51 protein-coding genes and 1 pseudogene (1 of these 52 only partly in view) are annotated in these 55,889 nt (G+C 66.8%); 24 read left to right on the top strand and 28 right to left on the bottom strand.

The window, feature by feature from the left end; translation table 11 throughout:
* Positions 1–442, bottom strand: the 5' portion of a protein-coding gene (locus AB0N24_RS11655) for a DEAD/DEAH box helicase (protein ID WP_364123933.1). Its footprint begins 1,466 nt before the window's first position; 442 of the gene's 1,908 nt are visible here — the first part of the coding sequence; it begins with the start codon at positions 440–442; its stop codon lies beyond the left edge, outside the window.
* Between the two features lie 764 nt (positions 443–1,206).
* Between AB0N24_RS11655 and cycA the strand changes: the two genes are divergently transcribed.
* Positions 1,207–2,697 (top strand): D-serine/D-alanine/glycine transporter, encoded by a 1,491-nt coding sequence (gene cycA / locus AB0N24_RS11650; protein WP_364123931.1) that lies wholly within the window; start codon positions 1,207–1,209, stop codon positions 2,695–2,697.
* Here cycA and AB0N24_RS11645 read toward each other — a convergent pair.
* Complete coding sequence (locus AB0N24_RS11645; protein ID WP_364123929.1) at positions 2,694–4,151, bottom strand: MFS transporter; 1,458 nt, start codon at positions 4,149–4,151, stop codon at positions 2,694–2,696. The two genes, cycA and AB0N24_RS11645, sit on opposite strands and share 4 nt — an antisense overlap.
* A 108-nt stretch (positions 4,152–4,259) precedes the next feature.
* Between AB0N24_RS11645 and soxR the strand changes: the two genes are divergently transcribed.
* Entirely contained in the window at positions 4,260–4,775 is a 516-nt protein-coding gene (soxR, locus tag AB0N24_RS11640; protein WP_364123927.1) for a redox-sensitive transcriptional activator SoxR, read from the top strand.
* Positions 4,776–4,785: 10 nt separating this feature from the next.
* On the opposite strand, the gene AB0N24_RS11635 is transcribed toward soxR, so the two are convergent.
* On the bottom strand, positions 4,786–5,820 hold the full coding sequence (locus AB0N24_RS11635) for an Lrp/AsnC family transcriptional regulator (protein ID WP_364123925.1): 1,035 nt from the start codon (positions 5,818–5,820) through the stop codon (positions 4,786–4,788).
* Between the two features lie 158 nt (positions 5,821–5,978).
* Here AB0N24_RS11635 and AB0N24_RS11630 point away from each other — a divergent pair, with 158 nt between their 5' ends.
* From AB0N24_RS11630 to AB0N24_RS11620, 3 genes are all read left to right on the top strand, one after another.
* Positions 5,979–7,199 carry a M20 family metallopeptidase gene (locus AB0N24_RS11630; protein WP_364123923.1) on the top strand — a complete coding sequence of 407 codons (1,221 nt, stop codon included), beginning with the start codon at positions 5,979–5,981 and terminating at the stop codon, positions 7,197–7,199.
* 17 nt (positions 7,200–7,216) lie between these two features.
* Entirely contained in the window at positions 7,217–8,506 is a 1,290-nt protein-coding gene (locus AB0N24_RS11625; protein WP_364123921.1) for an MFS transporter, read from the top strand.
* Between the two features lie 77 nt (positions 8,507–8,583).
* Entirely contained in the window at positions 8,584–8,943 is a 360-nt protein-coding gene (locus tag AB0N24_RS11620) for a hypothetical protein (protein ID WP_364124094.1), read from the top strand.
* Between the two features lie 270 nt (positions 8,944–9,213).
* On the opposite strand, the pseudogene AB0N24_RS11615 reads toward AB0N24_RS11620, so the two are convergent.
* Both AB0N24_RS11615 and AB0N24_RS11610 read right to left on the bottom strand, forming a co-directional pair.
* A pseudogene (locus tag AB0N24_RS11615) lies at positions 9,214–9,360 on the bottom strand (TetR family transcriptional regulator); the annotation flags it as partial.
* 34 nt (positions 9,361–9,394) lie between these two features.
* A complete protein-coding gene (locus AB0N24_RS11610; protein WP_364124088.1) occupies positions 9,395–10,216 on the bottom strand; it encodes an SGNH/GDSL hydrolase family protein in 822 nt (273 codons plus the stop codon).
* A gap of 238 nt (positions 10,217–10,454) precedes the next feature.
* On the opposite strand from AB0N24_RS11610, the gene AB0N24_RS11605 reads away from it, so the two are divergent.
* The gene (locus AB0N24_RS11605; RefSeq protein ID WP_364123919.1) at positions 10,455–10,907 is read left to right on the top strand and encodes a DapH/DapD/GlmU-related protein; all 453 of its coding nucleotides are present in this window, start codon (positions 10,455–10,457) and stop codon (positions 10,905–10,907) included.
* Between the two features lie 158 nt (positions 10,908–11,065).
* Positions 11,066–11,842, top strand: a complete 777-nt coding sequence (locus AB0N24_RS11600) for a hypothetical protein (protein WP_364123917.1) — start codon at positions 11,066–11,068, stop codon at positions 11,840–11,842.
* 42 nt (positions 11,843–11,884) lie between these two features.
* On the opposite strand, the gene AB0N24_RS11595 is transcribed toward AB0N24_RS11600, so the two are convergent.
* Positions 11,885–12,469: a histidine phosphatase family protein gene (locus AB0N24_RS11595; RefSeq protein ID WP_364123915.1), complete on the bottom strand. Its 585-nt coding sequence runs from the start codon at positions 12,467–12,469 to the stop codon at positions 11,885–11,887.
* A 397-nt stretch (positions 12,470–12,866) separates the two neighbouring features.
* Between AB0N24_RS11595 and AB0N24_RS11590 the strand changes: the two genes are divergently transcribed.
* On the top strand, positions 12,867–14,039 hold the full coding sequence (locus AB0N24_RS11590) for an ABC transporter substrate-binding protein (protein ID WP_364123913.1): 1,173 nt from the start codon (positions 12,867–12,869) through the stop codon (positions 14,037–14,039).
* Positions 14,040–14,156: 117 nt separating this feature from the next.
* Here AB0N24_RS11590 and AB0N24_RS11585 read toward each other — a convergent pair whose 3' ends face one another.
* Complete coding sequence (locus tag AB0N24_RS11585) at positions 14,157–15,152, bottom strand: Gfo/Idh/MocA family oxidoreductase (protein WP_364123911.1); 996 nt, start codon at positions 15,150–15,152, stop codon at positions 14,157–14,159.
* A 1-nt stretch (position 15,153) separates the two neighbouring features.
* Positions 15,154–16,356, bottom strand: coding sequence for a Gfo/Idh/MocA family oxidoreductase (locus tag AB0N24_RS11580; RefSeq protein WP_364123909.1), 1,203 nt, complete (start codon positions 16,354–16,356; stop codon positions 15,154–15,156).
* A gap of 106 nt (positions 16,357–16,462) precedes the next feature.
* Here AB0N24_RS11580 and AB0N24_RS11575 point away from each other — a divergent pair, with 106 nt between their 5' ends.
* On the top strand, positions 16,463–17,494 hold the full coding sequence (locus AB0N24_RS11575) for a LacI family DNA-binding transcriptional regulator (protein WP_364123907.1): 1,032 nt from the start codon (positions 16,463–16,465) through the stop codon (positions 17,492–17,494).
* Between the two features lie 44 nt (positions 17,495–17,538).
* On the opposite strand, the gene AB0N24_RS11570 is transcribed toward AB0N24_RS11575, so the two are convergent.
* Positions 17,539–18,768: an MFS transporter gene (locus AB0N24_RS11570; protein WP_364124085.1), complete on the bottom strand. Its 1,230-nt coding sequence runs from the start codon at positions 18,766–18,768 to the stop codon at positions 17,539–17,541.
* A 222-nt stretch (positions 18,769–18,990) separates the two neighbouring features.
* On the opposite strand from AB0N24_RS11570, the gene AB0N24_RS11565 reads away from it, so the two are divergent.
* The 3 genes from AB0N24_RS11565 to AB0N24_RS11555 all read left to right on the top strand — a co-directional run bounded on the left by AB0N24_RS11565 (position 18,991) and on the right by AB0N24_RS11555 (position 20,900).
* On the top strand, positions 18,991–19,413 hold the full coding sequence (locus tag AB0N24_RS11565; RefSeq protein ID WP_364123905.1) for a hypothetical protein: 423 nt from the start codon (positions 18,991–18,993) through the stop codon (positions 19,411–19,413).
* 95 nt (positions 19,414–19,508) lie between these two features.
* Positions 19,509–20,498 carry a tRNA (guanosine(46)-N7)-methyltransferase TrmB gene (gene trmB / locus AB0N24_RS11560; protein WP_364123903.1) on the top strand — a complete coding sequence of 330 codons (990 nt, stop codon included), beginning with the start codon at positions 19,509–19,511 and terminating at the stop codon, positions 20,496–20,498.
* Between the two features lie 6 nt (positions 20,499–20,504).
* The gene (locus tag AB0N24_RS11555; protein WP_364123901.1) at positions 20,505–20,900 is read left to right on the top strand and encodes a hypothetical protein; all 396 of its coding nucleotides are present in this window, start codon (positions 20,505–20,507) and stop codon (positions 20,898–20,900) included.
* Between the two features lie 9 nt (positions 20,901–20,909).
* Here the strand turns inward: AB0N24_RS11555 and AB0N24_RS11550 are convergent, their stop codons facing one another.
* Positions 20,910–21,356, bottom strand: coding sequence for a hypothetical protein (locus tag AB0N24_RS11550; protein WP_364123899.1), 447 nt, complete (start codon positions 21,354–21,356; stop codon positions 20,910–20,912).
* A gap of 71 nt (positions 21,357–21,427) precedes the next feature.
* A complete protein-coding gene (locus AB0N24_RS11545; protein WP_364123897.1) occupies positions 21,428–22,996 on the bottom strand; it encodes a hypothetical protein in 1,569 nt (522 codons plus the stop codon).
* A 321-nt stretch (positions 22,997–23,317) separates the two neighbouring features.
* Between AB0N24_RS11545 and AB0N24_RS11540 the strand changes: the two genes are divergently transcribed.
* Positions 23,318–24,076: a DUF1206 domain-containing protein gene (locus AB0N24_RS11540; RefSeq protein WP_364123895.1), complete on the top strand. Its 759-nt coding sequence runs from the start codon at positions 23,318–23,320 to the stop codon at positions 24,074–24,076.
* 31 nt (positions 24,077–24,107) lie between these two features.
* The gene (locus AB0N24_RS11535; protein WP_364123893.1) at positions 24,108–24,587 is read left to right on the top strand and encodes an SRPBCC family protein; all 480 of its coding nucleotides are present in this window, start codon (positions 24,108–24,110) and stop codon (positions 24,585–24,587) included.
* Here AB0N24_RS11535 and AB0N24_RS11530 read toward each other — a convergent pair.
* Genes AB0N24_RS11530 through AB0N24_RS11520 form a run of 3 tightly spaced genes read right to left on the bottom strand, consistent with a single transcriptional unit; the run spans position 24,584 to position 27,079 of the window.
* Complete coding sequence (locus AB0N24_RS11530; RefSeq protein WP_364123891.1) at positions 24,584–25,768, bottom strand: pyridoxal phosphate-dependent aminotransferase; 1,185 nt, start codon at positions 25,766–25,768, stop codon at positions 24,584–24,586. The two genes, AB0N24_RS11535 and AB0N24_RS11530, sit on opposite strands and share 4 nt — an antisense overlap.
* Positions 25,769–25,799: 31 nt before the next feature.
* A complete protein-coding gene (locus AB0N24_RS11525; protein ID WP_364123889.1) occupies positions 25,800–26,582 on the bottom strand; it encodes a zf-HC2 domain-containing protein in 783 nt (260 codons plus the stop codon).
* Positions 26,579–27,079, bottom strand: coding sequence for a sigma-70 family RNA polymerase sigma factor (locus AB0N24_RS11520; protein ID WP_364123887.1), 501 nt, complete (start codon positions 27,077–27,079; stop codon positions 26,579–26,581). The genes AB0N24_RS11525 and AB0N24_RS11520 overlap by 4 nt, the downstream gene beginning before the upstream one ends.
* A gap of 215 nt (positions 27,080–27,294) precedes the next feature.
* Here AB0N24_RS11520 and AB0N24_RS11515 point away from each other — a divergent pair, with 215 nt between their 5' ends.
* Positions 27,295–27,828 (top strand): hypothetical protein, encoded by a 534-nt coding sequence (locus AB0N24_RS11515; RefSeq protein WP_364123885.1) that lies wholly within the window; start codon positions 27,295–27,297, stop codon positions 27,826–27,828.
* Between the two features lie 53 nt (positions 27,829–27,881).
* Here the strand turns inward: AB0N24_RS11515 and AB0N24_RS11510 are convergent, their stop codons facing one another.
* The 3 genes from AB0N24_RS11510 to AB0N24_RS11500 all read right to left on the bottom strand — a co-directional run bounded on the left by AB0N24_RS11510 (position 27,882) and on the right by AB0N24_RS11500 (position 29,998).
* Entirely contained in the window at positions 27,882–28,676 is a 795-nt protein-coding gene (locus AB0N24_RS11510; RefSeq protein WP_364123883.1) for a hypothetical protein, read from the bottom strand.
* The gene (locus AB0N24_RS11505; RefSeq protein WP_214949683.1) at positions 28,669–29,226 is read right to left on the bottom strand and encodes a sigma-70 family RNA polymerase sigma factor; all 558 of its coding nucleotides are present in this window, start codon (positions 29,224–29,226) and stop codon (positions 28,669–28,671) included. The genes AB0N24_RS11510 and AB0N24_RS11505 overlap by 8 nt, the downstream gene beginning before the upstream one ends.
* Before the next feature lie 130 nt (positions 29,227–29,356).
* Positions 29,357–29,998 carry a protein tyrosine phosphatase gene (locus tag AB0N24_RS11500; protein WP_364123881.1) on the bottom strand — a complete coding sequence of 214 codons (642 nt, stop codon included), beginning with the start codon at positions 29,996–29,998 and terminating at the stop codon, positions 29,357–29,359.
* A gap of 216 nt (positions 29,999–30,214) precedes the next feature.
* Here AB0N24_RS11500 and AB0N24_RS11495 point away from each other — a divergent pair, with 216 nt between their 5' ends.
* Entirely contained in the window at positions 30,215–30,544 is a 330-nt protein-coding gene (locus AB0N24_RS11495) for a DUF5655 domain-containing protein (protein WP_364124082.1), read from the top strand.
* A gap of 34 nt (positions 30,545–30,578) precedes the next feature.
* Here the strand turns inward: AB0N24_RS11495 and AB0N24_RS11490 are convergent, their stop codons facing one another.
* Positions 30,579–32,309, bottom strand: coding sequence for an ATP-binding protein (locus AB0N24_RS11490; RefSeq protein WP_364123879.1), 1,731 nt, complete (start codon positions 32,307–32,309; stop codon positions 30,579–30,581).
* A gap of 137 nt (positions 32,310–32,446) precedes the next feature.
* Between AB0N24_RS11490 and AB0N24_RS11485 the strand changes: the two genes are divergently transcribed.
* The gene (locus AB0N24_RS11485) at positions 32,447–33,673 is read left to right on the top strand and encodes a pyridoxal phosphate-dependent aminotransferase (RefSeq protein WP_364123877.1); all 1,227 of its coding nucleotides are present in this window, start codon (positions 32,447–32,449) and stop codon (positions 33,671–33,673) included.
* Between the two features lie 188 nt (positions 33,674–33,861).
* Positions 33,862–36,504 (top strand): GH32 C-terminal domain-containing protein, encoded by a 2,643-nt coding sequence (locus AB0N24_RS11480; RefSeq protein ID WP_364123875.1) that lies wholly within the window; start codon positions 33,862–33,864, stop codon positions 36,502–36,504.
* A gap of 74 nt (positions 36,505–36,578) precedes the next feature.
* On the opposite strand, the gene AB0N24_RS11475 is transcribed toward AB0N24_RS11480, so the two are convergent.
* Positions 36,579–36,872 carry a putative quinol monooxygenase gene (locus AB0N24_RS11475; RefSeq protein WP_364123873.1) on the bottom strand — a complete coding sequence of 98 codons (294 nt, stop codon included), beginning with the start codon at positions 36,870–36,872 and terminating at the stop codon, positions 36,579–36,581.
* Positions 36,873–36,944: 72 nt separating this feature from the next.
* A complete protein-coding gene (locus tag AB0N24_RS11470) occupies positions 36,945–37,940 on the bottom strand; it encodes a LacI family DNA-binding transcriptional regulator (protein ID WP_364124079.1) in 996 nt (331 codons plus the stop codon).
* A 164-nt stretch (positions 37,941–38,104) separates the two neighbouring features.
* Here AB0N24_RS11470 and AB0N24_RS11465 point away from each other — a divergent pair, with 164 nt between their 5' ends.
* From AB0N24_RS11465 to AB0N24_RS11450, 4 genes are all read left to right on the top strand, one after another.
* Positions 38,105–39,223: a substrate-binding domain-containing protein gene (locus tag AB0N24_RS11465; protein WP_364123871.1), complete on the top strand. Its 1,119-nt coding sequence runs from the start codon at positions 38,105–38,107 to the stop codon at positions 39,221–39,223.
* A gap of 114 nt (positions 39,224–39,337) precedes the next feature.
* Positions 39,338–40,384: an ABC transporter permease gene (locus AB0N24_RS11460; protein ID WP_364123870.1), complete on the top strand. Its 1,047-nt coding sequence runs from the start codon at positions 39,338–39,340 to the stop codon at positions 40,382–40,384.
* Positions 40,381–41,175, top strand: coding sequence for an ATP-binding cassette domain-containing protein (locus tag AB0N24_RS11455; protein ID WP_364123869.1), 795 nt, complete (start codon positions 40,381–40,383; stop codon positions 41,173–41,175). Before AB0N24_RS11460 ends, AB0N24_RS11455 begins: the two co-directional genes overlap by 4 nt.
* Positions 41,176–41,252: 77 nt before the next feature.
* Positions 41,253–42,242, top strand: a complete 990-nt coding sequence (locus AB0N24_RS11450; RefSeq protein ID WP_364123867.1) for a carbohydrate kinase — start codon at positions 41,253–41,255, stop codon at positions 42,240–42,242.
* Here AB0N24_RS11450 and AB0N24_RS11445 read toward each other — a convergent pair.
* Positions 42,215–44,188 (bottom strand): glycoside hydrolase family 32 protein, encoded by a 1,974-nt coding sequence (locus tag AB0N24_RS11445; protein WP_364123865.1) that lies wholly within the window; start codon positions 44,186–44,188, stop codon positions 42,215–42,217. The two genes, AB0N24_RS11450 and AB0N24_RS11445, sit on opposite strands and share 28 nt — an antisense overlap.
* 146 nt (positions 44,189–44,334) lie before the next feature.
* Positions 44,335–45,222 (bottom strand): hypothetical protein, encoded by an 888-nt coding sequence (locus tag AB0N24_RS11440; protein ID WP_364123863.1) that lies wholly within the window; start codon positions 45,220–45,222, stop codon positions 44,335–44,337.
* Positions 45,223–45,399: 177 nt separating this feature from the next.
* Here AB0N24_RS11440 and AB0N24_RS11435 point away from each other — a divergent pair, with 177 nt between their 5' ends.
* On the top strand, positions 45,400–48,879 hold the full coding sequence (locus tag AB0N24_RS11435; protein ID WP_364123861.1) for a DEAD/DEAH box helicase: 3,480 nt from the start codon (positions 45,400–45,402) through the stop codon (positions 48,877–48,879).
* Between the two features lie 33 nt (positions 48,880–48,912).
* Here the strand turns inward: AB0N24_RS11435 and AB0N24_RS11430 are convergent, their stop codons facing one another.
* Positions 48,913–49,299: a hypothetical protein gene (locus tag AB0N24_RS11430; protein ID WP_104174728.1), complete on the bottom strand. Its 387-nt coding sequence runs from the start codon at positions 49,297–49,299 to the stop codon at positions 48,913–48,915.
* 267 nt (positions 49,300–49,566) lie between these two features.
* On the opposite strand from AB0N24_RS11430, the gene AB0N24_RS11425 reads away from it, so the two are divergent.
* On the top strand, positions 49,567–50,502 hold the full coding sequence (locus tag AB0N24_RS11425; protein WP_364123859.1) for a ketopantoate reductase family protein: 936 nt from the start codon (positions 49,567–49,569) through the stop codon (positions 50,500–50,502).
* Positions 50,503–50,545: 43 nt separating this feature from the next.
* Here AB0N24_RS11425 and AB0N24_RS11420 read toward each other — a convergent pair whose 3' ends face one another.
* The 5 genes from AB0N24_RS11420 to dnaK form a co-directional block, all read right to left on the bottom strand.
* Entirely contained in the window at positions 50,546–51,379 is an 834-nt protein-coding gene (locus AB0N24_RS11420) for an alpha/beta hydrolase (protein WP_364123857.1), read from the bottom strand.
* Positions 51,380–51,489: 110 nt separating this feature from the next.
* Entirely contained in the window at positions 51,490–51,912 is a 423-nt protein-coding gene (locus AB0N24_RS11415) for a helix-turn-helix transcriptional regulator (protein WP_214949717.1), read from the bottom strand.
* A gap of 40 nt (positions 51,913–51,952) precedes the next feature.
* A complete protein-coding gene (locus AB0N24_RS11410; RefSeq protein ID WP_364123855.1) occupies positions 51,953–52,939 on the bottom strand; it encodes a DnaJ C-terminal domain-containing protein in 987 nt (328 codons plus the stop codon).
* A 221-nt stretch (positions 52,940–53,160) separates the two neighbouring features.
* Entirely contained in the window at positions 53,161–53,865 is a 705-nt protein-coding gene (locus tag AB0N24_RS11405; RefSeq protein ID WP_364123853.1) for a nucleotide exchange factor GrpE, read from the bottom strand.
* Between the two features lie 2 nt (positions 53,866–53,867).
* Positions 53,868–55,733 (bottom strand): molecular chaperone DnaK, encoded by a 1,866-nt coding sequence (dnaK, locus tag AB0N24_RS11400; RefSeq protein ID WP_364123851.1) that lies wholly within the window; start codon positions 55,731–55,733, stop codon positions 53,868–53,870.
* Positions 55,734–55,889 lie beyond the last annotated feature (156 nt).

Genomic DNA, 55,889 nt, shown 5'->3' with positions numbered 1-55,889 from the left:
TCAGGATGCGCTGGCGGATCAGGTCCTCCAGGCGTCCCGGGCAGGCGATGACGATGTCAACGCCGGCACGCAGGGCCTTTTCCTGACGGGCCTGGGAGATGCCGCCATAGATCACGGTGGTGGTCAGGCCCATGGCCTTGGCCATCGGCTCGATGGTGGCGTTGATCTGGGTGGCCAGCTCGCGGGTCGGCGCAAGGACCAGGCCCATCGGGCGGCCCGGCTTGCGGAAGTGCTTGGCTTCCCGCTCAGCGAGTCGTGCTACAAGCGGGATTGCGAAGGCAATGGTCTTGCCGGAGCCGGTGCGGCCGCGGCCCAGGACGTCGCGTCCGGCCAGGGTGTCAGGAAGGGTCTTGACCTGGATGGGGAACGGTTCAACGATTCCCTGGGCGGTCAGCGTGTCGGCGAGTGCTTTGGGCGTGCCGAGGGCAGCAAAAGTTGTCATGTGTTTCAAAGGTCTTTCAGGCGGTATCCGTGCGGATATCGGCCCCCGGTGCCGGTTGGCCCAGGGGTTCGCCGAAGAAAAGTCAGGTGATCAACCGGGCTGCTGCCAACCTTGCGGCGGCGGAAGCCGGGACCAAATAGAACGCGTTCATCGACGCAGGATGTGCCTCTCACATGAAAAAAACCCACTCCCTGCCGGACAAATCCTTTGGGGGATCCGGTTGATGAACCGAATCAAAGTGGGCATCACTGCACATCAAGTTCCACCAGTCTAGCATCCGGGGACGGCGGGCCCCGCTTCGAGGCCCGAAATCCGGCGCGCCGCCGGGACCGCATTACCAGCCAGGTCCAGCGCAGGGCCATTTTCACGTCCAACAACAGACTACAATTGATGCTTTGACGCTCGACGTTTGTCGAGGAGCAATCGACGCGGACGGCGGCGCATTAGCCCTATCCGGGACACGGAACAGGGGGGCTCCACCATGGCCACCCAGCCCGGCAACGTACCGATGAACGCCCTTTCCCACCCCGGCGGAGGGGTGCACCGTTCCGGACCGCCGCCGTCGGAATCCGGTCAATACCGCGAACGGAAAGCATTCCTGCCCCGCCGGAAAAGGCCGCAAAGTTGCCCCTAGTCTTAATCCACACCCCAACTGTTACCTCCGTCACACTTGTGGCGGCTCCGTGCGGATGGCGGTGCGGCTGCCTGCTCCCAGAGCAGTCAGCCAGCAACGCAGTCCGCCTGTGACAAGGAAAGAAGCACTGATGTCTGAACGCACCACCACGGTTGCCAGGAACACTGCAACGGAACCAACCAGCGGAGGCCACAGCCAGGAACCGCACCTTGCCCGAGCGCTGAGCAACCGCCACATCCAGCTGCTGGCCATCGGCGGCGCCATCGGAACCGGCCTGTTCATGGGCTCCGGCAAGACCATTTCCCTCGCCGGCCCTTCCGTCATATTCGTCTACATGATCATCGGCTTCATGCTGTTCTTCGTGATGCGGGCGATGGGCGAAATCCTGCTTTCCAACCTGAACTACAAGTCCTTCAGCGACTTCGCCGGAGACCTCCTGGGTCCGTGGGCCGGGTTCTTCACCGGCTGGTCCTACTGGTTCTTCTGGGTTGTCACCGGAGTGGCGGACATTGTGGCGATCGCCGGCTACGTGGACAAGCTCGCCCCCGGCACCCCGCTGTGGATCCCGGCGCTCCTTACCCCCGTGGTGCTGATCCTGCTGAACCTCCCCACGGTCAAGGCCTTCGGTGAAGCAGAGTTCTGGTTCGCCATCATCAAGGTGGTGGCCATCGTGGCGCTGATCGGCACGGGCATCGTGATGATCGCAACGAACTTCACCTCCCCCAACGGCGCTGTAGCCAACCTGGCCAACATGTGGAACGACGGCGGCATGTTCCCGCACGGCATGTTCGGCTTCATCCTCGGGTTCCAGATCGCCATCTTCGCCTTTGCCGGCATCGAACTCGTCGGCACCGCGGCGGCCGAAACCAAGGACCCGGAGAAGAACCTGCCGCGGGCCATCAACTCCATCCCCATCCGCGTCCTGCTCTTCTACGTCGGTGCCCTGGTGGTCATCATGGCGGTCAACCCGTGGCGGAGCATCGACGCCGCGAGCAGCCCCTTCATCGGCATGTTCACCCTGGCCGGCCTGGGCATCGCCGCTGTGGTCATCAACCTGGTGGTCCTCACCTCCGCGGCCTCCAGCGCCAACTCCGGCATCTACTCCACCTCGCGCATGGTCTACGGCCTGGCCCAGGACGGCAACGCCCCGAAGGCCTTCGGCAAGCTGAGCATCCGCAAGGTTCCGCAGAACGCCTTGCTGTTCTCCTGCATCTTCCTGCTGGCCGGCCTGGTGCTGCTCTACTCGGGCGACTCCGTCATCGGCGCCTTCACCGTGGTCACCTCGGTTGCCTCGGTGCTCACAATGTTCGTCTGGTCCATGATTCTGGTCAGCTACATTGTGTTCCGCCGCCGCCGGCCCGAACTGCACGCAGAATCCGCCTTCAAGATGCCCGGTGGCACGTTCATGCCCTACGTGGTGCTGGCGTTCTTCGTGTTTATGCTCGTGGCGCTTGCCCAGGCCGACGACACCCGCCTGGCCCTGTTCGTAGCGCCCCTCTGGTTCCTGATCCTGGGCGCGGCCTGGCACTTCAACCGGAAGACGCCGCTCCAGCAGGCGCGGATCGCAGAGTGGAAGGCTGAGTCTGATTCGGACAAAGCAAAGGTCAGCACCCTGAGCTAGGACGTTCGGCGCGCCGCAACCCGCGGCGCCACAACCACAGCGACGACGGCGATGGCGGCCGTGAGGGCGAACACTCCCGCGAAGGAGGCCCCCGACACCCCGCCCGCCGTCGTCGTTGCGGTTAATGCCGTGAACACGATCCCGGTGGTGGCCAGGGCGAGCGCGCCGCCGAGGGAATCGGAAATGGACATGGCGGAGCTGTTGAAACCCTCCGTGTCCGGCGTGGACATGGCCAGTGTCATGACGCTCAGGCGCGGATACATCAGCCCCATGCCGCCACCGGCGAAGATCCAGCCGGCGATCGCGACGGCGGCCGGCCAGCCCAGGACGGTGGTCACCAGGGCAAGGACGACGGCGCCGAGCACCATCGCGGATCCGATCACGATGGCCAGCCGGTGGGTCAGCTTCGTCCCGAGCCTGCCCTGGACGGCGGAAGCTCCGGCCCAGGCAATTGCACCGAACGTGAGGGTCAGCCCGGCGAAGGTGGGCGAATAGGAATAGCGCTCCACCAGCAGGTACGGCAGGTAGACCTCCGCCCCGAAGAACGCCGCCGAGACCAGCCCGCGGGCCAGAATGACGCTCGGCAGCCCGCGCCGGGCCAGCAGGGTGCCGCGGGGCACCAGCGGGCGGACCGCCACCAGTGCAATCACGACGGCGGCCGCCGCCAGCGCGCCGCCCGCTACCGGGACCTGCGCGGAGAGGTTCAGGCCGAGGACGGCGAGCGCCGCGAGGGCGGCCCAGGCGAGCCGGCCGTAGGACCACCGCCGGGTCTTCGCGCTAGCCTCCGGCCCGTCAGTTTTTGCGGAGGCCCCAGCCGCTGCCGGACGGCCGTGCAGCCCGCGCAGCGCCGGCACGATCATCAGGAGCGCCGGAACCACCAGCCCCACCACGCCCAGGAACACCCAGTGCCAGCTTGCCGCCTGCGCCACGATTCCGGCGGCGAAGGGGCCCACCAGGGACGGGATCACCCAAGCCGCGGAAAAGGCGGCGAAGATCTTCGGGTGCAGCACCGGCGGGTAGACGCGTGCCACCACAACGTACAGGGCCACGGTCATGGCGCCGCCACCCAGTCCCTGCACCAGCCGGCCGGCCACCAGGACGGCCATGCTTCCCGCGGTGCCGGCGATCAGCAGGCCAAGCACGAACATGGCCACCGACGCGTAGAGCGGCCCGACGGGCCCGCGGCGGTCCGACCAATTGCCGGCTGCCACCATGCCGATCACACCCGTGGCGAGGGGGCCGGCGAAGGCCAGGGCGTAGAGCCCGGCGCCGTCCAGCTCACGGCTGACCAGCGGCATGATGGTGGTCACCGCGAGGGACTCGAAGGCTGCCAGGAACACCAGCGCGCACGCGCCTGCCGTCACCAGGAGGTAGTGGCGGTGCAGGATTCCTGCGGTCGCCGGGGCGGATGGTGGGGCGCTTCGTTGCACGGTGGTGGCCTGATCAATAGTCATGGACGTTACCGTAGGACCTCAACTAAGGTTGAGGTCAAGGTGCCGCCCTGGATGCGGAAATGACGCTCGGCGTTCGGTTGCAGCCTTCGGGAAAGCCTAGGGGGAAGCATGCCACAGCTTGTCGGCGGAGCACACCATGCCCTGAGCATCGGTGAGTTGTCCGAACGGAGCGGGGTGGCGCCGTCGGCCCTTCATTTCTACGAACGCAACGGCCTGATCTCCTCCGCGCGGACGTCCGGAAACCAGCGGCGGTACCGCCGCGACGCCTTGCGGCGTGTCGCGTTCATCCGGGTCTCCCAGCGGGTCGGCATCCCGCTGAAGGAGATCCGGGCGGCGCTGGATTCCCTGCCTGAAGGCCGGACCCCCACCAAGCGCGACTGGTCCCGGCTTTCGCGGCTGTGGCGCTCGGAACTGGACGCACGCATCGCCGCCCTGGAGCATTTGCGGCGCGACCTGGACGGGTGCATCGGCTGCGGCTGCCTCAGCCTGAAGGCCTGCCGGCTGCAGAATCCGGCGGACGCGCTGGGCGACGGCGGCACGGGCCCCCGGCGCTGGGAACCCGGTTCACGCGACAATGGCGCCGGAGACCCTGGCACCGGGGCCTCCGAAGGTCCGGACGCCTAAGCGTCCAGCCTTAACCCGAGGGAAGGCTCAACCCTACCGAAGGCACGACTGCGCCGGTCGCCGTCGAGTCCGGGTTCAGCATCCAGCCCACCCGCTTGACGCTGCTGAGCATCACCACGCTCTCCACGAGTTCAATACCCGGGATCCGCTGCTGCAGCGCAAGTTCCTCGGTCAGGACGTCGGCCACCGACTGCAGCCACATGATGATCACAAAGTTGGTCCGTCCGGTGGTGGAGGCGGCAAGCCGGACGTTGCGGAACCCCCGGAGCTCGGCCGCGGCGGCATCATGCTGGCCGGGCGGAACATTTGCGAACCACTGGCACGTCACCGGAAACCCCGAATACTTCTGCGCGATCTCGCAGCGGAAGGACAGCACCCGGCTGGCCAGCACGCGGTTCAGCTGCCGCTGGACCGTGGCCGGGTGCCGTCCCAGGGCGCGGGCGATGTCCGCTGCCGTCGCCCGGCCGTCCCGGGCCAGGAAGGGCAGCAGATCCAAGTGGCTGGCGGGCAGCGGCTCCCGCAGGGAAAGCGGCGGAGCGGACCCCGCGGCCTCAGGTCCCGCCTTGGACCGCAGCGCCGCCACCTGCGCACGGTCCAGGACGTTGAGCCGCCAGGAGTAGGCACCCGTGTGCAGCCGGGTGCACAGCGCTGTCTGGTACTTCACGAGCCCGTCGATGTCCTTGAGCCGCGCGGCCACGGCGGTGCCGAACTCCTCCAGGGACTGCGTGATCGCCGTCAGCATCAGGTCGCGGTTGCTGGCCGCCTCCTCTACGGTGACTATTTCCGGCACTGCCGCCAGGGCCTCCGTCACATCATCACGGCGGTGCATTTCGCACTCCACGTCCACAAACGCCAGGCACATCTGCTGCGGGTCGCCCATCAGGTGCGCGGTGACCCAGGACGCCCCGGCGGAGCGCAGCCGCTCCCAGCGCGCCGCCAGCGTGGTGGCGTGGACGCCTAGGACCTCTGCGGCGTCCGCCCAGCTCAGCCGCGGCGCTATCTGGAGGGCGTTTATGAGGGCCAGGTCCTCCTCGCTGAGTTCCATCTATCCCTTCCCGCGCCGCCCATGATGCGCGAATCCTGCGGCCAGTAGTCCCTATTTGCATTTTTCCAGCCATTTGGCTGTTTGTGAAGTGTGTCACGACAGACTGGAGGCCGGAGCCGCAGAACCGCTGCCGGCCCGCCGACAGATCAGGAGCACGCATGCCGATCATCACCGACGCCAAGGAGCTGCAGGGGGACCTAGCCAGGTTCAGGCACCAGCTGCACCAGGAGCCGGAAATCGGCCTTGATCTCCCGCGGACCCAGGAAAAGGTGCTGAAGGCACTGGACGGGCTGCCGTACGAGATCACCCTCGGCGAGAGCACGACGTCGGTTACTGCGGTCCTGCGCGGCGGCGCACCGCACGGTTCTCCCGCCAAGCCGGCGGTCCTGCTCCGCGCGGACATGGACGCCCTTCCGGTCCAGGAAAAGACCGGCGCCGAGTTCACCTCGAAGATCGACGGCGCCATGCACGCCTGCGGCCACGACCTCCACACCGCCATGCTTGCCGGAGCCGCCACACTCCTGGCCGAGCGCCGGCACGAACTGGCCGGCGACGTCGTCCTGATGTTCCAGCCGGGCGAGGAGGGCTTCGACGGCGCGAGCCACATGATCCGCGAAGGCGTCCTGGATGCCGCCGGACGGCGAGTGGATGCCGCGTACGGCATGCACGTGTTCTCCGCCCTGGAACCGCACGGGAAATTCTGCACGCGGCCCGGCGTCATGCTGAGTGCCTCCGACGGGCTGTTCGTCACTGTGCTGGGGGCCGGCGGCCACGGTTCGGCGCCGCACTCGGCCAAGGACCCGGTCACCGCGGCGGCGGAGATGGTCACCGCGCTGCAGGTGATGATCACCCGGCAGTTCAACATGTTCGATCCCGTCGTGCTGTCGGTGGGCGTCCTGCAGGCCGGGACCAAGCGGAACATCATCCCCGAAACCGCCAGGATCGAAGCCACCGTGCGCACGTTCTCCGAGGAATCCCGGGAGAAGATGATGACTTCGATCCCCGCGCTGCTTAAGGGCATCGCCGCCGCCCACGGCCTGGATGTGGATGTGGAATACCGCTCCGAGTACCCGCTGAGCGTCACTGACGTGGACGAGACCAACACCGCGGAGGACGTGATCCGCGGGCTGTTCGGCGAAGGCCGGCACATCCGCTTCGCCACGCCGCTGAGCGGATCGGAAGACTTTTCCCGCGTCATGAACGAGGTCCCCTCCACCTTTATCGGCCTCAGCGCTGTGCCGCCCGGCGCCGACCATATCGCCGCAGCGTTCAACCACTCCCCCTATGCCACGTTCGACGACGGCGTCCTCGCCGACGGCGCCGCACTGTACGCGGAACTGGCACTCTCCCGCATCGCCACCCTGGCCGCCCGGTCCTGAGAACCCTGGAGAAGACCATGACAACCACCGTCAGCCCGCAGCTCGCGGCCCGCACCGCCACCAGGAAAACCATCATTGGCACCGGCATCGGAAACGCCGTCGAATGGTACGACTGGGCCATCTACGCCACCTTTACGCCGTTCATCGCCAGCCAGCTGTTCAGCAAGGCGGACCCGGCGTCTGCGGTCCTGTCCACGTTGGCGATCTTCGCCGTCGGCTTCGTGGCACGTCCCTTCGGCGGCTTCCTCTTTGGCTGGATCGGGGACAGGATCGGCCGCAAGGCGTCCATGACCCTGGCCGTAGGCCTGGCCTCCCTGGGCAGCCTGATGATCGGCATCGCGCCCACCTTCGCTGCCGTGGGCGCGTGGGCATCCCTCATGCTGCTGGTGGCCCGGCTGGTCCAGGGCCTGGCGCACGGCGGCGAGCTGCCGTCGTCGCAAACCTATCTTTCCGAGATGGCACCCCGGGAACACCGGGGGTTCTGGGCCACGCTGATCTACACGTCCGGCACCGTGGGCATCCTCTTCGGCACCCTCCTGGGCGCTGTCCTGAACATGGCGCTGAGCACCGAGGTGATGAACGCCTGGGGCTGGCGGATCCCGTTCCTGATCGGCGCCGCCATGGGCCTCTACGCCCTGATCATGCGGTCGAAACTGCACGAGACGGACGTGTTCGAAGGCGAGTCCGGTACGGAGAAGCGGGCGCCCATCTGGCCCCAGATCGTCCGGCACCGCAAGCAGGCCCTCCAGGTGATCGGCCTGACCGTGGGGCTGACGGTGATCTACTACATCTGGGGCGTGGTGGCCCCGAGCTACGCCACGACCGCACTCAAGATCGACCGCGGTGAAGCGCTCTGGGCCGGCGTGATCGGCAACATCGTCTTCATTGCCGCCCTGCCGTTCTGGGGCAAGCTGTCCGACCGGATCGGCCGCAAGAAGGTCCTCTGGGCCGGCGCCATCGGTGCGGCTGTGATGCACTTCCCCATGACCTGGCTGCTGAAGGATTCCGCGTGGCAGCTGGCGGTCGGTATGTCCGTGATGCTCATCTTCATCGCCGCCAGCGCGGCCATTGTTCCGGCCGTCTACGCCGAGCTGTTCCCCACCAGCATCCGCACCGTGGGCGTCGGGGTCCCCTACTCCATCTGCGTCGCAGTGTTCGGCGGAACCGCGCCGTACCTGCAGCAGTGGCTTGGCACCACGCTTCAGCTGCCCAGCCTTTTCAACATCTACGCCGTGGTGCTGCTCCTGATCAGCGCGGCATTCGTCTTCAGTCTTCCCGAAACCAAGGGGAAGGACCTGCGCGGCTGACGCTGCTTCCTGGGTGAACCGGCGAAGGCCGGGCGGCTTGGCCGCCCGGCCTTTGCGGTGTCTGCGAGAATGGCGCCATGCGGGCACCTTTTGTACACGAGGCAACCGTCGGGATGGCGGCCGACGGCGACACCAGGGGCCCCGGCGGGGCCATCACCCTGGAATTATGCGGGAGCTGGGACCACAGCCCGCCCTGCCCTGTGGCGGCCCACCATACGCGGGCTGAAAGAGCGGGCGGGACGGTGGTTCTGCGGGTCGTTTTCGCCACGGAGCCGGAAGATGAAGCGGACGTGCGTCGCAGGATCGATCAGGCACTCCACTCCGGCAGGGTGACCAGCCTGGACGGCGTGGTCAGCCACTGGGAGTTCCACGGAAGCAGGATAGGCGTGCCCACCCCGGCCGAGGCCGAGCACGCCCGGCGCCTCGCTAGGACGTAGCAGGCGCATGCCGTCTCGGGTTGAGTTCTGCCTCAGGTTGAATTCCGCGCTGCCGAGACCTGGGGCCGTTTTACCCGCACGGGGCGGGGTATGGCTGAGCGGATGATCTGCCGGGCCGCGGACCGGGCAATGCAGGGCGTATCGGAGTCGGGAGACGTGATGCCGCCTGCCTGGGCACCTTCGAGGATGAGCACAAGGGCCCGCGCCAGTGCGACCGGGTCGTCTGCACCGGTCTGGCGGGCCAGCCGCGTGACCCCTGGTCGGAAAATGCTTGTAAAAGGTCGCCTGGGCTACGCCGGCCTCTGCAATGATGCGGTTGATACCGACTTGGTACAGGCCTTCGGCGGAGAACAGGCCGGAACACTTCCACTCTACGCACGGCAACGTTTTGGACCGTTGGCGTTGCCCGCCGACCACCCGAGCCCACCTAATGGCAGACAGACCCGCCTGCCTATTGGCTCAGGTCCTTCAACGCGGCGGCAGGTTGCCCAGAGCTATTCACAGGGGCCGCAGTGGGGCGCTTCGCCCTCAGTTCTTCCAGGGCCACCCGTTTCCGCAGCCGGTGCCAGGCCCAAGGCAGGAGGTACCTGCGAGCCCACAACAGGTCTCCTGCCCTGGCTTGGGGCCAACTGCCACGCGGCAGATCCCCGGGTTCCAGCGGCCGGAGCCGGTGCGGGACACCAAGCGTGTCCAGCACCATCATTGCCACGGTGTGGTGGCCCAGCGGGGAGAGATGCAGCCGGTCCTGGTCCCACATCCGCGGGTCCTTGAGCGTCCTCAGCCCCCATAGGTCGGCAACCACGGCGTTATGCCGGGACGCGATGGAGCGGATGTTTTCGTTGAAGACGGCAATCTTGGTCCGGTTGTGGCCCAGGACGGGCGTTGATCTCCAATCGGGCCCGGTGAAGAGCACCAGGGTGGCACCGCAAGAACTCAAAAGCTCCACACCGGCGTCGAGCCTGTCAGCCAATTTGTCCGGATCGCCGCCGTGGAAAACCATGTTGTTGCCGCCCGCTGACAGCGTGATCAGGTCCGGCTGAAGGGCCAACGCCGGCCCAACTTGCAGGTCCAGTATCTGCTCCAACAGCAGGCCGCGTACGGCAAGATTCGCATACGCGAAGTCCTCATGAGCAATGCTCAGTTCCTCTGCCACGCGATCGGCCCAACCGCGCACTCCACCAGGACTCCGCGGGTCTGGGTCGCCCACTCCTTCAGTGAACGAATCCCCCAAAGCAACGTACCGGCGCCACGGGTGGGCGCTGGCCCGCTCCACGTACCCGGCGCCAGGAACTCCACCGTGGGGCTGGCGTCCTGACAGATCGTTGTCATTCGCGGTCACCCTGCACCTCCTTGTGGGAAGCCTGAGCCCTTTGAATGAATAACCATCGGAAGGGCCTACATGTTCCGGAAAACTGATCCGCAGAGACGAATTTCTGCGCGGAATGCAGGTCGCGTTTCGGGTGTTAAAAGGAGTGTCTGATGGTATGTAGCTCCGGACTGACAGGAAGGTAATGAGCAGGAAAATCGAGACCGTTGAAGACGACGCCGGGAAGGTCATCACCTACCACCGGCACCCCAACGGTGGCGGTCTGATCGGGCGTGGTGCCGAGGTGCACGAGACGTCGTTCATCCGTTCGAGTGCCTATGTGGAGGCCGGCGCCCGGGTGGAGTCGGGATGCCGGGTCGGCGGCGGCAGCTGGATCGACCGGCAGGCGCGTATCGGCCACCGGGTGGTGATTGGTGACGCGGTGTACGTCGGGCCGGGAGCCGTGGTCGGTAACCGGGTCCATATCGGCAGCCACTCCCGGATCGGGGCCGGCGCCGTCATCGCCCACGGGGTCCGCCTGCATGGGGACACCACGGTCGCGCAGGGCAGCCACGTAGCGGCCAGAAGCAAGCCGCCGGCAAACTCGTCATCACAGTTCCGTTCGGACGGCAACCGTAAGGTGCGAAAGGCTGCCTGACCGGCGCCCTAGGCTGCGCCTGCCAACAATGCGCGCCCCGGAGACGAAGTCCAAGTCGGGCCGAAAGCCTCTCGTGAGCCGCACCCGAGGGCGACTAGTTTGGGTCATAGTCACCAGCCGCGTAGGCGCAGCGGAGACCATGAAAGCGAGGACGCGTGATGGGCAGCGCAGGGGATCCTGATGGCGAGCGGGGTCGCGACGGGGCGGGAGATGACGTTCCCGAAACTCCGGGCCCAGCGGATAGCCGCGCTTCTAACCGCGGAGTTGACGACGGCTTCTACGAAGAATCCGACGGCGGCGTCCCCTACGTCGAGGACGCCGGCGGCCCGGTGGAACTTTTCTTTCCTGCAGACCCGGCCGCCGCTATCCGTGAAGCCGTGGTTGCCCGCGAAGAGGAGCGGTTCGGCGGCATTAAGATCGGCTCGGCCTTCTTCGGCTGGCTGACCGCAACCGCAATTGCTGTTCTGCTGGTAGCTGTGGTTACGGCAGCCGGCCGGGCCGGTTTCCTGGCCGGCACGGAACTTATCGCCCAAGCTGGGCAGGCATCATCAGGCGGAGTGGCAGCTTCGATCACGCTCGTGTCGATCCCGTTCCTCGCCTATTTTGCGGGCGGCTACGTCGCAGGACGGATGGCGCGCTTCAACGGCATCGGCCAGGGGCTCATGGTGTGGTTGTGGACCGTGATCTTGGCGGCGGGTGTGGCCCTGTTGGCGATTGTTGGTGGCGGGCAACTCAGTGTCCTGGCCACGCTCAATAGTTTCCTCCGCTTCCCCCTGGGCGACGGCCAGCTGAGTACGAGCGCCGTCATCGCAGCCATAGCTGTGGCTGCATCAGCTCTGCTCGGCGCCGTGCTGGGCGGCATCGCCGGAGTTCACTACCACCGAAAGGTGGACCGTGCAGGATTCGCGCCGACGGAGGGGTACTACCAGCCCTAGTTTGAGGGCCTACCGACCCTGGTAGTAGGGCCGCGGCGCGGGTCAGCCCTGGACGGCGGCCACGACCCGCTCGCCGTTGAAGTATTCGAGCTGCCAGCCATCTACGTCGTGGTGGTGGGCCAGGTTGAGCGCGGCGTTCTCGACGCTCTGCAGAGTTCGGCCGATGGCGCGGCTGAGGCTCACCCGGATAAGCGTGCCGTGGGCGACGACCAGGACGCGGCGGCCGCGGAATTCCTCGGCCAGCATTTCCAGTGCGCCCAACCCGCGGGAGGCTGCCTCGTCCTCGCTTTCGGCGCCGCGGAAACCACCGGGCGTCCGCAGTGCGTCCAATTCGGGGCCGGCCTGCAGTCCCTCCGCGGGCCCGAAGCTGCGCTCGGTGAGCGCCGGCACGCGCCTGGTCACGCTGAGCCCGAGCCCGGCGGCAATCAGGTCGGCGGTTTCCGCGGCACGGCTCAGCGGCGAGGACACGATCGCATCCCATTCGTGGCCGGACAGGAAGGAGACCGCGTCGTTTGCCTGGCCGCGGCCGACGTCGTTCAGCGGAATGTCGGTGGAACCCTGCAGCCGGCGCTGCGCATTCCAGTCCGTCTGGCCATGGCGGACGAGGGCGAAGGTCGTAAGGGTCATGCTTTCCATTGTGCCCTGACAGCGGGCGGGCTCCGAAAACGGCGGGTACGAAAGACGGCCGTCACATTGGCCGGCGCACGTGAACCGCCGCGTGACGCCGCGTGACGTTTCGGCGCTCAGCACCGCCTTTTCAGGGCCGCAGATGACGCTGCGAGTCACCCCGTTACTGCCGATGAACGCAGGAGTCGCGGGGCATTGTTTCCGCCGGATGCCGGACCGTAATCTCAATCCAAGCGCTGGGACCGGGGCACCGGACAAGCTCCACAAGAGCAACAGGCCCGGCAGCTGGCCCCTCACGGAGGGCGGCACGAGACTGCCGCCGCGAGCCTCCGTTCCCACGACTGTTGTCGGGCGGCGACCCTTTTTACCGGGCTGCCCCACTCTTGAAGGAATCCCCATGTCATCGCATCAGAACCCCGAAGGATCCACCCGCATCGTTGCGGGCCAAACGGCCAAGCCAAAGCGCAAGCGTGCCCTCGGAATCGGCATCGCCGCAGGCCTCGTAGCCCTGATAGCCGGCGGCGCGGCAGTCGCGTCGAACCTCAACCGCGGCACCGAAGCACAGCCGGCGGCCGCCGTGGCCGCCGCCCCCGCCGCGGAACTCAAGCTCGGCTACTTCGGCAACGTCACCCACGCCCCTGCCCTGGTGGGGGTCAAGGAAGGCTTCATCGCGAAGAGCCTGGGCGGGACGAAGCTGAGCACGCAGGTGTTCAACGCCGGCCCCGCCGCAATCGAGGCGCTGAACGCCGGCGCGATCGACGCCACCTACATCGGCCCGAACCCTGCGATCAACTCGTTCGTCAAGAGCCAGGGCGAGTCCGTCAGCATCATTGCCGGGGCCGCGGCCGGCGGCGCGCAGCTGGTGGTCAAGCCCGAGATTAGCTCCGCGGCGGAGTTGAAGGGCAAGACCCTGTCCACGCCGCAGCTGGGCGGAACCCAGGATGTGGCGCTGCGGGCCTGGCTGGCCGGGCAGGGCTACAAGACCAACACCGACGGCAGCGGTGATGTGGCGATCAACCCGACCGAGAACGCTCAGACGCTGAAGCTGTTCCAGGACGGCAAGCTCGACGGCGCGTGGCTGCCCGAGCCTTGGGCCTCCCGCCTGGTGCTGCAGGCCGGCGCGAAGGTCCTGGTCGATGAGAAGGACCTGTGGGACGGCTCGCTGACCGGCAAGCCCGGCGAGTTCCCCACCACCATCCTGATCGTGAACAAGAAGTTCGCCGCCGAGCACCCGGACACCGTCAAAGCCCTCCTGAAGGGCCACGCCGAGTCCGTGAAGTGGCTCAACTCCGCTGCTGCGGACGAGAAATCCACCGTCATCAACGCTGCCCTGAAGGACGCGTCCGGCGCCGAGCTGAAGCCTGACGTCATTGAGCGGTCGCTGAAGAACATCGTCTTCACGGTGGATCCGCTGGCCGGAGCCTACAAGAAGCTGCTGCAGGACGGTGTGGACGCCGGCACCACCAAGCAGGCGGACATCAACGGCATCTTCGACCTCACCGCCCTGAACAGCGTCACCGCCGAAACCGGCGGAGACAAGGTCAGCGCCGCCGGCCTCGGCAAGGACTAAGTCAGGCAAGGACTGAACCCGAAGGACTGAACAAAGCGCACCGAAAAAGCAGAGGCACCTGCCGGGATTCCCGGCAGGTGCCTCTGGCGTTCCGTAGGGTGGCTCCGGCGTCAGCGCTCAGTACTCGACCTTTTCGGTCCTGCCGCTGTGCAGGGACCGGGTGGCTGCCTCGGCAATGGCCTGCGCCTTGAGCCCGTCCTCCAGTGAGGGCGCCGGCGCCGAACCGTCCTCCAGGGCGGAAATGAAGTGCGAGAGTGCGGCCGCGTAGGTGGGCTGAACCCGTTCAAACCAGCCGGGGTGCAGGCCGTCGTCGATGACCTGCCCTGCCCGGTAGCGGGACACGGCGCCGGTGCGGCGGCGCTGGGTCTCCGCCATCCCCTCGGAGCCGAACACCTCGATGCGCTCGTCGTAGCCGTAACTGGTGCGCCGGATGCTGTCGATCTGCACCAGCGCCCCGGTGGGGAGGCGGAGCGTCACGGCGGAGGTGTCGACGTCGTCGTACTCGGCAAGACGCGGTTCCGCCAGGGCGGAGCCGACGGCGGACACCTCCACCGGGTCCTGCCCCGTCAGCCAGCGGACCAGGTCGAAGAAGTGCACCGCCTGGTCCCGCATCTGGCCGCCGGATGCGGCGATGTAGGACAGCGGCGGAACCGCCGGTCCGCGGGTGGACATCTGGAGGAGTTCGACGTCGCCCACTTCCCCCGCGCCTATGATCCGTTTGAGTTCGACGTAGTCTGGGTCAAAGCGGCGGTTGAAGTCGATCATCACGGGGACGCCCTGTCCGGCCGCGTGCGCCGCGGCCTCCCGGGCCTGGCGCAGGTTCAGGTCGATCGGCTTTTCGCACAGGACCGCCAGGCCGGCGTCGGCCGCGCGGACCAGGTGCCGGGCGTGGGTGTCCGTGGACGAGGCGATGAACACCGCATCAACCTGGCCGGGGTCGAACACCTCATCCAGATCGCTGACTGCCTTGGTGCCGTGGGTCTCCGCGAGCGCCGTAGCCCGTTCATGGTCGATGTCGTAGATGCACGAAAACTGGATCCCCCGGTGCGCGGCGAGGTTGGCGGCGTGGACGGAGCCGATGAAGCCGGCTCCCAGGAGGGCGAAGCGCTGCATGTCAGATTCCTGCTTTCTGGCTGGATGCGCCGGGCTGGATGGACGCCCCTGGCGAGACCCAGGCGGAATCGCCGTGGTGGGAAGCCGCCACAGCTTCGACGAAGCGGACGCCGATGAGTCCGTCGCGGCCGGTGGCAATGGTCAGTTCCCGCGACGGCAGCGGTGTGCCGTCGCGGCGGGCACGCAACTCGTCGGCGAGGTCGCGGTAGAAGTTTGCGAAAGCCTCGAGGAAACCCTCCGGGTGCCCCAGCCCCACCCGCGTGAGGCGGGTGGCGTCTTCGGAAAGTGTGCCCAGGCCGTGGGTGAGCACCGTGGTGGCGCCGTCCAGGTCCCGGACGGTGAGGTGGTGCGGATCCTCGTGCTGCCATTCCAGGCTGCCCTTGTCACCAAACACCCTGATGCGCAGGCCGTGGTTGTGCCCGGTGGCGGCCATGCTCGCCCACAGCCGGGCGGGCACTCCCCCGGTCAGCTCCATCTCCACGGTGGCGTGGTCGAAGACGCGGCGGCCGGGCACCAGGGTGCTCAGCCGGCCGGACAGTCGGTCCGCGTCCAGTCCCGTGATGTAGCGCAACAGGTGGTAGGCGTGGGTCCCGAGGTCCCCCACAACGCTCGGGAACCCGGCAACCCCCGGATCGGTGCGCCACCGAGCTTGTTTGTGGCCCTGCAGTTCGAGCGGCGAGGATGCCCACCCGGAGGCGTGCTCGACGTCGGCGAACGTCACCGTGCCCAGCTCACCGTCCCGGACCATCCGTGCCGCGTGCCGGACCATCGCGTACGCGGGGTAGCAGTGGGGGACCGCCAGGAAGGCCCCGTTCCCGTCGGCAAGGCGCACCAGTTCGGCAGCGGTGTCCGAGGCCTGGGTCAGCGGCTTCTCGCACACCACCGAAATGCCGGCTTCAAGGAAGCTGCGGGCGATCTCGAAATGGCTGTCGTTGGGCGTGGCGACGACCACGACGTCGGCCCCGTCCGGCCGGGCAGCCTCCGCTGCTGCCATTTCCGCGTAGTCACGGTAAGCCCGATCCTCCGAAATGCCCAGCTCTGCGGCCAGGGCCAGGGAACGCCCCCGGTCCCGGCCGAAGACGCCCGACGTCAGTTCGAACTGGTCGTCCAGCCGCATGGCATAGCGGTGGGTCTTGCCGATGTCCGCTCCGGCCCCGCCCCCGACCATTCCTGCGCTCAGCCGGCGTGTACGCGGTTCACTCATGCCATTCCCTTCGATTTTGGACAACTGTTGGACCGGTCCATAATGGTGTGGGAAGGAGGCGCTAGTCAACCCCTTATGCTGAGTTGGGACCGAGAGGAGAAGCAGCATGGACAGTTCGCCCGCCTTCGGGGACCAGCCGCACCGGCCCACCATTCGGGACGTCGCGGAGCGGGCCGGGGTTTCCAAGTCGCTTGTGTCTTTGGTGCTGGGCGGATCGTCCAGCGTGAGCCCCGGCCGCCGCCAGGCCGTGCAGGACGCGATGGCCGAGCTCGACTACCGGCCCAACCAGCTGGCCCGCGGACTTTCCAGTCCGCGCAGCGGAACTATCGGCGTGCTGCTCAACGACCTGCGCAATCCATGGTTCGTGGAACTGCTCGAGGGGCTGACTGCCTCACTGCACTCGGCAGGAGTCTCTCCGGTCCTCGTCGATTCGTACACGGACCACAGGGTTGGCCGGCATTCAGTGGAGACCCTGCTCGAGCAGCGCATCGACGGCATCGTCGTCGTCGGCACCACCACGGAAACCGCCGCACTCAGGGCGGCGGCCAGGAGTGTCCCCGTGGTCCTCGCGGGAACACGTGAGCCCGACCTGGACAGGACCGACATCGTGGTCAACGACGACGAAGCGGGCGCGCGCCAGGCCACCGGGCACCTGATCTCCCTGGGCCACCGGCGCATCGCGCACCTTCAGGGGCCGGGCCGGATCGCCGAGCTGCGGAGGGAAGGGTATGAATCCTCCATGCGCGCCGCCGGGCTTCAGCCGCTGGTGGTGGCCGGCGGTATGAGCGAGGAAAGCGGCTACGACGCCACTCAAAGGCTGCTGGCCCGCACGGAACGCCCCACCGCCATCTTCGCATTCAACGACATCGCCTGCATCGGAGCACTGTCGGCGGCCGCCGACCAGGGGCTCAGCGTCCCGGACGACCTCTCGCTGGTGGGCTACGACAACACCTACCTCGCCAAGATCCGGCACCTGTCCCTGACATCGGTGGACAACGGCAACGTCGCCGTCGGACTGCAGGCCGGCAAGTTTATCCTGGAGCGGCGGGAACACCCGGAGCTGCCGCAGCGGCTGCATCTGGTTGCCACGCAGCTCGTCGTCCGGGGGTCCACCGGCCACGCCCCGGCTAAGGGCTAACCGGCCGGCATCCCGCGCACACCGGGGCTACCCGCCGTCGAGCATCACCCGCCGATGAAACGGTCCTGTCCCGCCCTGTATCCGAATACCGCGGCGAGCGCTCCCACCACGAGGAACAGCACGCCGGCAGCGGCGAAGGAGCCGGTGGCCTGGTGCAGCTGCCCGACCATTAGCGTGCCCGTGGAACCGAGTCCGTAGCCCACGCCCTGCATCATGCCCGACAGGTGGGCGGCCGTATGCCCGTCCCTTGTCCGCAGCATGATCATGGTCAGCGCCACCGCGGTCAGGCTGCCCTGCCCGAGGCCCAGCAGCCCGGTCCAGACCCAGATGAAGTCGAGCGGCCCGAAAATGCTCAGCGCGAACCCGCCGCCGGTCATCAGCGCCACCACCATGTTGATCGCCCGCTGGTCGCGGAACCGTGCGGCCAGCGCCGGCGCGAAGAGGGACCCCAGCATCTGCAGCACAATGGAGGCGGAGACGATCAGCCCGCCCGTCCCGCCGTCCACTCCGCGCTCCCGCAGGATGGGTGCCAGCCAGGCGAACACGCTGAAGGACATCATGGCCTGCAGCACCATGAAGATGGTGACCTGCCAGGCGACCGGCGAACGCCACACGTTGACGCCGTCGGCAACGGCCTGGTGCCGCGGGTGCCGCTGCCGGACAGCCAGCGGAAGGAACAGGAAAAGTACGACGGCGGCGGGCAGCGCCCAGAACCACAGCGCCGCTGTCCACTCCCCCGACGCGGCGAACACCGGGTAGGTGAAGCCTGCGCCCAGGGCGGCCGAGGCGCAGATGGCGGTGGTGTACAGCCCGCCCATCAGCCCCAGCCGGTGCGGGAAGTCGCGTTTCACCAGCCCCGGCAGCAGCACGTTGCAGAGGGCAATGGCGGCGCCGCAGGCCGCTGTTCCGGCAAGCAGTGCGGGCAGGTGGCCGGCGTCCGGCAGTTCAACCGGGCGGAGCAGCAGGCCCGCGGTAAGCACGGCCATGGCCCCCAGCAGCACGCGCTCGGCGCCGAAACGCCGGGCGAGCACCGGCGCCAGCGGGGCGAACACGCCCAGCAGGGTCACCGGCACGGTGGTGAGGACCACCACCGCCCAGCCCGGCAGGCCGGCGTCGGACCGTATTTCCGGCAGGACCGCGGCGAAACTGGAGAACACGGTCCGCAGGTTCAGCCCGATCAGCACCAGGCACACGCCAAGGTAGACCAGCCCGCGGGGTCCGCTGACGCGGGTGGGCTCGGCGGCGGGCAGCTCGTCGACTTCGGCGTCCACCAGCGTGCCGGAAGTGTCCCTGCGGACGCGGGCGGGCGCTGTTGTTTTCGGGGCAGCGTTCCTGGCTGCGTTCGCGGCTGCGTTGTTGGCTTCGGTCACCGGCCCATTCTCGCAGGAGTTATCCACATAGGGCCGAATCCCGGCTGCGGCCCCGGCCGGGCGTCCCTAGTCTGGACTGACCACGTCCTGCGCCACAGGACCCGCATATCCGGCACAGGGGGAACCATGAGCTTTCCGCAACCGAACGTTTCACCTGCCGGGTCACCGCCTGGTCCGCCGCCCGCCCAGCCGCCCGCCCAGCCACGGCGCCGCGGCGGCGATGGTGCAGGCACCACCAGCCTGGCTTTTAGTCTCATCGCGCCCGCGAGCATGATCGTAACCGCCCCCATCAGCCTCTTGACGGCACTGTTTACGAGGCCTGATGAAGGCACCGGTTCTCTGATGTGGGTTGCCCCGCTGGTCCTGTGGAGCCTCCCGATGATTTTTGGACTGCTGGCAGTGTCTTTGGGCGTCGCTGCAGTCCGGGGATCCCCGCCCGGATCTAACAGCTGGACGGCCGCCGCCGCCAGCCTGTGGATCTCCGGGCTGCAAGTGGCCGCCGCCATGGCGCTGGTACTCCGGAACGGGGATTTCATGATTCTGTTCTGACCGCGCCGGTCCCCGCCCCGGGCCGGCTCAGGCCCCAGGCCGGCCCAGGGGCCGCGGGCCCGGCTCCCCTGACGATCTCCACTATTCTGGAAATGATGAGTGAATCCCCAGAAACCCCCGACCCGACGCACGCGCAGACGCCGGAAGCAGCACCGGAATCTGCCCCGTCGCCGGACGCCGCTCCGGAACAGCAGCAGGCAGCCCGCCCGGTGACCCCCGGCACGCAGGCTTCGTTCGGCACCTACGGCGGCCGGCCCGTCAGCTTTGTGCGCCGCGGAACCCGCCTGCAGGGCCGCCGGCAGCTGGCCTGGGAGGAGCACTCGGACCGCTGGGCGGTTGACGTTCCGCGGCACATCGCCAACACCTCCGTGCACCCGGACTACGTCTTCGACGCCGCGGCAGAGTTCGGCCGTACGGCGCCCCTGATCGTGGAGATCGGGTCGGGCCTGGGCGACGCCGTCTGCCACGCCGCCGAGGAGAACCCGGGCTGGGACTTCCTGGCCGTGGAGGTCTACACCCCGGGCCTGGCCAACACCATGATCAAGATCAACAGCCGCAAGCTCAGCAACGTCCGCGTGGTCGAGGCCAACGCGCCGGAGGTGTTGGCCACCATGCTACCGGCGGGGTCCGTCAGCGAGGTCTGGGTCTTCTTCCCCGACCCGTGGCACAAATCCCGCCACCACAAGCGCCGCCTGATCCAGCCCGAGTTCGCCGCGCTCGTTGCCACGGCGCTCAAACCCGGCGGCCTGTTCCGTGTGGCCACGGACTGGTCCAACTACGCGGTGCACGTCCGCGATGTCATGGCCGGCTCGGCCGACTTCGTGAACCTGCACGACGGCGAGCGCAGGGGCCCCGAAAGCCCCCTCACCCAGGTGTGGCAGTCTGGGGTCGAGTCCCTGGTGGGCGGCGCGCCCGTCAAGGAGGGCCGCGCCCCGGTCAGCACCGAACACACGGGCCCGAACGAGGGCGTGGACGAGACCGGCGGCTGGGCACCGCGGTTCGAGGGGCGCATCCGGACGAGTTTCGAAAACAAGGCCCACGAGGCCGGCCGCCTCATCTTCGATCTGTGCTACCGGCGGCTATGATGCAGCATGGCTTCCGCACAGCCCGCGACCCAGCAGCGCCGCTCCGCTGACTCCCGCGGGCTGGCGGCCGGCATTATCAGCCTGGCGTCCGCCGTGCTGGCACCGGTTGCGGCCATGTTCAGCCTGTCCACGTTCATCATGGCCGCCGCCGAACCCCTCCTGGCCAACGTCCCCGTGCGGGACACCAGCGGGTACTGGGTCATGCTCATTGTCCTGGCGGGCATGCTGGCGGGGCTGGTCCTGACCTCGGTCATTACGGGAATCGTGGCCATCAAACGGTCGGCCCGGATGAGCGCCGGGCGGATTACGGGGCTGCTTGGCCTGGCGTTCACCGCATTCAACCTGACGGGCGGCCTCTGGACGTGGGCCGGCGTTGCCGGGACCTGGTTCACCTTCGGCTAAGCAAGGGCGTCAGCTCACCTGGATGGCGCCGACCACGTCTTTGAGCAGCCCGAGCCGCGGCTCGAGCTGCGGGTCAACGTACGGCCAGATGACCACCACGCCGATGAAGCGGCCCTTTTCCCATACCCCCACGGTGGCGGCCGCTTTCGCGTCGCCCCGCGCATCGTCATAACCGACGACGACGGCGTACGCGGCTTTGCCGGGAAGGTTCAGTTCGCCCTCGGTCAGCAGGTTTCCGCCGCGCTCGTCAAGGTAATGGCTTGCCATCAGGTGTGCCCAGCCGTTGGCTTGGGCCGGGCCCTCAACGGAGGCGTCATCCGTGATGACCGTGACCAGGACGTCCCCCAGCAGACCGTACTGCTCGGTGTTAGGACCCGCGGTGGAGTCGTCCAGGACCAGGGTGTGGTCGGGGAAGTCCGCCGTGAAACCGAGCGGGGATTCGATGTGAACTGTCATGGCTGGTGGTTGCTCCTTCAGCGGTAACGCAATTTTGTTGGGAAGGCGGCGTTTATGGGCAGGCGGCGGACTTACAGCCGGGACAGCTTGGTGTCGTTCGGAACCTTCTGGTAGGTGCTGACGTTGGTCGTGACCTGGTTCTCCGTGCTGACCTTGACCTCGCCGGCCTTGATGTCGAATCCGGCCTCGTTGGACGCCGTGACCACAGTGTTCACCTGGACGGTGGCCGAGCCCGCCTCGTAGAGCCTGGCGGCGTCCTGGGCGGCTGCCCCATTGTTCCCCAGGGCCACGTTCTTCATGTAACTGTCGATCAAGGCGCTGTTCTCCGGCGTGTAATCGATGTCGATCTTAACCGAGCCCTGGGTACCTGCCGTGACGCTGGATTCGATGTTGGCCGCCTTGACGTCCATGCCTTCCTTGACGCCCTGCGCCACAGTGCCCTCCATGGACAGCGACACCGAACTGATGTTGTTGTCCTTGTCCATGTTGAGCTCCAGCCCGCCCTTGCCGGAGGCCTCGAACGTCCGCCCGTCCAGGTCCAGGTTGCCTTCTGCGGAAACCTCCACGCTGCCCTTGGACGTTCCGTCGGTCAGGTTCTTCTCATAGGCCAGTTCCAGCTTCGCGGAACCGGCGGCATCGGTGGACTCGGCCCCCGCCTCCAGGCTCAACGATCCCTTGGCTTTGTCCTCGTGGCCGCTGGAGCCGTTATCCGAGGCCGCCTCGTTCAGGGTGTCCAGGATGTAGTCCGGCGGGTTTCCGGCCACGTCCTTGATCTCGCCCACGCTGTCCGGCGGAAGGTCCTCGTACATCTGGTTGCGGGCAGCCATGGCCTCTTCGACGCTGTCGAACGTGTACTCGCGGGCCACTTCGCCCGTGAGCGTGGCACCGGCGGACCCCGTGGCGTCGTTCACGCCCAGGCCCATGTTGCCGTACACCTTCACAGTGGCCGAGCCGTCCGCGTTTTCCTCCACTTCGGTGCCCACCTCGGCGCCGCCGTGGACCCAGAGGACGCGGGCCTCGATGGACGCCTTGCCCGTCTCCGTATAGACGGGAATGTCCTCCTTGGCCAGCTCCAGCAGGTGCTTCCGGGCCAGGTCCTGCGCGGACTCGGGGATCCCGCCGTCCATGGCCATCAGGTCCTTGGCCAGCGGACCGTCAGGGCCCTCCCCCTCGATAAGGTACTTCCTGTCCGACGCGGAGAGGCTGTCCCACCATTTGGCCTGTTCTTCGGGGCTGGCTCCGGACATCTTGTCCAGTTGGTCCTGGAGGTCCGCGCGGTGCTCGGCGGCCTCGCGGGCGGCCTCCAGCTTTTCCTGCAACCAGTCCTTCATCTGCTCGAAAAGCCCGCCCTGCCCCGCATCCGTGCCGCCCGAACCGGCCTCCGAAGATTTTTCCTGCTCCGCGGCATGCTGCAGCAGGACCTTGGAGTTCTGCCGGAGGCTTGCCACCACCCGCTCCAGGCTCGGGCGGTGGCTTCCCGTCCATTCCTGCCGGAATCGCTCGCCGTCGCTGCCCTTCCAGGGAGCTGCGAGAATCTGGCTCTGCAGCGAGGAAGCACTGGTGCTGAGCAGCGACGCAGCCTTGTCTGCGGCTTTGGCCAAGGCGCGAAGCTGACTGACGTCAGCACCGTAAAAGGTCATCGTGTGTCTCCCCAGAGAATGGTGCCGTCGCGAGGGTGGCGGCTGGTCCACATCGTGCCATGTCACTACAGGGCGCGCCATGGGCATCACTCCCCATATGGCCCAGCGGGATCCCTGTCCAGCGTGCACGGCGCCGGAAAGGGACAGCCGAAAAGCTGCCGGAAAGGGAGCTGTTCCGGATCCGGTTCCCGTGGCACGATTGGCGTTTAACACCACGGCGGGACAAGCCCGCGGCCACGAGAACTGCGCGAGGAACCGGACATCAAAAAAGAACTGAGAGAAGCCGCCGGCACGGCTGAAGAAGTCACCAATTCACGGCCGATGGAGATCATGGCCCGCGCCGGATTCGCCGTGAGCGGCCTCCTTCATTTCCTAGTGGGTTCCATCGCCATCCGGCTGGCCATGGGCGGGCAGGGCCACGCGGATGTCAGTGGTGCCGTGCAGGAACTGGCCAGCCAGCCGGCCGGGCCCATCCTGTTGTGGAGCAGCTTCGCCGCCTGCGTGGCCCTGGCCATCTGGCAGGCCAGCGACGCGATTTTCGATTACAGCCACCTGCCCAAAAAAGAGAAAATCGGCCGGAAGCTCAGGGCTGCCGGGCAGGCCGTGGTTTTCGCCGCGTTCGCCGTCACGCTGGCCTCGTTCGCCATCGGAACGGGCAAGGACAACAGCCAGTCCACCAGCGACTTCACCATCGCACTGATGAAGGCGCCCGGCGGTGTTGCGCTGCTGATCGTCGTCGGCGCCGCGGTTGCCATCACAGGGATTGTGTACGGGATCCGGGGCGTCCGTAAGTCGTTCGAAAAGAACCTCAGGATGCCTGCCCCGGGCCCCACGCGCACGGCTGTCACAGTCTCGGGCGTGGTTGGCTACGTGGCGAAGGGCTTTGCGCTCCTGCTGGTGGGCCTGCTGATTATCATTGCCACCGTCCGGGCGCACCCGGAGGAATCCACCGGGCTGGACGGCGGGTTGAAGGCCCTGCGAGACCAGCCGTTCGGGGTGTACCTGCTGGCCGCCGCCGGAATCGGCTTGATCTGCTACGGGGTGTATTCGATGATGCGGGCCAAACTGGCCAAAATGTAGCCGCCTTCGTTCGTCCGGCTAGGGTGGACGCATGCCCCAGGTACGCGCCGAACGCTTCATCCGCCTCGATCCGGAGACCGCCTTTGCGTTCTCCCAGACCACCGGCGACTTCCGGCTGAAATGGGATCCCTTCATTTCGGCCCAGGGCTGGCTGGACGGCGCCCCGGCCGCCGGCAAGGGCGTCCGCACCCGCACGGTCTCGAAGATGGGGCTGGTGATGGTCAGCGAATACGTCTCCTACGCGCCGCCCCGGAACGTAGGCATGACCATGGTCTCCGGCCCGTGGTTCTTCGGCAACTTTGGCGGCGGGTGGCGGTTCACCCCGGCCGACGGCGGCACCCGCGCAGTCTGGAAGTACACCTTTTCCTGCCGGCCGGCGTGGCTGCGGCCCGTGGCGGAGAGGATCGGCGGCTGGCTGCTGGGCCGCGAGATCGAAAAACGCATCGAAGCCTTCGCCCGGGCCTGCGAGGACCCGCAGCTCGTGGCGGAGTTCCGGACCCTGCGCTCCTAAGCCCCGTGATCCCGCTCAGAGCCCTCGAGGGCAGCCCGGACGCGTGCCCCGATTCCCTGCAGCCGGTCCATCGGTTCAGTGGCGTAGACCAACCGGACGTATCGCGGCGCCACGTCCTGGCCCCACGCCGTCATGGGGGTAGCGGCGATCCGGCCCATCGCCAGGAGCCGCCGGGACAGTTCGGGCGCCCGCATCCCCAGCGCCTCGGCGTCGAGCAGCATTGACCACCCGCCCTCGGGCACAACGATGGGAAGCCCGGCAAGCTCGGCGATAACCAGGTCCCGGCGCGACTGCCACTCATGGACAGCCCCGGCGATTCCGTCGTCGCCGTCGTTCAGGGCGGCCAGGACCCCGGCCTGGCCGAAGCCGCTTGCCACCGTGGTGTTGTAGATCGCGGCGAGCGCCACATCGCCCATGACCTCTGCGGGCCCGGCCACCCAGCCCACGCGCCAGCCGATCATGCGGTAGTTCTTGGAGACGCCACCGAGGGTGATGGTGCGGTGCGCCAGCTCGGGGAACGACGCCGGGTGGCGGTAGGGCAGGCCGTCGAACAGGATCCGGTCCATGGCGGCGTCGTACAACAGCCAGCAGTCCGCGTGCTGGCAGGCGTCACGGACGGCGCCCCACTCGGCGTCGTTGAACACGTGGCCGGACGGCATGGACGGGCTCATCAGCAGGATGGCGCGGGTCCGGGAGGAAACGGCCGCGGCCAGCCGTGCCGGGTCCAGCCGCCAGCGCCCGCCGGAGGCCATCAGGGGTACGAACACCGGCACCGCCCCTGCCAGCCGGACCCGGTTGATCATTCCCGCGTAGGTGGGGTCCGTGAGGATCACCTCGTCCCCGTTGTCCACCGTGGCCAGGAGCACGCTGAGCATTCCGGCGAGCGCACCGCCAGTGATCACCACTTCCGTACGGGGATCGTAGGAAAATCCCGTTTGCTGCCGGAGCCTGTGCGCTACGGCCTGCCGGAGGGCCAGCATCCCGGTGAAGGGAAGCCAGCTGTTGGCGGCCCTGTCTCCCACCGCTTCGCGGGTGGCGATGATGGCCGACGACGGCGGCGCAATGTCGGTGTCCAGGTTTTCCATGCGGAGCACGTCGGGGTCACCACCGACGGCGGCTGCCACCCTGTCGATGCCGAAGGGCTGAATCCGGGCGAAACGCCCGGTCCTGCCGCGGACCATGTGCCCAGCGTCCCACCGGGTACGGAGCGCGTCAATGGGCGCCGGATGTGCCGTCCACCATGGAAATGACCGCCACTGTCTGCTGCCCCTCGTTACGCAGTTCCACGCTGCTGATCCGGCCGATCTGGGTGGGCGTTGCGCCGGTGATCCTGGACCGGCCGCCGGGCGTCGCGGACCAGCTGCAGGCGCGGTCCTCGGTGCCGTCCTGGCCTTTGACCCACAGCGACAACGTTCCCTGGGTGGGCAGGCTGGTCCCCGTGAACGAGACTTCGGTCCCCCATGCCTTCCGCATCAGGGCAAGCTGGACCTGCAGCCCGCCGGGGGCCTCCACCGAATAGCTCGCGTCCGGCTTCGGCGGCTGGTTGAACAGCGGAGCGGCCAGGACTCCCAGCGCCAGGCACGCGGCGGCCACCGCCCCGACGAACGCCGTCCACCGCCGTCGGGATTTCCGCCGGCGCACCGCCAGCTCGTCCAGCAGGCGGGCGGGGTCCCCCGCGGGAGCTACGTCCCCCAACGATGCGGCTCCCGCAGGGGTGGCTTCCACGGGAGTGGCGGCGGCGGTTGCGGGAAGGCCGCCGCCCTCCGCACGGCCGGTCCCCGGGGTTGCCGGCGCCGCGGAGGCGGTGCCCGTGAGGGCGACGGCGTCGGCAACAGGGAGGGAGTCCAGCAGCGCCGGCAGGCTGGCGAGTTCGTCCAGCTCCCGGCGGCAGTCCGCGCACGAAGTCAGGTGCTGTTCGAAGCGCGTCGCTTCAGCCGGCTCCAGCCCGCCCAGCAGGTATGCCCCCAACAATTTGTGCATTTCCGCGCCGCTCACCGCTGCACCCCCATTTCGTCAAGGATGGTCCGCAGCGCCCGCACCGCGTAGAACGCGCGGGACTTCACTGTCCCGGCAGGGATGTTGAGCTCCACGGCCGTTTCCGTAACAGTGCAGCGGCGGTAGTGCAGGGCCACCAGGACGTCCCGGTGTTCGGTGCTTAGCCGCAGCAGGGCCTCCTCCATCAGGACGCGGTTGAGCAACTCGTCAACCCGTTCGCTGGCTTCCGCCGGATCAGCCACGTCCCGCTCTGTCGCCTCGATGGGACGGCGCTGGGCCTTTCGGTAGTTGTCGATCATAATGTTCCGGGCAGTGCGGAAGAGGTAGCTCCGCAGGCTGCCGGTAATCTCCGGAGCCAGTTGCCAGACGCGGAGCACGGTCTCCTGAACAACGTCGTCCGCCAGTTGCGGATCGCGGGAGGCGCTCAGCACAAAGCGCCGCAGGGCCGCCCCGTGCTCGCGGTAGATCGCTGCCACGACGTCTTCATCGAGCGGCATCCGCGGCCCTCCCGCTGTTTTGATGGTGCCCTGCATTGTGTGTGCTGCCTCGTGCTGCTGCGGCAGGCCAAACGCCCGCCGTCCCCTGTTACGACGCCGCCGCGGCGCAAACGGTTCAGGGAGCGGCCGCTGTGAACCATTCTCCGCCCAAGCACGTCGTACCGGATAGCGCCGGACCCCACCGTTTTGGCCGGCACGAATCCAAGGAGCTGGATATGAAAAAGCAACTGGGCGCAGGGCTGTCAGCTGTGGCGCTGGCCGTGCTTCTCACCGCCTGTGGCGGCGGCACCGAAACGACGCCTACTACTGCGGGAGGAACGACGTCGGGCTCCGCCCCTGCCGAAACCTCCGCGCCGGCGTCGTCCCCGGTCCCCGCGGGCGCGGCGGACCTGAAGACGGCATCATCCGGTGCCGGCCAGATCGTGGTGGATGCCAACGGCATGAGCGTCTATTTTTTCACCAAGGACGTCAAGGACTCCGGCACCAGTGCCTGCACGGGCGCCTGCATAGCGGCATGGCCGCCGGTTCTCACGGAATCGGACTCACCGGCAGTTGACGGCGTAACCGGAACGGTGGGAACCATCGCGACGCCGGAAGGTAAAAAGCAGGTCACCATCAACGGGCTTCCCGTGTACTACTACATCCAGGACAAGGCCGCCGGGGACATCACCGGCCAAGGCGTCAACGGCGTCTGGTATCTGGTCACCCCGGCAGGAGAGATGGTGAAGACCGCGGCCGGCGGATACTAGCCCGCGGCGTCAGCGTGGATCCACGCTGACTGCGTGGCTAGTTGACTGGGTGGCTAGCGGCCCGGCGGCGGACTGGGCAGTTCGGGAGTCGGCACTTCAACGGGTGGCGTGGGAACCAGCCCGGACGGGTCGGGGCTCACCGGAGGAGACGGAAGCGGCTTCACGGTGGGCAACTGGCCATGCCCCGGAATGGTGCCCGGATTCCGGGGATCGGGTTTTGCGGGCAGCGTAACTCCGGGGGTGCCGGATGCACCCGGTGAGGGTGTGGCGGGACCGGCGGGGGTGCTCCCGCCGGGGACTGATCCGCCGTCCGCCGGGGATGGAGCCGGTGACGTCGGTGCAGGCGCGGGCGTTCCGGGCACTGTTCCACCGGTATCCGGCGCGGGCTGGGCGGGAGTCTTCCCTCCGGCGCCGGGCGTCATGGTCCCCACGATGAACGTCACCGCATGACCGACGTTGCCCAGGGTGTGGCGGAAGTTTTCATCCGAGGCAGCAGCGGCGGCGCCTCCTGCGGCCAGGGCCGCCGCGACGGTGATGGCTGTGAGCGGAAGGCGGCTTTTGCGCCGGCGTCGGGCGGCAAGTTCATCGACGGTGGGGGCCGCGGATGCAGCGGCGGCGGAAATGGCCGGCGCGGTTGACTCGGGACTGGCGGATGCGGCGGGGGCTGCTACCAGCATGGCGGCCGGTGCCATCAGCGCCTCCACCGCTGCGGATGGACGGGGGCTGTCGGCTGCCAGGGCACGCAGTTCCAGCAGGACGGGGCGAAGCTCGCCGTCGTCGTCCATGCCGGCCTCGGCCAGCAGTTCGTCGATGATCCGCTGGTCCCGGGATGAGGAGATGTCACTCATGATGTGCCTGGCTTCCTATTAAGGCGCGTTCCCTGAGGGCGCTGAGCGCCCGGCGATGCAACTGTTTGACTGCTCCCGGAGTCCTGCCCATGACGTCAGCGGCCTGTTCCACGGAGAGGTCAGCGACCACCCTGAGTGCAAGCACTTCCTGGTGGTCCGGGCTTAGTCCTTCGAGGAGGGCTCCGGCACCTCCGCCATCAACCTTTGCGAGCGCCAGTTCCTCTGCCGAGGCGGAGCTTCGTCCGTCGAGGTCTGACTCATAAGGACTGAGGACCGGTGTGCGCTCGTTGCGGCGGTAGTGGTCCACCATGCGGGCGTGGGCGATTGAGAAGATGAGCGACTTGGCGCCTTGGAGTCCGCCGGTCAGGCCGTCAAGCTTCGGATAGAAGGCCAGGAAAACGTCCTGGGTGACCGCCTCCGGATCATCCACGCCGCGGGCGCGCAGGTAACCGAGTACGGCGCCGGAGAACTTTCGGTAGACAAGGGTGAACAGCACGGCGGGGTCGGCCCCGGCCGTGTGCACGTATTCATCTGCCAAAGTGTCGAGCACCGTCAGGCTCCTCCATGCCACGCAGCGTGGTCACATATCCGGGTTCCGGAAGGCTGGGGACTGGCGCATGTTGCACCGCGGGACTCCTGCCAAAGCGAAGGAGTCCCGCGATCCACCATAGGCGGCTGTGTTACGGACGGCCAGCTGAGGTGGGCAGCTCGGGGAGCTGGGCGGGGACCTCGGCGGGGACCTCCGGTGCGGCGGGAACGGCTGCCTGGGTGGGCAGTTCCGGTGCTTCCGGAACCTCCGGGACCTTCGGGGTGTTGACGTCGGCTGCGGCGTCGCCCGAGCCGGCACCGTCAACCTTGTGGCTGTTGGACTTGGCAGCGGCAACTACGTCGGCGCAGTAGCTGTCGATGTTGGCTTCGCCTTCAGCGGCGATGGCCAGCGATGCGAAACCGGTGGAGGATGCTGCCAGGCCACCCTTGGTGAAGGCGGTGCACAGGCCGTAAGCGGCGGGGCCGGTGGCGTCCGGGCCAACAGCGGTTGCCGATGCTTCGGCCTTGGCGTTGTCGGTCTCAGCGGCGGCATCGGCGGAAGCGGACGGCGTGGCGGAAGCGGAAGCCGCTGCGTTGGCGTCGGCCGTGGCGGTCTCGGAAACGCCGCCGAAGTGCGGGGCGGGGGCGCCGAGCAGCTCGTGGGCGCTCTGCTGAACGTCGGAGGGAAGCGCTCCGGCGAATGCGGCTGCGCCGGTGCCACCGACAGCCAGCGTGCCGGCCGCCAATGCGCTCGCGGCAATCTTGCTAGTGGCAAAAACAGTGAACAAGGACATGGAACCCTCCGAAAACATATACAACAGTGTCAGTAACGGCCAGGTTTGATCCGGCCACTCAAGCGGTGCGGACGCGGTCCACACTCCCCTTACATCGCTGCGGGTTCCGGAAAAGTTACGCGGTCCCCAAAATTCTTTTTGGGGACCGCGTAACATCCGGCGGCATTAGGATCTGAGCATGGGCAAGCCGACCGATCTGAAGAACGCCGCGAAGACCTGGCAGACCATGCCAGCCACCCCGCGCTGCGGCCCATTGCGGATGCGTTCCTTGCCTGGGCTGCCGAAACGGCGGGCGTCGAGATCCAGATGCGCAAGGGTTACGTGTCCCTCCACTCTCCACGGCGGAAGTTCGCCCAGGTCACGCGTGCCAACAACACCACTGTGGACGTCGCACTCCGGCTGGACGCCCCGGCTGAGGGCAGGCTCGAGCCCGTCAAGGTGCGGGCGGGTGAATTCTTCGACCGCAGGGTGCGGCTGACGTCGGTTGAGGAAGTGGACGACGAAGTACTGGGCATCCTGGCGAAAGCGCTCCACCGGAACAGCTGATCCGAACAGCTGGTCCGAACAGCTGGTCCGGGAGTTAGCGCGGGTCAGCGGGAAGGGTGAAGGTCACGGTGGTGCCCTCTCCCGGTGCGCTGGTGAGGCCGATCGACCCGCCGTGCCCTTCGATGATGGTTTTGCTGATGGGAAGGCCAAGGCCTGCTCCCGGAATGGCAGTATCGCGGGACCGGGCCGAACGGAAAAACTTGGTAAATGCCTGTTCCTGGTCCTCCTCCGTCATGCCGATGCCTGTGTCGGTGATCGAGCAGACCAGTTCCTTGCCGTTCCTGCGGGCACGGGCTGTGATCCTTCCGCCGTCCGGTGAGTACTTCATGGCGTTCGATATCAGGTTGCCGAGCACCTGCTGGATCCTGGCGGGGTCCACCCGGGCGGTGAGCGGTTGGTCCGCCTCGAGCACCAGCGCCACCCCGCAAAGGGCAGCCCGCGCCTGGTGGGCGGCCACGGCTGCCGCGAGGAGATCTGCGATGTCCGTATCCCGCAGGACGAGCTCCACGCTTTCAGACGCGACGGCAATCAGATCATTCACGAGGCCCAGAAGATTGCCGGCGTTCCGTTCCACGATCCGCAGCTCAGGCGCTATGTCCTCATGGCCGGGTTCGTCCAGGACCAGTTCCAGGTAGCCGAGTATTGATGTCAGCGGCGTGCGCAGCTCATGGGATACCGTGGCGACGAAATTGTCCTTGGCCGCCAGGGCCTTAATCAGGGCGGTCACCTCGGCGAAGGTCACGACGGCCCCCGTGTTGGTCCCGTCCAGGGACCGGATGGCGCGGCCGCTGACGGAATAGGCCCGTTGCTCCGTTTCCTCGCCGGCCCAGTAAAGCTCATGGGTGAACGCCTCACCCCGGGAAGCCCGCGCGGCAGGGAACCCCTCCGGCTGCACAAGGGTGGTCCTGTCGCCGTGAAAGAGCTTCGCAGACCCTGCGGCGCGGGTCAGCCGGGCCAACGAAGGGTCGGTCCGCATCGCCCTGTTAGTCAGCACGTCCTGGCCGTTTTCGTCCACCACCCAGACACCCACATCAACGGTTGAAAGCACGGCATCAAGCAACCCCTGACGTTGCACGCTCTCGGCAAGGGTTGCAGCCAGGTCACGGTCCTTGCGGACCAGTGTCCGGCGTTGCCTGTACAGTGCGCCGGCCACGACGTGGGCCGTCACCGCGATCGCCGCCATCACCAGCGGCAGGAAGATGGTCCGGATCATCGAAGCCTGCGCCGGGTCCGATCCCAGGGCGGCGGCAGGGACAACGGTGCTAAGCACTGCCGCGAGGACTGCCAGGACAACCCGGTGCCGGTGCCGGCCCACGGACAGCCAGACCACCGGGAAAACCAGCAGCAGGCTCAGGATGTTGAAGCTGGGGCCGCCGGCATGCCGCGTAAGTCCGATGGCCACGCAGTCGAGGACGGGAATCAGCGTGAATGCTTCGGGGTGCAGCCTCCCCCAGGGAACGGCCAGGCAGAGGCCGAACAGTATGACATGCGCCAGCAGGGCAAGCCTGAACGTGTCATTCGCCAGCGTTGCCGGGCTGAAGATCGCGGCAGCGACCACAACCAGGAACAGGGTGACCGAAAGGGGCAGCTGGCTCAGCACCACACGGCCACGGGCTCCGAGCCCGCCGAAAATCCGGTCGATCCCCTCGATCAGCGGCGCGTCATCGGACAGCGGCACGTCCTCGGCCGGCGATCGGTCATCGTTGGACCCCGCCGCCCGCCGCAGCGTTCGAAGCGGGCTGCTTGACCCCTGGATGCGGTTCATCGGTCTGTCCCCCCGGCACAGAAAAGTGTCCCCCGGGCTGCTTCGAGGGCGCTGACCACAGTGTAAACCCGCCACGTCGCAGGGTTGGGAATACTACGCGACGGCGTCGTGCGACCAGCGCTGTGAAAAGATCAAGCATGCGTCCGATGCAGCACTCCAGCAAACTCCAGAATGTCCGCTACGAACTCCGCGGGCCCATCCTCCAAGCAGCAAAGGAGATGGAAGCCGAAGGGCACCGGATCCTCAAGATGAATCTTGGCGACACCGCGCCGTTCGGCCTGGAGGCCCCCGAGTCCGTGGTGGTGGACATGATCCACCACCTGCGCGGGGCGCAGGGTTACAGCGATTCCAAGGGCATCTTCTCGGCCCGCACGGCCATCTCGCAGTACTACCAGACCAGGGGCCTGATGCAGATCGGCGTCGAGGACATCTTCATCGGCAACGGCGTGAGCGAGCTCATTTCCATGTGCCTGCAGGCGTTTATGGAAAACGGCGACGAGATCCTCATTCCTGCGCCCGACTACCCGCTGTGGACGGCCGCCGTCACCCTGACCGGCGGCAAGCCGGTGCACTATCTGTGCGATGAGGACGAGCACTGGTGGCCGGACATGGCCGACGTCGAATCAAAGATCACCAAGCGCACCAAGGCAATCGTGATCATCAATCCAAACAACCCCACGGGTGCCGTCTACCCGCGGCACATCCTGGAGCAGTTTGCCGAGTTGGCCCGCAAGCACCATTTGGTGCTGTTCTCGGATGAAATCTACGAAAAGATCCTGTACGAGGACGCCCAGCATATCCACACCGCTTCGGTGGCCGAAGACGTGTGCGTCCTGACTTTCAGCGGACTCTCCAAGGCCTACCGGATGCCGGGGTACCGCGCCGGCTGGGTGGCCGTCACCGGTCCGCTCGCCGCAACACTGGCCTACCGGGAAGGCCTGGAGCTGCTGGCCTCCCTGCGCCTGTGCCCCAACGTGCCGGCGCAGCACGCCATCCAGACCTGCCTTGGCGGCTACCAGAGCATCGGGGCCCTGATCCGGCCCGGCGGCAGGCTGCGCGAACAGCGCGACCGCGCCCATAAGTTGCTCACCTCCATTCCCGGCGTCACGTGTGTGCCCGCGGCGGCGGCCATGTACCTGTTTCCCCGCCTTGACCCGGAGCTTTACCCCTTCAAGAGCGACGAACAGTTCGTCCTTGACCTGCTGCGCGAACAAAAGATCCTGGTCTCACACGGTTCGGCGTTCAACTGGCCCCGGCCGGACCATTTCCGCTTTGTCATCCTTCCGGCCGTCGAGGACATTGAGGAAGCCGTGCGCAGGATCGCCACGTTCCTCGCCTCGTACCGGACCAGCGCTGCGGAATAGGCTGGCCGGGCCCCGTCGGCGACCAGTAAGGCCCGGAACGGTGCTGCCCGCCGAGCTTTGCCGTGCCGTGTCCGGCCTATCGCGTACCGGTCCGTTGACTTGTCTCGTGGACTTAACTTAGCGTTCCCTCCACTGACAACGTTGTCTTTCTGGGAAAGGCACGCGCGATGAAGGGCGACCTCAGCACTATGCACACAACACGAACCATCGGCTTGCGGGCAGTCACCGCCGTGGCACTGGCAGGCCTGGCCTTTGGCGGCGCCTTGGCCGGGGCCATCCCAGCCGGAGCGGCCACCACTCCGGGTGAAGAGCAGTACCGCCCGGCCGTCCATTTCTCGCCGGAGAAGAACTGGATGAACGATCCCAACGGGATGGTCTTCTACAAGGGCGTCTACCACCTCTACTACCAGCACAACCCGTCCGGGAACACCTGGGGGAACATGTCCTGGGGGCATGCGACGTCCACTGACCTGGCCCATTGGAAGGAGCAGCCGTTGGCGATCCCCACCGATGACCAGCAGGACATCTTCTCCGGCAGCGTGGTGGTGGACAAGAACAACTCCTCCGGCTTCGGCACCGCGACAAATCCTCCCCTGGTGGCGATTTTTACCAGCGCCTACAAGGACGCATCCCCGCACCGCGGGCTGCAGGCGCAGTCCCTGGCGTACAGCCTGGACCAGGGTCAGACCTGGACCAAGTACGGCCAGAACCCTGTCCTCAACCGCAACTCAGCCAACTTCCGCGACCCGAAGGTCTTCTGGTATGACGCCCCGGACGGCGGCGGCTACTGGGTGATGACCGCCGTGGAGGCCTTGGACCACAAGGTGCTCCTGTACAAGTCCGATAACCTCAAAGACTGGACCGAGCTGAGCTCCTTCGGGCCGGCAAACGCAACTGGCGGCTTATGGGAATGCCCTGACCTCTTTCCATTGGCCGTGGACGGAAACCCGGACAACGTCAAGTGGGTCATGGTGGTGAACATCAATCCCGGCGGCGTGGCGGGCGGTTCTGCAGGGCAGTACTTCGTCGGTGACTTTGACGGAACCACGTTCACCTCGGACACCACGGACCCCGTGGATTCCCTCCCGGCCGGAACTCCGCTGGCGGGTTTCAACGACGGAAGTTACGGCGGCTGGACGGTCAACAACGAACCTGGAAACTGGAAGAACGGGCCGTTTGCCGACACCCCGGCACACGGAGCACTGGCAGGACAGAACCAGGTCACCGGCTATGCCGGGGCCGGGCTGGTCAATTCCTTCAACGACGGCGACTGGCCGCTTGGCTCCATGAGTTCACCGGAGTTCACGGTCGGCAGTGACTACATCAACTTCCTCGTGGGCGGCGGACAGCATCCCCGCACCTCGGACAAGCTGGACAACAATGCCCCGGCCGGAGACCTGCTGTTCAACGGCTTCGAGGTTCCGGACGGCAGCACACTGGGCGACGCCGGCTGGACCGGAGCGGCGGACCTGGCGCCCGCCTTCCAGCCGGCCACGGCAGGCGGCGACTACTTCATCGGGGCCAAACGGATCAACACCTTCGAAGCGGGCGGTGCCCCGGGTGATGACCGCCAGGGCACCCTCACGTCCCCGGCCTTCACCGTCTCCCGAAACTTCATGAGCATGCTCGTCGGCGGCGGACAACGCGCCGCCGACTCCGGGGAAGTCCTGGAAGCCCAGCTCCTGATCGATGGCAACGTTGTCAGAACACTCAGCGGAGACAACGCCGGCGCGCTCAACTGGAAGGGCTGGGACGTTTCGGAGTTCGCCGGCCGGAGCGCACAGCTAAGGGTCGTGGACCAGGCGGGCGGCGGGTGGGGACACCTCACCCTTGACCACGTCATGCTGACCGACCAGGCGGCCGTTCCACGCTCGGACGAGACCACAGTCAACCTCGTGGTGGACGGGCAAGTGGTCCGGTCCGCCACGGGAACCAACAGCGAAGTCCTGGACTGGGCATCGTGGAACGTCGCGGAGTTCAGGGGCCGCCAAGCCAGCATCCGGATCGTGGACAACAACCGCTTCGGCTGGGGGCACATCCTGGCCGATGAGTTCATTGCTTCGGCACGGCCGGCCAAGCCCCGGCTGCAGGGCTATGACTGGTTGGACTACGGCCGCGACTACTACGCCTCGGTTTCCTTCGGCAACATGCCCCAGAACAAGCGCGTCATGCTCGGATGGATGAACAACTGGGATTACGCCAACCTCGTCCCCACTTCCCCTTGGCGCAGCGCGATGTCGCTGCCCCGCGAAGTGGGCCTCACCCAGACTGCCGACGGGCCCCGGCTGACCCAGAAGGCGGCAAGCCAGGTGGACAAGCTGGCCGCCAAATCTTCCTACAGCGAGAAGGCTGCCCGCAGCATTGCACCGGGCGTCCACCCGCTTCCGGCTGCGGCGTCGGGCGATGTCCAAAGGATCGATGTCACGTTCGCCCCGGGAACGGCAGCCAAGTCCGGCATAACGGTGCTGGGAGACGGAACAACGTCCACCGAGATCGGCTACGACGCAGCAACCGGCGAGGTCTACGTGGACCGGAGCAATTCCGGCAACACGGGCTTCCACCCACTGTTCACGTCGGTGGACTCGGCGCCGGTGACCGTTGATGGAAGCGGCAACGTGACCCTGCGGATCTACGTTGACCGCGCGTCGGTGGAGGTCTTTGCCCAGAACGGCCTGCGTACTATTACGGACCAGGTGTTCCCGGGTGCCGGTGCCGGTCAGGTGGCCCTCTTTGCCGCAGGCGGCACGGCCAAGGTCAAGTCGCTCACGGTCACCCCGCTTCAGCCATCCATGTTTGCCGCCGCACTCAGTAAGGTGAAGAACAGCAGGTAGCTGCACCGCTCAAAGGAAAGGGCCGGTGCGCGCGGGATCCCCCGCGGGCACCGGCCCTCTCTCCCGAGAAATCCCTAGGCCTGGGGCTGCAGCCAGGTCAGAACCGAGCCGTCCCCTTCGATGTGGCGCACCAACTCTCCATTGAAGGCCGCACCGTAGTCCGCGCTGATGTGTTCCTGGAACGCGGCCTCGTCCCGGTACACCTCGAAGACGAAGTACTCCCTCGGGTTCGACTCACGCGTGTAGGGCAGGAACAGTTGGTTGCCCGGTTCGCTGCGCACCTTCTCGGTGAGTTCGCGCATCATTTCGGCCACCCGGGCTTCGCTGCCGGGCTTGACCGTGAATTCGGCGTAAAGCGTTTTGGTCATGGTGCTCCCTTTCAAGGATGTGTTTGCACTGGGGCTGTGTGGGGCGAGGCAAAAGCGGACCAGGCCGGTCGCTCAGGACGGCGGGATCTCACCGGACCCCCGAACGATGAGTTCCGACGGCACGATGTACGTTGTCGGGGCAACCCTGTCACCGTCGATGCGGGCCAGCAGGCGCTCGGCTGCGAGCTTGCCTATCCGCTCCGGGTGCTGGGCAATCACGGTGATCCCCGGTTCCATCATGTCCGCCAGCGTGAAGTCGTCGAACCCCACCAGGGCCACGCGCTTGCTGGCACCCAGCTCCTTGAGCGCCCTCATCACTCCAAAGGTGACCAGGTTCTGGCTGGAAAAAATGGCGGTGGGCGGGTCGTCGGAGGCCAGCAGCTCCAGTGCCGCCAGCCGCGCCGACTCCTCGTCATGCAGTCCTTCGCGGATGGGAACAGCTGACGTGGCGAGACCGGCCCTCCCCAGTTCCCCGATGAAGCCCTGCCTCCGTTCCCGCGCTGTTTGGATTTCGATGCGGTCGCCCAGGTAGGCGAGCTTCCGGTGTCCGTGGGCCAGCAGATGGGAGGCCGCTGTAGCGGCACCGACGGCGTTGTCCGTCACCACGGCATCGGCGTCGATGCCCACGGGTTCGCGGTCGATGAACACCATGGGCAGGTCCCGGGAGTGCTCCGGGATGACGTATGCCTGGCTCTTGGCAATCGGCGTCAGCACCAGGCCGTCCACCCGCCGGCCCAGGAATGCGGCGACCAGCGCTTTCTCACGCTGGGGATCGTCGTCCAGGCTGGCGGCGAACACCGCGATCCCGCGTTCAGCGAGTGAGTCCTCCAGCGCCCGGTGGATCTCTCCGCTGAACGGGTTGGACACGCTGGGCAGCAGCAGGCCGATGCTCAGCGTCTGCCGCCCGGTCCGCCGGAGGCTTCCCGCGGCCATGTCCAGCTGGTAGTTGAGCTGCTGGGAGGCCCCGAGGACGCGGAGCCGGGTGGACTCGGAAACGCCCGGTTCATCGTTCATGACGCGCGACACCGTCTTGATGCCAACCCCGGCCAGCGCCGCCACATGGCGCATTGTGGGCCTGCTCTGGGTTGCCTCTGCTTGGTAACGATTAGACATCGTTGTCAAACCTCGTCCTTCATTATCGATTTATGCCTTGACTCTACCTTGTGAGCTTGGTTACATATTCTATGACATCGTTGTCAGGCACAACACGTGCCACGGAAACAGGAGATTCAATGTTGAGTTCCACAGCCCCACGGACCGTCGCAACCCGTTTGTTCGCCCTCGGCGCCGTCCTGACGCTCGGCACGCTCAGCCTGACGGCGTGCGGCGGAAACACCTCCTCCGCGGGCTCCACCAGCGGTTCGTCGTCGGACAAGATCGGCGTCTCGCTGATCGTCAAGACCACCGCGAACCCGTTCTTTGTCTCCATGCAGGACGGCGCCAAGAAGGCCGCCGAATCCGGCGGCGTGGACCTCAAGCTGGCAGCCGGCAAGGCCGACGGCGACGAGGACACCCAGATCCAGGCCATCGAAAACGCCATCTCCAAGGGCGACAAGGGCATCCTGATCACCCCCAACGGACCGTCCGTCGTCGACGCCCTTAAGAAGGCCAAGGACGCTGGCCTCTTCGTCATCGCTCTGGACACTCCCCCGGACCCGGCGGACGCCGCCGACATCACCTTCGCCACGGACAACTTCGCCGCCGGTGAGCTCATCGGCAAATGGACCGCGGCCCAGCTCGGCGGGAAAAAAGCCACCATCGCCCTCGTAGACCTCTTCGATGACAAGATCGTCTCGGTCGACTACAACCGCGACCAGGGCTTCCTCACCGGGCTCGGCATCGACACCGCCGACGCGAAGAAGAACGGCGACGAGGCCAAGACCGGCAAGTACACCGGGGGCAAGGGCGGCGACTACGAGATCGTCGGCAACCAGGCATCCCAGGGCAACGAGGACGGCGGCCGCACAGCCATGGAAACCCTCCTCGCCAAGAACCCCAACATCAACGTCATCTACACCATCAACGAACCGGCAGCCGCCGGAGCGTATGAGGCCCTGAAGTCCGCCGGCAAGGAAAAGGACGTCCTGGTGGTCTCCATCGACGGCGGCTGCACGGGCGTGAACAACGTCAAGTCAGGCGTCATCGGCGCCACTGCACAGCAGTACCCGGTCAAGATGGCCGAACTGGGTGTGAAGGCCATCGTGGACCTGGCCAAGACCGGCAAGAAGCCCGCCAACTCAGAGGGCCTGGACTTCTACAACACCGGCGTCGAACTCGTCACTGACAAACCGGCCGACGGCATCAAGAGCATCACCACCACCGCGGCAACCGACATCTGCTGGGGAAAGTAGCCACGCAGGTTCACCGAGTGCGGGGAGGTCGGAGCCCGTTCGGCCGCCCCGCACTTCATCTCCCGAGCTAGCCAGCTACGCACTAGCAATCATCATCGAAGATCAGGACATATCGTGACCCAGCAACAGACCGCCGGCCCGCCCAGCGCCGGGCATGCCGACCTGGCGGAGGAATTCCTCGACCGGCAGACGCCGCTTAGCCGGATACGCAATATCCTCCACCGTTACCCCGCCGTCAGCCCTGCCCTCGTCCTCGTCATCGCGGTGGTCGTGTTCGGCCTGCTCAATGACAGGTTCCTGCGGGTTGAAAACCTCTCCCTGATTACGCAGCAGGTCTCCGTCGTCGGCACCCTGGCCATCGCCCAGACCCTCATCATCCTCACGGCCGGCATCGACCTTTCCGTCGGTGCTGTCATGATCCTCTCCTCCATGGTCGTGGCCCAACTCGCCGTCAACAACGGACTGCCCGCGCCCGTCGCGCTGCTCGCAGGCCTGGTCATCGGACTCGCCGCCGGAGCCTTGAACGGGTTCCTGGTCACCAGGTTCCGACTCCCCCCGTTCATCGTCACCCTGGGCACACTGAACATCTTCATCGCACTGACCCTTCTCTACTCCAACGGGGCCACCGTGCGCGGCTCGGCGATGCCGGGCCTGCTGACTTGGACCGGATCCACCTTCCCGGTGGGCCCGGTGCGGATTTCCACCGGCGTCGTTGTAATGCTGCTGCTCTACATCGCCATCGCGTTCATCCTCGGCAAAACCGCCTGGGGCCGGCACGTCTACGCCGTGGGCGACGACAAGGAAGCCGCCCGGCTGGCCGGTATCGCCGTAAACAAAGTCCTCATGAGCGTTTACCTCGCCGCCGGCGCCGTCCTGGCCATCGGCGCCTGGATCCAGATCGGCCGGACCAACGCCGCCAGCCCCAACGCCGGCGTCGACCTGAACCTGGACTCCATCACCGCCGTCGTCATCGGCGGAACCAGCCTCTTCGGCGGCCGCGGCTCGGTCTGGGGAACCCTCCTCGGCGCCCTGATCGTCGGTGTCTTCCGCAACGGACTCTCCCTCGCCGGCCTGGACGTGCTCTACCAGACCCTCGCCGTGGGCGTCCTCATCATCCTCGCTGTGTCCATCGACCAGTGGATCCGAAAGGTGAAATCATGACCGCCACCCACATGGAGCCCGCTAAAACCACCGTGCGTGAGCCCATCCTGCAGGCCAGGAACCTCGTCAAGACCTTCGGCCGGGTAGTGGGGCTGGACGGGGTCAGCCTCGACCTGTACCCCGGCGAAGTCCTGGCCATCATCGGCGACAACGGCGCCGGCAAATCCACGCTCATCAAATGCCTCACCGGCGCCGAGATTCCGGACTCGGGCGAACTCATGGTTTCCGGCAAGCAGGTGCACTTCAAACGCCCTCAGGACGCCCGCGTCCACGGCATTGAAACCGTGTACCAGAACCTGGCAGTCTCGCCTGCCCTGGACGTGGCCTCCAACCTCTTCCTGGGCCGGGAGGAACGCCTGCCCGGGCCGCTCGGCAGCATCTTCCGCGTCCTCGACACCAAGGGCATGCGCCGCAAGGCCAAGGAAGAGCTGACCCGGCTGGGCATCTCGACACTGCAGGACGTGACGGTCCCCGTGGAGAACCTGTCCGGCGGCCAGCGCCAGGCTGTGGCCGTGGCGCGGGCCGCGGCCTTCGGCTCCAAGGTGGTGGTCCTGGACGAGCCGACGGCGGCGCTCGGCGTGCGCGAATCCAACCAGGTCCTGCAACTGGTCCGCGACCTGCGGGACCGCGGGCTCCCCGTCATCCTGATCAGCCACAACATGCCGCACGTGTTCGACGTCGCCGATCGTATCCACATCCAGCGCCTCGGCAAATGCGCTGCCACCATCACGCCGCAGTCGCACAGCATGACCGATGCGGTGGCTATCATGACGGGCGCGGCCACGGCCTGAGCGCCGCAGTAGTTTCACCAAAACTCCGTCCGCGGACCGGATCACCGGTCCGCGGACGGCTTCACGAAAGAGATCCAATGTTCAATCCCGGTTCGCACTCCTCCCCTGCCGACAGCCCCGACGTCATCGTCGTCGGCGAGGCGCTGATCGACGTCGTCAGCCGTCCCGACGGCGACGTGGAGCACCCCGGCGGTTCGCCGGCCAACGTCGCTTACGGGCTCGGCCGGCTGGGGGTCAGCACCGGGTTGCTGACGGCAATCGGCGACGACGCCCGCGGGGCGGCGATCGAAGCCCACCTGTCCAGCGCCGGAGTCGTGCTGCTGCCGGGGGCCCGTTCCCTCGAACGCACTGCCTCGGCAACGGCCACGATCGCCGCGGACGGTTCAGCCAGCTACGTCTTCGACATCGACTGGCGGCTGGAGGCGCTGGCTCCGGCCTTCTTTCCGAAGGTCCTGCACACCGGCTCGATCGCCACGTTCCTGGCACCGGGCGCCGCCGCCGTCCGGACCCTGCTGGAGCAGGCACACCGGGATTGCATGGTCACCTACGATCCCAACATCAGGCCGGCACTGCTCGGCAGCCACAGTGAAGCGAAGTCGCTGTTCGAGGAACTCGTCCCCCTGACCGACGTCGTCAAACTCAGCGACGAAGACGCCCACTGGCTGTACCCGGGGCAGGACCTGGAGCAGACCGCGGAGAGGATCCTGGCCCTGGGCACCGGGCTTGCCGTCATAACGGCCGGAGCCGAAGGATCACTGCTCCGCGCGGCTGAAGGCAGTCTTCATGTTCCGTCCGTGACCACGTCCGTGGCGGACACCATCGGCGCGGGCGATTCGTACATGGCTGCCCTGATCCTGGGGCTGCTGACCCGCGGCACCGCCGGGCTGGCTCCTTCCGTGCTCGAAGCCATCGGCCGGACAGCATCTGCGGCGGCGGCGATCACGGTCAGCCGTCCCGGCGCCAACCCGCCCACCCTCGACGAACTCCGGGCGGCCCAGGACGCCGCGGCCCCGGACCGGGCAGCTCTTCACCGGGCGGATCAGGACGCGGCAGCCATCGGCGTGTAGCTGAAGGACTTCAGCGTCAGTGTCCCGTCCTTGGTCAATGCCTTCAGCCCCTTGGGAGCGCCCGCGGGAAACGCCAGCGATGTCAGGGTCTTCTCGCCGTCGTTGACGAACACCTCAACGGAGCTGTAGTCGACATAGATTGTCAGCTGGACCTTGCCGTCGCGGGGCGCAGATTCCGCCCGCCGGACCGTGCCGTAGTCGGGTGCGAGTCCGGCGGTTTCCTTGGCTGCGCCGTCACGCGCGACGAAGGCGGTGTCCGATTCGAAGTCATAGCCCACCGTGGCGAAGACCCCGTTTTCGGCCAACAGCTCCACCTTGGCCTCGGAGCCGTCGTCCCCGGCCGCGCGTTCGAGCGTCAGGTCAAGCCGGTACGCTCCGCCATCGGGCCCGGAAGAGTCCGGTCCGGGCAGCTCGCCGGCACCGTCCGGAGTCAGTTTCCTGTCCTCCACAGTGACCGTCCCGCCTTCCAATGACTTCAGCGCACTGGTGGGCGTGGAGACGAGCGTGGGCTTGCCGGAAACGGTCTTCAGCCGGATGTCCCTGACCACCGTATGGGCGCCGCCGTGCCAGTCTTCCGTGGGCAGCTTTCGCGCATAGGCCCAGTTGTTCAGCCAGGCGATGGCATGGCGGGAACCCATGCGCTGGCTTTCCGTGAGCCGTGGGTCGTCCCAGGTCACGGCGGCGTAGAAATCCGAGCCGTCGTCGAGCCACTGGTGCTTCTCGTCCGACGGCGTGAAGCGTGTGCCGTCCCAGGTTCCGGTCCAGTAGGCCACGCCAGTGGACTTTCCCTCCTCGGCTCCGTTGGCGCTGGCGGCGAGCACCCATGTCCGCTTGGCCGGGTCGCCGTCAACGTCGAGCTGGAATAGCTCGGGGCACTCAAGGACTCCCAGGCCTTCGCGCTCAAAACCGGACAGGTAGTGCCATTCCTTCAGGTTGGAGGATGCGTACAGTCCGATCTTCGCGCCCTCCGCCAAGGCCATGACCCACTGGTTGTTGGCTTCATCGCGGATGATCTTCGGGTCGCGCCAGTGCTGCTCCCCGGGGTTCTCCATCACCGGGTTGCCGTCATAGGCCTTGAACGAATACCCCTTGTCGGTGGAGTAGAACAGCGACTGCCGCTGCACCCCCTCGTCCTGCTGGGTCATAACGGCGATAACGGCGTCCTTGCCGAACCCTGCGGAGTTCCCGTGGTCCACCACGGCGCTGCCCGTCTCGATGTCTCCAAGTCCGTTCTTGTACTTTTCAATGGCCACCCCCTCGTCCTTCCAGTGCACCAGGTCGTTACTGGTGAGGTGGTACCACTCGGTGCCGTTCTCGCTTGGGTATCCGGAGTTGTAGAGGTAGTAGTAGTGCCACTGACCGTCCAGCCAGAAGGGCCGCTGGGGATCGTTCATCCAGTTTTCCCGGGGCGTGATGTGATAGCTGGGCCGGTAGGCGGAGGCTCCGTCCGGACGCGCGAACGCCGATTCTGCCGGTGCGGGCACCTCCGGTCCGGCGCCGAGGTCGGCCAGCATGGCATCCACCGCTTCGGGAGTGATGCAGCCGGGCCGGGGAATCTCCGCGGAACCTGCCCGCACCACCTGGTCCCGCACGCTGGACCGCACATAGACGTCCTGGCCCAGCCGGGCGGCGGCCACCCAGCCGTCGGCGCATTCGATGGTGCGCAGGTCGGAGACGCCCTCGGTCCGCAGCGGATGCGCCAGGCCCTCCAGGCTGCGGTCTCCCCCGGCCAGCCAGAATGAGCCGTAACGGCCCTTTGCATCCTTGGCTTCCGACTGCGCCTTGGCGACGTCAGCCAGCGCTTGCCCGGCCGGGCTGCCCGGGTCCGGCCGGGACCCCAACCCCACCACCAGGGCCACCGCCACCAGCACCAAGGCAGCGGCAGCGGCCACCGCGGCCCACAGGGCCCGTGGCGTGAGTTTGCTGGGAAGAAACCTGAGTGACATGTCCACCGATCATCGTGATGCAAAAACGCCGGCGCCGGGTTTATAGCCGGCGCCGGCGTTCCGCATTCTGGTCTGATTTCACTCAATTTTACAGGGGATGCACCCCGGTGTTCCCGCTGCGGTGGCCGCAGCCCCGGCGCAGGGACCTAGGCGTCAGCCTCTTCGAACTCAACCGCAGCAACAATTTCCTTGGTCGAGGGGCTGACCATGTAAGCCTCATCGTCGTCTTCCACCATGATGAAATCACCGTGGTCCGTGGTGAAGTGCCAGGCCAGGACAGTCTCGCCGTTGTGCTCGTAGTTGGGATCGCCCATGGTGATTTTCTGCAGCTCGTGGCCGGCGACGTCGCACAGTTCGCGGATGATCAGTTCGAACTCCGGCGCGTTCTCAAGGGCCTCTTCCGCCGCCTCGGCCTGCCGTTCGGCCAGGTTGGGGATCTGCGCCACGCGCTCTGCGATGTGCAGCTCCAGCTGCTCGTCGGCCAGTACCAGCAGGCCTTCCTGGCTGCGGAGCCACGCGGCGTTCAGCGCAAGGATGTCCTCGGTCTCCAGCAGCGACTCGAAGTCGTCGTCGATCCCCTCGAGTTCCCGGACCGCCTCGGCAGACCGCGCGGCCTCCGCGGTGGCGCTCCGGCGGTCGTCGGCATCGTCAAAATGCTCAGTGTCCCCGTCCAGATAGGTGTCGGCGTCGTCTTCGGAGAGTGCATCAAAAGCCGCGGCGGCGCGGTTGAACAGCGCCAGGTGGGCGGTGGCGCCCATGCCTTCCAGGCCTTCGCGGACGTAGGCGTCGATCTCTTCGCGTTCCGGCACGGTGAAGACGTACTGCGCGAAGCCGCCGGCCAGCGCCTGGGTGAGGTAGAAGTCAACGTAGTAGCTGCGCAGGGCGTTCGGCGCAATTTCCGGGGCGTCGAGCAGTTCCGCGTACATGGCGTTGACCACCGTCACGTTGGAATCCACAACGTCCTCGTTGGCCGCCGCGGCGCTATCGATTGTCAGGACAACGGGGTGTTTGCTGGCTGGCTGACCGGTGCTCATGGGAAATCCTCACTGCTGAAAGCGGGTGGTGCTCAGGACCCTTTCACGCTATGCCGCGGACGGGTCCGCGGGTTGAGGAGGAGTTGAACGTTGGGCGAAGTTTCAGGGCCTGTCCCGGCTCGGTAAGATGGGTCAGATAACCTGCAGATTTTTGACCTGCTGAAAGTAGCGCGCACCATGCCATCCCAACCGGACGAGAGTGCGGCACTGGCAATACAGACCCCCGCGATCAACGACCGCTCCCTCGCGGCCGGACTCGCCTACGCCATGGGCAGCCGGGTCTCGGGGATTTCCTTCGATGCCGCCACCGGCCTGATGCTCGGCAAGGTCCGCGGCGGTTCGGACGCGCCCTATTCAACCACTGCGAAGCTGGTCCGGAAGGCGGGCGGCTGGAGCTGCACCGTGGGCGTCTGCAGCTGCCCCGTGCGGAAGGACTGCAAGCACGTGGCCGCGCTGCTCTTCGCCGCGGAGGACAATCCGGCCACCCGCGTCCAGCTGCTAACCCCGGCCGAGGCCACCCGGTTGGCCCGTGAGCCGCTCGCGCAGGAGATGCCGGACTGGGAGCAGGCACTGGGCCCGCTCATTGCCCGGCCGGGAATCACCCAGTCCACCAACGGCATCCCGCTGGCCCTGCAGTTCGACATCGAAGAGCCTGCCCCGCACTTCTCCTACACCGGCCGGCGTGATCCGCTCCGCAGCGTGCGCCAGCTCAAGGCGCGCCCGGTGATCATGGGCGCCAAGGGCAAGTGGATCCGCGGCGACGTCTCCTGGAACACGCTCAGCTACCTCAACTACCGGCGCGAATGCAACGAGTCGCACGTGGAGTGGATGCAGGAATTCCTTGCGTCCCACACCGCCCTCGCCAACCGCCAGCACAATTCCACCGCGCCCTGGCTGGGACTGAACACCTACGCCGGGAAAAACCTGTGGAGCCTGCTGGCCCAGGCGCGGAAGATCGGCGTCGCGCTGGTGCACGCCAGCGGCCTGGGACCCGTACGGTTCGTGGAGGACCCTGCCGCCGTCGGGCTTAATCTGACCCGGTTCGGCGCTTCCGGCGGGGATGAAGCCGGCGCCGTCTCAAACGGGAAAACGCCCGACGACGGCGGGCTGACGCTTGCGCCCACCATCACCGTTGAGGGGGAAGTGGTTGATCCGGCATCCGTGGGGACCATCGGCCGCCCTGCGCACGGGATCTTCCTGACGTCCGGAGGAGACGCCCTTCCGGGCGTGGGCACGGGATCGATCATCACGCTGGCTCCCCTGGAAAGCGGCCTCAGCGAGGAACTCCTGACGTTCGTCACGGCCGGCAGCGCCCTGCACATTCCGGCCCGGGACGAGACCCGGTTCCTCACCGGTTTCTACCCCAAGCTCAAGCAGGCCGCCCGGGTCACCGCCTCGGACGAGTCCGTGGAGCTGCCCACGCTGGCCGTTCCCACGTTGTCCCTGCTGGCAAACTACGGCACCGACCACAAAGTGCGCCTGCACTGGGAATGGCATTACAAGTCCGGGAACCTGGTCACGGCACAGCCGCTGTGGCGCCACCCGGGCGACCATGGCTACCGGGACGACCCCACCGAAGCCCGCATCCTCGAGTCCGTGGGCCAGCCCTGGGAGGTTGTACCCAAGCTGGGCGAATCCGCCACGGGCGGCTGGGGCACCCCGCGGCTGGCGGCGTCAGCAGAGCTGAGCGGGCTGGACACCCTGGCCTTTACCGAGGAAGTGCTGCCGCAGCTCCGCAACACCCCGGACGTCGTGGTGGACACCGCGGGCGACATCGCCGACTACCGCGAGGCCGGGGAAGCCCCCGTGGTGGCCATCTCCACCAAGGCCACGGACAGCCGCGACTGGTTCGACCTGGGCATTGTCATCACGCTTGAGGGCCAGCCGGTTTCCTTCGCCGCGCTGTTCTCCGCGCTGGCGGCCGGTGAGACCCGGATGCTCCTGCCCAGCGGCGCGTACTTCTCCCTGGACCTGCCCGAACTGCATCAGTTGCGCGCCCTCATTGACGAAGCCCGTTCATTGCAGGACAACAAGGATGCACCGCTGCAGATCAGCCGGTTCCAGGCGGGTCTCTGGGACGAGCTGGCGCACCTGGGCATTGTGGACGAGCAGGCCGCCGCCTGGCGCGAGGCCGTGGGCGGGCTGCTCGAGGGCGGCATCAAAGGGCTGCCCCTGCCGGCCACGCTGAATGCCGAGCTGCGGCCGTACCAGCTGGAGGGTTTCAACTGGCTGAGCTTCCTCTACCGGCACGGGCTCGGCGGGGTGCTGGCTGACGACATGGGCCTGGGCAAGACCGTCCAGGCGCTGGCGCTGATCTGCGCGGCGAAGGAGGCCACCCGGGTTCCGGAGGGCATCGTTGCCAACGGGACGCAGGCTTCCGACGGCGCCGCACCGGGTGCGGCCGCCGCACCGGGCTCCGCGCCTTTTCTGGTCGTGGCCCCCACCAGCGTGGTGGGCAACTGGGAAGCTGAAACCGCACGATTCGCTCCCGGCCTCACCGTCCGGGCCATCGGCGAGACGTTTGCGAAGAACGGCGTGGACCCGGCCGAGGCCATGGCCGGCGCGGACATCGTGATCACGTCCTACGCCCTGTTCCGGATCGATTACGAGGCGTACGCGTCCCGCGAATGGGCGGCCCTGGTGCTGGACGAGGCCCAGTTCGTGAAGAACCACCAGTCCAAGGCCTACCAGTGCGCGCGGAAGCTGCCGGCGGCGTTCAAGCTGGCCATCACCGGCACGCCGCTGGAAAACAACCTGATGGAGTTCTGGGCGCTCACCTCAATTGTGGCGCCCGGCCTGTTCGCGAGCCCCAAGCGGTTCGCTGAGTATTACCAGAAGCCGGTGGAGAAGAACGGCGACAAGGGGCAGCTGGACAAGCTCCGCCGTCGGGTCCGTCCGCTCATGATGCGCCGCACCAAGGAGCAGGTCATCCACGACCTCCCGCCGAAGCAGGAGCAGATCCTCGAGGTGGTGCTGAACCCGCGGCACCAGAAGGTGTACCAGACCCACCTGCAGCGGGAGCGCCAGAAGATCCTGGGCCTCATCGACGACGTCAACAAGAACCGCTTCACCATCTTCCAGTCGCTGACGCTGCTGCGCCAGCTCAGCCTGGACGCATCCCTGGTGGATCCTTCCCTGTCCGGGGTCCGGTCCAGCAAGCTGGACGTGCTGTTCGAGCAGCTGGAGGACCTTGTGGCCGAGGGGCACCGGGCACTGATCTTCAGCCAGTTCACCGGGTTCCTGGGCAAGGTCCGTGAGCGGCTGGTCGAGGAGAAGATCGAGTTCTGCTACCTCGACGGCGGCACCCGCAACCGTACCGATGTGGTGAACGAGTTCAAGAACGGCTCCGCCCCCGTGTTCCTGATCAGCCTCAAGGCCGGCGGCTTCGGCCTGAACCTGACCGAGGCCGACTACGTGTTCCTGCTGGACCCGTGGTGGAACCCGGCCTCCGAGGCTCAGGCCGTGGACCGCACCCACCGGATCGGGCAGGCACGGAATGTGATGGTCTACCGCCTGGTTGCCAAGGACACCATCGAGGAAAAGGTCATGGCCCTGAAGGCGAAGAAGTCGCAGCTGTTTGCGGACGTGATGGAGGGCGATGCGCTCTCCGGCGGTTCCCTGACGGCTGAGGACCTGGCCGGCCTGTTCAACGACTGAGGGTTTGACTGCCGGCGTTTCAACGCCGGACGGTCAGCCCATCGCGGGCGCGAGGGACCGTCCCGACGAGAGCTGCTTCCGGGCCCAGCGGGCGAGTTTCGTGCCCTTGCCCTTCCACCAGTTGTCCTCGTCCTTGTCGTGGTGCAGGCGGAAGACGATCATCACCATCACGAAGACGCCCATGGCAACGTCCATCCAGGACCAGAAGACGGCGTCAACCAGCACGCTGATGCCCATGACCAGGACGGACGGCACGGCCAGGGTGCGGAAAATGGTACTGGCCACATAGCGTCGGTGCGACCTGGGCACGGACAGGGCACGCACCATGTCGAAACAGAGGCACACCACCACCATCGCCTGGCCCAGGGACAGCAGGACCTGCCCGGACATCGAGCCCGCGAACATGGCAACGGATTCCATTCCCGCGCTCATCGGACGCCGCCAATTTGGGCAGGGCATGGAGTTGCCGCACGGCGCGGAAGTGACAGACCGGGATTGCAGAAAACACGCATAAGGAAAACCCCCAGAGAGACCAGAATCAAGCTGTGAGACCCAGCTGTGCTCCATTCAAGCGGCTGCCGCTCCGGTCCGTCACGAGTAGCGTGTACTCTATTCTGCCTGCCCGGGCGCCGGGGCCCACGCCCGGGTACTCAGTCCGGCGCAGCGACACAATCACTGAGGAGCACTATGAACAGCCAGCCAAACGCCCAAAGGATCCTGGTTGTCGGTGCCGGCGCCACCGGCGGATACTTCGGCGCGCGCCTGGCGCAGGCCGGCCGGGACGTGACCTTCCTGGTCCGCGAGGGGCGGGCCGCCACCCTGCGCCGGCGCGGTCTGCGCATCACCGGCCTGGGACAAGAGGACGTCATCGAACCTGCGCTTGTCACCGCGGCGGACCTCAACAGCCGCTATGACCTGGTGCTGGTTACAGTGAAGGCCTCCGCCCTCCCCCGGGCGCTGGCCGACGCGGCACCGGCAGTGGGGCCGGAGACAGTGATTATTCCGTTCCTCAACGGCATGGCCCACATGGACACGCTGGAGGCTGCATTCGGCACCGAACGCGTCCTGGGCGGGATCGTCAAGGTGGTCACTACCGTCACCGACGACGGCGACATCCTGCAGATGAATCCGCTGGCGACACTCACGGTCGGGGAACAGCACGGCCCGCCGAGTGACCGCGTCCTGCAGGCGGTGGAGCTCTTCACGGTGCCCGGGTTCAAGGCCTCGGCCACGGCGGATGCCTTGGCATCCATGTGGCACAAATGGGTTTTCATCGTCTCTGCCGGCACCGTGACCTGCCTGATGCGGGGACCGGTGGGCGCCATCGTCGCGGTGCCCGGCGGCAAGGAGTTCGTGCACTCCGTCCTGGCCGAAGCCGGTGCCGTCGCGGCCGCGGCCGGCTATCCGGTGCCGGACCACGAAACGGAGCAGTCCGTGGGCATGCTTACGCAGCCGGGATCAACCTTCACATCGTCCCTCTACCGCGACGTCGTTGCCGGCCTCCCCGGCGAGACGGAACACCTGTTGGGCGACTTCACCCGCCGGGCACGCCTCCTCGGGGCCGGCACGCCGCTGATCGACCTCGCCCTGATGCAACTCAGGGTCCACGCCGCAACCAGCTAGCGTGCCGCTCCGGTAATGCAGCCTCGGGAAGGCTGAGGCGTTCCTACTTTTTGAGGAACGCCAGGAGTGCCTCGTTGATTTCCGGCGCGTGGGTCCACAGCATCCCGTGCGGGGCGCCCTCGATCTCCAGGTAGTCCGCGGCGGGCAGCGCTTCCTTGAAGCGGCGGCCGGTGACGTCGATGGGCAGGATGTTGTCCGCCGTTCCGTGGACGATCAGCGCGGGAACGTCGATCTTCGGGATGTCCTCGCGGAAGTCCGTCAGCCAGGTGGGCTGCGCAGCAACGGAAGCATGCGCGGAGGACTTGCCCGCGGTGGCCCAGCTGGCCCGCAACGCTTCTTCGCTGAGGCGGCTGCCAAGGGTGTCGTCGGTGTTGTAGAAGTTCTTGAAGAACTCTGTGAAGAACGCGTAGCGGTCTTCCTTCACGGCGCCAAGCAGGCCGTCGAAGACTTCCTGGGGGACGCCGTCGGGGTTGTCCTCCGTCTTCAGCAGGAAGGGCTCCAGGGAGCCGAGGAACACGGCTTTGGACACGCGCGCCGATCCGTAGGTGCTGAGGTAGCGGGCCACTTCGCCGGTTCCCATCGAGAAGCCCACCAGCACGGCGTCGGCCAGGTCGAGCTCGGTGAGCAGAGAATTGAGGTCCGCGGCAAAGGTGTCGTAGTCGTAGCCTTCGGTGGGCTTGCTGGATTTGCCGAACCCGCGGCGGTCGTAGGTGATCACCCGGTAGCCGGCCTCCAGCAGCACGGCCGTCTGCCGTTCCCAGGAGGCGCCGTCGAGGGGGTACCCGTGGATGAGGACCACCGGCTGTCCCTGTCCGTGGTCCTCGTAGTACAGCTCAACGGTGGTGCTGTTTTCTTTTCCGACAGAGACAAAGGCCATGAGGGCGTTCCTTCCGGGGCAATGAAGACTGGCAGCGAACAGGCGTGACCATCCACTCTGTTCCGGCACGCTTCGCCTGTCAAGGCAAAGCCACCGTGCCCGTCTGCGGGTCAGTCGGTGGGGCGCGGGCGCCACACCACCACGGCCTGGGAGCGGGCGCGGGGACGCTGGCCGCGCGCCAGGCTGACCACATCGCCCGCGGTCCCGGCGGCGAAAATGCGCGAGTCCAGCGGCGTGCGGCGGCGGCCCAGTTCCTCTGTCAGTTCGCCCACGCGTCGCTGCAGCGCAGCCACCTGGTTCTCCAGCTGCAGGATCCGTTTGATTCCCTCCAGCGACACCCCCTCGTGCGAGAGCCGCTGCACCTCTCGGAGCATGTTGACGTCACGCTGGGAGTACCGCCGGGATTTTCCGGGCGCGCGGCTGGGCGAGACGATGCCCAGGCGGTCATACTGCCGCAGCGTCTGCGGGTGCATGTCTGCCAGCTCAGCCGCCACCGAGATGACGAAGATCGGCTGATCAAAGTCAATGTCCATGCCCGCCCTCTCCCTAAACCGTGCCCTGTCCCCCGAAACCCTAGAGGCGTGCCTTGGCTGCCAGGCCGGCGCGGACGTCCTCACCGGCGGTGGCTGCGGCGAAGGTCTTCACGGCCTCCTCCGCTTCCTTGGTCAGCTTCTGCGGAACCACGACGTCGATGGTCACCAGCAGGTCGCCGGTGGCCTTGGCGTGCTTGACCCCGCGGCCCTTGACGCGCAGCGTGCGTCCGGACGGCGTTCCTGCGGGAACGCGGACCTTGACCTTCTCGCCGTCGATCGTGGGCACCTCGATGTCAGCGCCCAGGGCCGCCTCCGGGAAGGAGACCGGAACGTGGATGCGGAGGTTGTCGCCGTCGCGGGTGTAGAAGTCGTGGCCCTTGACGTTCACGGTGACCATGAGGTCGCCGTTGCCGGCGGGACCGTACTGGCCCTTGCCGCGGACGCGGACCTTCTGGCCGTCCTTGATGCCTGCCGGAACACGGACATCGATGACGTCGCCGTCAGGTTCGCGCAGGCCGATGGTGGTGCCGCGGATGGAACCCGCGAATGAAATCGTGGTGGTCGCCGTGCGGTCGGCGCCCTTCTGCGGCGCGCGCTGGTAGCCCGCGGGGCCGCCTGCGCCGCCGAAGCCTCCGCCGAACAGGTCGGCGAACTCCGGCGGAATGCCGCCCGAGGCGCTGTAGCCACCGGAGTGACGGCCGCTGCCACCGGTGAACAGACCGCCGAAGAGGTCTTCGAAGCCGGCACCGCCAGGCGCTCCGCCCCCGCCGCCGGGAGCAAACCGCGCGCCGCCGCCCATGGCACGGACAGCGTCATACTGCTGCCGCTCATCCGGGTCCGAGAGCACCGAATAGGCCTCGGAGATGTCCTTGAACTTCTTCTCCGAAGCCACGTCACCCGCGTTAGTGTCCGGGTGGTGCAGCCGCGCAAGCTTCCGGTAGGCCTTCTTGATATCGGCGTCGGAAGCGTCCTTGGCGACTCCAAGGATCTTATAGAAATCCTTGTCGACCCAGTCCTGGCTAGCCAATGGCGTTTCCTTTCAAAAGTACAAAAAGCGTTAAGGCGAGACTACCGCTGAGCGACGGACGGATAAGGGGGCCGGGAGTGGCATCGGGCCTGCCGGAGCGTGGCGGCTTCGGTCCGAAGGACCAAAGCCGCCACGCGTAGGGGCGGGGCCCCCTTGTCCGTCCGGCGCAGGTTGGGACCCGCCCCGGGCTCATCACCTGCTTCGCGCTATGTTTGGGCTACTTATGCAGGGACTGCAACAATAACCTGTGCTGCTCTGAGGACCCGCTCGCCGGACTTGTAGCCGGAGCGCAGGACCTGGCTGACGGTGTCGATTTCGACGTCCTCGCCGGGCTGCTGGATGAGGGCCTCGTGGATCGTGGGATCGAACTCCACTCCGGTCTCATCGATGCGCACCAGGCCGTAGGTCTTCAGCGCGTTCTCCAGCTTGGCGGCGATCGCGGCGAACGGGCCGTCGGCAAGGTCGCCGTGCTGGCGGGCTGCGTCGACGTCGTCCAGTACCGGAAGCAGGGAATTCAGGACGCCGATGACGGCCATCTCCCCTGCCACGGCACGGTCGCGTTCGACGCGCTTGCGGTAGTTGACATACTCGGCCTGCAGGCGGCGGAGGTCGTTCTTGAGTTCCTCCGCTTCCGCTGCGCCCACTCCCTGCGCCACCGATTCCTCGGCAGGAACCTCAACGCTGTTGAGGATGTCCTCGGCCTGGGAAAGGGCGTCGCCCTCGGTTTCGGCAGTTTTGCCTGCCTTGTCCGCGTGGCCTTCGCGCTCGGGGTGGCGGGCCGCGCCGGTCTCCGGGTCAACCTTGCGGTTGTCCCGGATGATCGGCTTCTGCGGCTCGTTGTCCCCGCGCTCGTTCTCGTGGCTGTCGCGGTGATGCTGCTGGTCTTTGGAAGAGCTGTGCTCTTCCTCGTTACCGTGATGCGGCATGATTACTTCTTCTCTTCTTCGTCAACGATCTCGGCGTCGACGATGTCCTCATCAGCAGCCTTGTCGCCGGCGGGAGCACCCTCAGCGCCTGCTGCACCCGTGGCACCGTCCGGCGAACCGGCCTGCGCGTAGATGGCTTCGCCGAGCTTGGTCTGGGAAGCCTGCAGCTTCTCAAACGCGGTCTTCACCGCGGCGTCGTCGGTGCCTTCGAGGGCCTTCTTGAGGGCGTCGACGTCGGCCTGGACCTCGGTCTTGACCTCTTCGGGCAGCTTGTCGGCGTTGTCGATGATGAGCTTGTCCACCGAGTAGGCGAGCTGCTCGGCCGTGTTGCGGGTGTCCGTTGCCTCGCGGCGGGCCTTGTCCTCGGCTGCGTGCTCCTCGGCGTCCTTGACCATGCGGTCAATGTCTTCCTTGGAGAGGGCGGTGCCGCCGGTGATGGTCATGGACTGTTCCTTGCCGGTGCCCTTGTCCTTCGCGGAGACGTGCACGATGCCGTTGGCGTCGATGTCGAAGGTGACCTCGACCTGCGGGACGCCGCGCGGAGCCGGAGCAATGCCGGTCAGTTCGAACGTGCCCAGCGGCTTGTTGTCGCGGGTGAACTCGCGCTCGCCCTGGAAGACCTGGATGGCCACGGACGGCTGGTTGTCGTCAGCCGTGGTGAACGTCTCGGACCGCTTGGTGGGGATGGCCGTGTTGCGCTCGATCAGGTGCGTCATGACACCGCCCTTGGTTTCAATACCGAGGGACAGCGGGGTGACGTCGATCAGCAGCACGTCCTTGCGCTCGCCCTTCAGGACACCCGCCTGCAGTGCGGCGCCGACGGCGACGACCTCGTCCGGGTTGACGCCCTTGTTGGGCTCCTTGCCGCCGGCCAGTTCCTTGACCAGTTCGTACACGGCGGGCATACGGGTGGAACCGCCCACCAGGACGATGTGGTCGATCTCGGAGAGCTTGATGCCGGCTTCCTTGATGACGTCCTGGAACGGCTTCTTGGTGCGGTCCAGCAGGTCCTTGGTGAGGTCCTGGAACTTGGCGCGGGTCAGCTGCTCGTCCAGGTGGACCGGGCCGTCGGGGGTGACGGAGAGGTACTGGAGGGAGACGTTGGTGCTGGTGGAGGAAGAAAGTTCCTTCTTGGCCTGTTCGGAGGCCTCGCGCAGGCGCTGCAGGGCGATCTTGTCCTTGGACAGGTCGATGCCCTTGACCTTGAGCTGGTTCAGCAGGTAGTCAACTACGCGCTGGTCCCAGTCGTCGCCGCCGAGGTGGTTGTCACCGGCGGTGGAGCGGACCTGGATGGTGGAGAAGTTGTCTTCGTCCTTGCCCACCTCGAGGAGGGAGACGTCGAAGGTTCCGCCGCCGAGGTCAAAGACGAGGATGAGTTCGTCTTCCTTGCCCTTGTCCAGGCCGTAGGCCAGGGCGGCCGCGGTGGGCTCGTTGACAATGCGCAGGACGTTCAGGCCGGCGATTTCTCCGGCTTCCTTGGTGGCCTGGCGCTGGGCATCGTTGAAGTAGGCCGGAACCGTGACCACGGCGTCGGTGACTTTTTCACCCAGGTAGGACTCGGCGTCGTTCTTCAGCTTCATCAGGATGCGCGCGGAGATTTCCTGCGCGGTGTACTTCTTGTCATCGATCGCCACGGACCAGTCAGTGCCCATGTGGCGCTTGACGGAGGCGATGGTGCGGTCGATGTTGTTGACGGCCTGGCGCTTGGCGATCTCGCCGACCAGGACTTCGCCGGACTTGGAGAACGCAACGACGGACGGCGTGGTGCGGCCACCCTCGGCGTTGGCAATAACGGTGGGCTCGCCACCTTCGAGAACGGAGACGACGGAGTTGGTGGTTCCGAGGTCGATACCTACTGCACGTGACATGTGTTGCTTCCTTCTTTCCTTGGAAACGATCCCGGGCCCGGTGTCCGGGCTGGTCGAAATTCAGGCACGCCCACTGATTGAGCGATCTACACTCAACTTTACCCATGGCCGGATTTAAGTCAATCCAAAGTTGAGTCAGGTCGACTCAACTTTGGA

The organism is Arthrobacter sp. NPDC093128 (assembly GCF_040683875.1).
Taxonomy (GTDB): domain Bacteria; phylum Actinomycetota; class Actinomycetes; order Actinomycetales; family Micrococcaceae; genus Arthrobacter.
This window is presented reverse-complemented; position numbering and strand designations above follow the sequence as displayed.

Coding starts and splice junctions, on each gene's coding strand:
- cycA (WP_364123931.1), top strand. CDS start 1,207: ATGTCTGAACGCACCACCACGGTTGCCAGGAACACTGCAACGGAACCA.
- AB0N24_RS11645 (WP_364123929.1), bottom strand. CDS start 4,151: ATGACTATTGATCAGGCCACCACCGTGCAACGAAGCGCCCCACCATCC.
- soxR (WP_364123927.1), top strand. CDS start 4,260: ATGCCACAGCTTGTCGGCGGAGCACACCATGCCCTGAGCATCGGTGAG.
- AB0N24_RS11635 (WP_364123925.1), bottom strand. CDS start 5,820: ATGGAACTCAGCGAGGAGGACCTGGCCCTCATAAACGCCCTCCAGATA.
- AB0N24_RS11630 (WP_364123923.1), top strand. CDS start 5,979: ATGCCGATCATCACCGACGCCAAGGAGCTGCAGGGGGACCTAGCCAGG.
- AB0N24_RS11625 (WP_364123921.1), top strand. CDS start 7,217: ATGACAACCACCGTCAGCCCGCAGCTCGCGGCCCGCACCGCCACCAGG.
- AB0N24_RS11620 (WP_364124094.1), top strand. CDS start 8,584: ATGCGGGCACCTTTTGTACACGAGGCAACCGTCGGGATGGCGGCCGAC.
- AB0N24_RS11605 (WP_364123919.1), top strand. CDS start 10,455: ATGAGCAGGAAAATCGAGACCGTTGAAGACGACGCCGGGAAGGTCATC.
- AB0N24_RS11600 (WP_364123917.1), top strand. CDS start 11,066: ATGGGCAGCGCAGGGGATCCTGATGGCGAGCGGGGTCGCGACGGGGCG.
- AB0N24_RS11595 (WP_364123915.1), bottom strand. CDS start 12,469: ATGACCCTTACGACCTTCGCCCTCGTCCGCCATGGCCAGACGGACTGG.
- AB0N24_RS11590 (WP_364123913.1), top strand. CDS start 12,867: ATGTCATCGCATCAGAACCCCGAAGGATCCACCCGCATCGTTGCGGGC.
- AB0N24_RS11585 (WP_364123911.1), bottom strand. CDS start 15,152: ATGCAGCGCTTCGCCCTCCTGGGAGCCGGCTTCATCGGCTCCGTCCAC.
- AB0N24_RS11580 (WP_364123909.1), bottom strand. CDS start 16,356: ATGAGTGAACCGCGTACACGCCGGCTGAGCGCAGGAATGGTCGGGGGC.
- AB0N24_RS11575 (WP_364123907.1), top strand. CDS start 16,463: ATGGACAGTTCGCCCGCCTTCGGGGACCAGCCGCACCGGCCCACCATT.
- AB0N24_RS11565 (WP_364123905.1), top strand. CDS start 18,991: ATGAGCTTTCCGCAACCGAACGTTTCACCTGCCGGGTCACCGCCTGGT.
- trmB (WP_364123903.1), top strand. CDS start 19,509: ATGAGTGAATCCCCAGAAACCCCCGACCCGACGCACGCGCAGACGCCG.
- AB0N24_RS11555 (WP_364123901.1), top strand. CDS start 20,505: ATGGCTTCCGCACAGCCCGCGACCCAGCAGCGCCGCTCCGCTGACTCC.
- AB0N24_RS11550 (WP_364123899.1), bottom strand. CDS start 21,356: ATGACAGTTCACATCGAATCCCCGCTCGGTTTCACGGCGGACTTCCCC.
- AB0N24_RS11545 (WP_364123897.1), bottom strand. CDS start 22,996: ATGACCTTTTACGGTGCTGACGTCAGTCAGCTTCGCGCCTTGGCCAAA.
- AB0N24_RS11540 (WP_364123895.1), top strand. CDS start 23,318: ATGGAGATCATGGCCCGCGCCGGATTCGCCGTGAGCGGCCTCCTTCAT.
- AB0N24_RS11535 (WP_364123893.1), top strand. CDS start 24,108: ATGCCCCAGGTACGCGCCGAACGCTTCATCCGCCTCGATCCGGAGACC.
- AB0N24_RS11530 (WP_364123891.1), bottom strand. CDS start 25,768: ATGGTCCGCGGCAGGACCGGGCGTTTCGCCCGGATTCAGCCCTTCGGC.
- AB0N24_RS11520 (WP_364123887.1), bottom strand. CDS start 27,079: ATGCCGCTCGATGAAGACGTCGTGGCAGCGATCTACCGCGAGCACGGG.
- AB0N24_RS11515 (WP_364123885.1), top strand. CDS start 27,295: ATGAAAAAGCAACTGGGCGCAGGGCTGTCAGCTGTGGCGCTGGCCGTG.
- AB0N24_RS11510 (WP_364123883.1), bottom strand. CDS start 28,676: ATGAGTGACATCTCCTCATCCCGGGACCAGCGGATCATCGACGAACTG.
- AB0N24_RS11500 (WP_364123881.1), bottom strand. CDS start 29,998: ATGTCCTTGTTCACTGTTTTTGCCACTAGCAAGATTGCCGCGAGCGCA.
- AB0N24_RS11490 (WP_364123879.1), bottom strand. CDS start 32,309: ATGAACCGCATCCAGGGGTCAAGCAGCCCGCTTCGAACGCTGCGGCGG.
- AB0N24_RS11485 (WP_364123877.1), top strand. CDS start 32,447: ATGCGTCCGATGCAGCACTCCAGCAAACTCCAGAATGTCCGCTACGAA.
- AB0N24_RS11480 (WP_364123875.1), top strand. CDS start 33,862: ATGCACACAACACGAACCATCGGCTTGCGGGCAGTCACCGCCGTGGCA.
- AB0N24_RS11475 (WP_364123873.1), bottom strand. CDS start 36,872: ATGACCAAAACGCTTTACGCCGAATTCACGGTCAAGCCCGGCAGCGAA.
- AB0N24_RS11470 (WP_364124079.1), bottom strand. CDS start 37,940: ATGCGCCATGTGGCGGCGCTGGCCGGGGTTGGCATCAAGACGGTGTCG.
- AB0N24_RS11465 (WP_364123871.1), top strand. CDS start 38,105: ATGTTGAGTTCCACAGCCCCACGGACCGTCGCAACCCGTTTGTTCGCC.
- AB0N24_RS11455 (WP_364123869.1), top strand. CDS start 40,381: ATGACCGCCACCCACATGGAGCCCGCTAAAACCACCGTGCGTGAGCCC.
- AB0N24_RS11450 (WP_364123867.1), top strand. CDS start 41,253: ATGTTCAATCCCGGTTCGCACTCCTCCCCTGCCGACAGCCCCGACGTC.
- AB0N24_RS11445 (WP_364123865.1), bottom strand. CDS start 44,188: ATGTCACTCAGGTTTCTTCCCAGCAAACTCACGCCACGGGCCCTGTGG.
- AB0N24_RS11440 (WP_364123863.1), bottom strand. CDS start 45,222: ATGAGCACCGGTCAGCCAGCCAGCAAACACCCCGTTGTCCTGACAATC.
- AB0N24_RS11435 (WP_364123861.1), top strand. CDS start 45,400: ATGCCATCCCAACCGGACGAGAGTGCGGCACTGGCAATACAGACCCCC.
- AB0N24_RS11430 (WP_104174728.1), bottom strand. CDS start 49,299: ATGGAATCCGTTGCCATGTTCGCGGGCTCGATGTCCGGGCAGGTCCTG.
- AB0N24_RS11425 (WP_364123859.1), top strand. CDS start 49,567: ATGAACAGCCAGCCAAACGCCCAAAGGATCCTGGTTGTCGGTGCCGGC.
- AB0N24_RS11420 (WP_364123857.1), bottom strand. CDS start 51,379: ATGGCCTTTGTCTCTGTCGGAAAAGAAAACAGCACCACCGTTGAGCTG.
- AB0N24_RS11415 (WP_214949717.1), bottom strand. CDS start 51,912: ATGGACATTGACTTTGATCAGCCGATCTTCGTCATCTCGGTGGCGGCT.
- AB0N24_RS11405 (WP_364123853.1), bottom strand. CDS start 53,865: ATGCCGCATCACGGTAACGAGGAAGAGCACAGCTCTTCCAAAGACCAG.
- dnaK (WP_364123851.1), bottom strand. CDS start 55,733: ATGTCACGTGCAGTAGGTATCGACCTCGGAACCACCAACTCCGTCGTC.